Origin of the sequence: Lacticaseibacillus kribbianus, assembly GCF_020180945.1 — a bacterium.
In the GTDB taxonomy this organism is placed as follows: Bacteria; Bacillota; Bacilli; order Lactobacillales; family Lactobacillaceae; genus Lacticaseibacillus; species Lacticaseibacillus kribbianus.
Genome location: NZ_JAIPUL010000005.1, coordinates 115344 through 171605, shown reverse-complemented (window position 1 = coordinate 171605; position 56262 = coordinate 115344). Strand labels below are relative to the sequence as shown.

54 protein-coding genes, 1 tRNA gene and 1 pseudogene (2 of these 56 running past the window's edge) are annotated in these 56262 nt (G+C 62.0%); 24 read left to right on the top strand and 32 right to left on the bottom strand.

Annotated features, from left to right (window positions below; translation table 11 throughout):
* The 3 genes from LE416_RS12780 to LE416_RS12770 form a co-directional block, all read left to right on the top strand.
* Positions 1 to 511, top strand: partial view of a replication initiation factor domain-containing protein gene (locus tag LE416_RS12780; protein ID WP_225049361.1) — the 3' portion only. The gene continues 770 nt to the left of window position 1, outside the view; the window shows 511 of its 1281 coding nt (coding positions 771–1281); its start codon lies off the left edge, out of view; its stop codon occupies positions 509 to 511.
* 77 nt (positions 512 to 588) lie between these two features.
* Positions 589 to 852: a DUF3173 family protein gene (locus LE416_RS12775; RefSeq protein WP_225049360.1), complete on the top strand. Its 264-nt coding sequence runs from the start codon at positions 589 to 591 to the stop codon at positions 850 to 852.
* On the top strand, positions 849 to 1982 hold the full coding sequence (locus LE416_RS12770; RefSeq protein WP_125697101.1) for a site-specific integrase: 1134 nt from the start codon (positions 849 to 851) through the stop codon (positions 1980 to 1982). Before LE416_RS12775 ends, LE416_RS12770 begins: the two co-directional genes overlap by 4 nt.
* 99 nt (positions 1983 to 2081) lie before the next feature.
* Here LE416_RS12770 and LE416_RS12765 read toward each other — a convergent pair whose 3' ends face one another.
* From LE416_RS12765 to LE416_RS12755, 3 genes and pseudogenes are all read right to left on the bottom strand, one after another.
* Entirely contained in the window at positions 2082 to 2624 is a 543-nt protein-coding gene (locus LE416_RS12765; RefSeq protein WP_225049359.1) for a helix-turn-helix domain-containing protein, read from the bottom strand.
* A 104-nt stretch (positions 2625 to 2728) separates the two neighbouring features.
* Positions 2729 to 3352: a sugar O-acetyltransferase gene (locus LE416_RS12760; RefSeq protein WP_225049375.1), complete on the bottom strand. Its 624-nt coding sequence runs from the start codon at positions 3350 to 3352 to the stop codon at positions 2729 to 2731.
* Positions 3353 to 3382: 30 nt separating this feature from the next.
* A pseudogene (locus LE416_RS12755) lies at positions 3383 to 3655 on the bottom strand (DapH/DapD/GlmU-related protein); the annotation flags it as partial.
* Between the two features lie 396 nt (positions 3656 to 4051).
* Between LE416_RS12755 and LE416_RS12750 the strand changes: the two are divergent.
* Both LE416_RS12750 and LE416_RS12745 read left to right on the top strand, forming a co-directional pair.
* Positions 4052 to 4756: an ATP-binding cassette domain-containing protein gene (locus LE416_RS12750; RefSeq protein WP_225049358.1), complete on the top strand. Its 705-nt coding sequence runs from the start codon at positions 4052 to 4054 to the stop codon at positions 4754 to 4756.
* 21 nt (positions 4757 to 4777) lie between these two features.
* Positions 4778 to 5995 (top strand): hypothetical protein, encoded by a 1218-nt coding sequence (locus tag LE416_RS12745; RefSeq protein ID WP_225049357.1) that lies wholly within the window; start codon positions 4778 to 4780, stop codon positions 5993 to 5995.
* Positions 5996 to 6194: 199 nt separating this feature from the next.
* Here LE416_RS12745 and LE416_RS12740 read toward each other — a convergent pair whose 3' ends face one another.
* Complete coding sequence (locus LE416_RS12740) at positions 6195 to 6344, bottom strand: hypothetical protein (RefSeq protein ID WP_225049356.1); 150 nt, start codon at positions 6342 to 6344, stop codon at positions 6195 to 6197.
* Positions 6345 to 6556: 212 nt separating this feature from the next.
* Here LE416_RS12740 and LE416_RS12735 point away from each other — a divergent pair, with 212 nt between their 5' ends.
* Positions 6557 to 7765 (top strand): hypothetical protein, encoded by a 1209-nt coding sequence (locus LE416_RS12735; protein WP_225049355.1) that lies wholly within the window; start codon positions 6557 to 6559, stop codon positions 7763 to 7765.
* 11 nt (positions 7766 to 7776) lie between these two features.
* Positions 7777 to 8970, top strand: coding sequence for a hypothetical protein (locus LE416_RS12730; RefSeq protein WP_225049354.1), 1194 nt, complete (start codon positions 7777 to 7779; stop codon positions 8968 to 8970).
* A 128-nt stretch (positions 8971 to 9098) separates the two neighbouring features.
* On the opposite strand, the gene LE416_RS12725 is transcribed toward LE416_RS12730, so the two are convergent.
* The 3 genes from LE416_RS12725 to LE416_RS12715 all read right to left on the bottom strand — a co-directional run bounded on the left by LE416_RS12725 (position 9099) and on the right by LE416_RS12715 (position 12411).
* Positions 9099 to 9653, bottom strand: a complete 555-nt coding sequence (locus LE416_RS12725; RefSeq protein ID WP_225049353.1) for a ferritin-like domain-containing protein — start codon at positions 9651 to 9653, stop codon at positions 9099 to 9101.
* A gap of 580 nt (positions 9654 to 10233) precedes the next feature.
* Positions 10234 to 10464, bottom strand: coding sequence for a heavy-metal-associated domain-containing protein (locus LE416_RS12720; RefSeq protein WP_225049352.1), 231 nt, complete (start codon positions 10462 to 10464; stop codon positions 10234 to 10236).
* Positions 10465 to 10536: 72 nt separating this feature from the next.
* Positions 10537 to 12411, bottom strand: coding sequence for a heavy metal translocating P-type ATPase (locus LE416_RS12715; RefSeq protein WP_225049351.1), 1875 nt, complete (start codon positions 12409 to 12411; stop codon positions 10537 to 10539).
* 172 nt (positions 12412 to 12583) lie between these two features.
* Between LE416_RS12715 and LE416_RS12710 the strand changes: the two genes are divergently transcribed.
* From LE416_RS12710 to LE416_RS12675, 8 genes are all read left to right on the top strand, one after another.
* Positions 12584 to 13723 carry an Mbeg1-like protein gene (locus LE416_RS12710; RefSeq protein WP_225049350.1) on the top strand — a complete coding sequence of 380 codons (1140 nt, stop codon included), beginning with the start codon at positions 12584 to 12586 and terminating at the stop codon, positions 13721 to 13723.
* Between the two features lie 192 nt (positions 13724 to 13915).
* A complete protein-coding gene (locus LE416_RS12705) occupies positions 13916 to 14515 on the top strand; it encodes a hypothetical protein (RefSeq protein ID WP_225049349.1) in 600 nt (199 codons plus the stop codon).
* A gap of 12 nt (positions 14516 to 14527) precedes the next feature.
* Positions 14528 to 15652 carry an SPFH domain-containing protein gene (locus LE416_RS12700; protein ID WP_225049348.1) on the top strand — a complete coding sequence of 375 codons (1125 nt, stop codon included), beginning with the start codon at positions 14528 to 14530 and terminating at the stop codon, positions 15650 to 15652.
* A 28-nt stretch (positions 15653 to 15680) separates the two neighbouring features.
* Positions 15681 to 16520, top strand: coding sequence for a copper resistance protein CopC (locus LE416_RS12695; RefSeq protein ID WP_225049347.1), 840 nt, complete (start codon positions 15681 to 15683; stop codon positions 16518 to 16520).
* 252 nt (positions 16521 to 16772) lie between these two features.
* On the top strand, positions 16773 to 17576 hold the full coding sequence (locus LE416_RS12690) for a Cof-type HAD-IIB family hydrolase (protein ID WP_225049346.1): 804 nt from the start codon (positions 16773 to 16775) through the stop codon (positions 17574 to 17576).
* Between the two features lie 264 nt (positions 17577 to 17840).
* The gene (locus LE416_RS12685; RefSeq protein WP_225049345.1) at positions 17841 to 19061 is read left to right on the top strand and encodes an MFS transporter; all 1221 of its coding nucleotides are present in this window, start codon (positions 17841 to 17843) and stop codon (positions 19059 to 19061) included.
* 735 nt (positions 19062 to 19796) lie between these two features.
* Positions 19797 to 21548 carry an extracellular solute-binding protein gene (locus LE416_RS12680; RefSeq protein WP_225049344.1) on the top strand — a complete coding sequence of 584 codons (1752 nt, stop codon included), beginning with the start codon at positions 19797 to 19799 and terminating at the stop codon, positions 21546 to 21548.
* Between the two features lie 513 nt (positions 21549 to 22061).
* Positions 22062 to 23495: a glycoside hydrolase family 1 protein gene (locus LE416_RS12675; protein WP_225049343.1), complete on the top strand. Its 1434-nt coding sequence runs from the start codon at positions 22062 to 22064 to the stop codon at positions 23493 to 23495.
* Between the two features lie 69 nt (positions 23496 to 23564).
* On the opposite strand, the gene LE416_RS12670 is transcribed toward LE416_RS12675, so the two are convergent.
* Together LE416_RS12670 and LE416_RS12665 are read right to left on the bottom strand one after the other, a co-directional pair.
* Entirely contained in the window at positions 23565 to 24089 is a 525-nt protein-coding gene (locus tag LE416_RS12670) for a P-loop NTPase family protein (RefSeq protein WP_225049342.1), read from the bottom strand.
* A gap of 135 nt (positions 24090 to 24224) precedes the next feature.
* Positions 24225 to 25058 carry a YitT family protein gene (locus LE416_RS12665; protein WP_225049341.1) on the bottom strand — a complete coding sequence of 278 codons (834 nt, stop codon included), beginning with the start codon at positions 25056 to 25058 and terminating at the stop codon, positions 24225 to 24227.
* Positions 25059 to 25285: 227 nt separating this feature from the next.
* On the opposite strand from LE416_RS12665, the gene LE416_RS12660 reads away from it, so the two are divergent.
* Positions 25286 to 25729, top strand: a complete 444-nt coding sequence (locus LE416_RS12660; protein ID WP_225049340.1) for a hypothetical protein — start codon at positions 25286 to 25288, stop codon at positions 25727 to 25729.
* Between the two features lie 80 nt (positions 25730 to 25809).
* On the opposite strand, the gene LE416_RS12655 is transcribed toward LE416_RS12660, so the two are convergent.
* Both LE416_RS12655 and LE416_RS12650 read right to left on the bottom strand, forming a co-directional pair.
* Entirely contained in the window at positions 25810 to 26934 is a 1125-nt protein-coding gene (locus tag LE416_RS12655; protein WP_225049339.1) for a hypothetical protein, read from the bottom strand.
* Positions 26931 to 27623, bottom strand: coding sequence for an ABC transporter ATP-binding protein (locus LE416_RS12650; RefSeq protein WP_225049338.1), 693 nt, complete (start codon positions 27621 to 27623; stop codon positions 26931 to 26933). Before LE416_RS12650 ends, LE416_RS12655 begins: the two co-directional genes overlap by 4 nt.
* 95 nt (positions 27624 to 27718) lie before the next feature.
* Here LE416_RS12650 and LE416_RS12645 point away from each other — a divergent pair, with 95 nt between their 5' ends.
* The gene (locus LE416_RS12645) at positions 27719 to 28825 is read left to right on the top strand and encodes a hypothetical protein (RefSeq protein ID WP_225049337.1); all 1107 of its coding nucleotides are present in this window, start codon (positions 27719 to 27721) and stop codon (positions 28823 to 28825) included.
* Positions 28826 to 29001: 176 nt separating this feature from the next.
* Complete coding sequence (locus LE416_RS12640; protein ID WP_225049374.1) at positions 29002 to 29472, top strand: Dps family protein; 471 nt, start codon at positions 29002 to 29004, stop codon at positions 29470 to 29472.
* A gap of 412 nt (positions 29473 to 29884) precedes the next feature.
* Here the strand turns inward: LE416_RS12640 and LE416_RS12635 are convergent, their stop codons facing one another.
* Positions 29885 to 30415: a ClbS/DfsB family four-helix bundle protein gene (locus tag LE416_RS12635; protein ID WP_225049336.1), complete on the bottom strand. Its 531-nt coding sequence runs from the start codon at positions 30413 to 30415 to the stop codon at positions 29885 to 29887.
* 194 nt (positions 30416 to 30609) lie between these two features.
* On the opposite strand from LE416_RS12635, the gene LE416_RS12630 reads away from it, so the two are divergent.
* Complete coding sequence (locus tag LE416_RS12630) at positions 30610 to 32460, top strand: hypothetical protein (RefSeq protein WP_225049335.1); 1851 nt, start codon at positions 30610 to 30612, stop codon at positions 32458 to 32460.
* A gap of 628 nt (positions 32461 to 33088) precedes the next feature.
* Here LE416_RS12630 and LE416_RS12625 read toward each other — a convergent pair.
* From LE416_RS12625 to LE416_RS12565, 13 genes are all read right to left on the bottom strand, one after another.
* Positions 33089 to 33664 carry a GNAT family N-acetyltransferase gene (locus LE416_RS12625; protein ID WP_225049334.1) on the bottom strand — a complete coding sequence of 192 codons (576 nt, stop codon included), beginning with the start codon at positions 33662 to 33664 and terminating at the stop codon, positions 33089 to 33091.
* 124 nt (positions 33665 to 33788) lie between these two features.
* Positions 33789 to 35057, bottom strand: a complete 1269-nt coding sequence (locus LE416_RS12620; RefSeq protein ID WP_225049333.1) for a hypothetical protein — start codon at positions 35055 to 35057, stop codon at positions 33789 to 33791.
* A 132-nt stretch (positions 35058 to 35189) separates the two neighbouring features.
* A complete protein-coding gene (locus LE416_RS12615) occupies positions 35190 to 36386 on the bottom strand; it encodes an ABC transporter permease (RefSeq protein ID WP_225049332.1) in 1197 nt (398 codons plus the stop codon).
* Positions 36379 to 37071, bottom strand: a complete 693-nt coding sequence (locus LE416_RS12610) for an ATP-binding cassette domain-containing protein (RefSeq protein WP_225049331.1) — start codon at positions 37069 to 37071, stop codon at positions 36379 to 36381. Before LE416_RS12610 ends, LE416_RS12615 begins: the two co-directional genes overlap by 8 nt.
* 86 nt (positions 37072 to 37157) lie before the next feature.
* A complete protein-coding gene (locus tag LE416_RS12605; RefSeq protein ID WP_225049330.1) occupies positions 37158 to 38366 on the bottom strand; it encodes a hypothetical protein in 1209 nt (402 codons plus the stop codon).
* Positions 38367 to 38370: 4 nt separating this feature from the next.
* On the bottom strand, positions 38371 to 38517 hold the full coding sequence (locus LE416_RS12600; RefSeq protein WP_225049329.1) for a hypothetical protein: 147 nt from the start codon (positions 38515 to 38517) through the stop codon (positions 38371 to 38373).
* Positions 38518 to 38531: 14 nt separating this feature from the next.
* Positions 38532 to 39695 (bottom strand): hypothetical protein, encoded by a 1164-nt coding sequence (locus LE416_RS12595; protein WP_225049328.1) that lies wholly within the window; start codon positions 39693 to 39695, stop codon positions 38532 to 38534.
* Between the two features lie 196 nt (positions 39696 to 39891).
* Positions 39892 to 40128 (bottom strand): 30S ribosomal protein S18, encoded by a 237-nt coding sequence (gene rpsR / locus LE416_RS12590; RefSeq protein WP_225049327.1) that lies wholly within the window; start codon positions 40126 to 40128, stop codon positions 39892 to 39894.
* A 26-nt stretch (positions 40129 to 40154) separates the two neighbouring features.
* A complete protein-coding gene (ssb, locus tag LE416_RS12585) occupies positions 40155 to 40712 on the bottom strand; it encodes a single-stranded DNA-binding protein (protein WP_225049326.1) in 558 nt (185 codons plus the stop codon).
* Between the two features lie 37 nt (positions 40713 to 40749).
* On the bottom strand, positions 40750 to 41046 hold the full coding sequence (rpsF, locus tag LE416_RS12580) for a 30S ribosomal protein S6 (RefSeq protein ID WP_225049325.1): 297 nt from the start codon (positions 41044 to 41046) through the stop codon (positions 40750 to 40752).
* A 306-nt stretch (positions 41047 to 41352) separates the two neighbouring features.
* On the bottom strand, positions 41353 to 41682 hold the full coding sequence (locus LE416_RS12575; protein ID WP_225049324.1) for a type II toxin-antitoxin system HicB family antitoxin: 330 nt from the start codon (positions 41680 to 41682) through the stop codon (positions 41353 to 41355).
* 53 nt (positions 41683 to 41735) lie between these two features.
* On the bottom strand, positions 41736 to 42719 hold the full coding sequence (locus LE416_RS12570; protein WP_225049323.1) for an aldo/keto reductase: 984 nt from the start codon (positions 42717 to 42719) through the stop codon (positions 41736 to 41738).
* 82 nt (positions 42720 to 42801) lie between these two features.
* Positions 42802 to 44031 (bottom strand): hypothetical protein, encoded by a 1230-nt coding sequence (locus tag LE416_RS12565; protein ID WP_225049322.1) that lies wholly within the window; start codon positions 44029 to 44031, stop codon positions 42802 to 42804.
* Between the two features lie 204 nt (positions 44032 to 44235).
* Here LE416_RS12565 and LE416_RS12560 point away from each other — a divergent pair, with 204 nt between their 5' ends.
* From LE416_RS12560 to LE416_RS12550, 3 genes are all read left to right on the top strand, one after another.
* Entirely contained in the window at positions 44236 to 44526 is a 291-nt protein-coding gene (locus tag LE416_RS12560; protein ID WP_225049321.1) for a hypothetical protein, read from the top strand.
* A gap of 180 nt (positions 44527 to 44706) precedes the next feature.
* Positions 44707 to 45126 (top strand): hypothetical protein, encoded by a 420-nt coding sequence (locus LE416_RS12555; RefSeq protein WP_225049320.1) that lies wholly within the window; start codon positions 44707 to 44709, stop codon positions 45124 to 45126.
* 284 nt (positions 45127 to 45410) lie between these two features.
* Positions 45411 to 46493: an MFS transporter gene (locus LE416_RS12550; protein WP_225049319.1), complete on the top strand. Its 1083-nt coding sequence runs from the start codon at positions 45411 to 45413 to the stop codon at positions 46491 to 46493.
* 344 nt (positions 46494 to 46837) lie between these two features.
* Here the strand turns inward: LE416_RS12550 and LE416_RS12545 are convergent, their stop codons facing one another.
* The 3 genes from LE416_RS12545 to LE416_RS12535 form a co-directional block, all read right to left on the bottom strand.
* Positions 46838 to 48106 carry a hypothetical protein gene (locus tag LE416_RS12545; RefSeq protein WP_225049318.1) on the bottom strand — a complete coding sequence of 423 codons (1269 nt, stop codon included), beginning with the start codon at positions 48104 to 48106 and terminating at the stop codon, positions 46838 to 46840.
* A gap of 316 nt (positions 48107 to 48422) precedes the next feature.
* A complete protein-coding gene (locus LE416_RS12540; RefSeq protein WP_225049317.1) occupies positions 48423 to 49430 on the bottom strand; it encodes a lipid II:glycine glycyltransferase FemX in 1008 nt (335 codons plus the stop codon).
* 15 nt (positions 49431 to 49445) lie between these two features.
* Entirely contained in the window at positions 49446 to 50693 is a 1248-nt protein-coding gene (locus LE416_RS12535) for a carboxylate--amine ligase (RefSeq protein ID WP_225049316.1), read from the bottom strand.
* A 98-nt stretch (positions 50694 to 50791) separates the two neighbouring features.
* Between LE416_RS12535 and LE416_RS12530 the strand changes: the two genes are divergently transcribed.
* Positions 50792 to 50944, top strand: a complete 153-nt coding sequence (locus LE416_RS12530) for a prevent-host-death family antitoxin (RefSeq protein ID WP_225049315.1) — start codon at positions 50792 to 50794, stop codon at positions 50942 to 50944.
* Positions 50945 to 51020: 76 nt separating this feature from the next.
* Here LE416_RS12530 and LE416_RS12525 read toward each other — a convergent pair.
* Positions 51021 to 51106, bottom strand: a tRNA-OTHER gene (locus LE416_RS12525).
* A gap of 144 nt (positions 51107 to 51250) precedes the next feature.
* On the opposite strand from LE416_RS12525, the gene LE416_RS13205 reads away from it, so the two are divergent.
* The gene (locus LE416_RS13205; protein ID WP_338034781.1) at positions 51251 to 52042 is read left to right on the top strand and encodes a L,D-transpeptidase; all 792 of its coding nucleotides are present in this window, start codon (positions 51251 to 51253) and stop codon (positions 52040 to 52042) included.
* Positions 52043 to 52199: 157 nt separating this feature from the next.
* On the opposite strand, the gene LE416_RS12515 is transcribed toward LE416_RS13205, so the two are convergent.
* From LE416_RS12515 to gyrA, 3 genes are all read right to left on the bottom strand, one after another.
* A complete protein-coding gene (locus tag LE416_RS12515) occupies positions 52200 to 53744 on the bottom strand; it encodes an RNA-binding domain-containing protein (RefSeq protein WP_225049314.1) in 1545 nt (514 codons plus the stop codon).
* 370 nt (positions 53745 to 54114) lie between these two features.
* A complete protein-coding gene (locus LE416_RS12510) occupies positions 54115 to 54819 on the bottom strand; it encodes an MgtC/SapB family protein (RefSeq protein ID WP_225049313.1) in 705 nt (234 codons plus the stop codon).
* A gap of 159 nt (positions 54820 to 54978) precedes the next feature.
* A protein-coding gene (gene gyrA, locus LE416_RS12505) for a DNA gyrase subunit A (protein WP_225049312.1) crosses the window boundary here: on the bottom strand, positions 54979 to 56262 show its 3' end. 1434 nt of this gene lie beyond the right edge of the window; only the last 1284 of its 2718 coding nucleotides appear in the window; its start codon lies off the right edge, out of view — the gene reads right to left on this strand; the stop codon is at positions 54979 to 54981.

The window sequence follows — 56262 nt, the reverse complement described above, 5'->3', positions numbered from 1 at the left end:
TCAAAAACACCCAGAAATCGCCATTGAAGATCAACCAATCCGTACTCGCTTTGAAGTGCGCCTACGCCGCGAGCGTGCCGCCACAGCGGTTGAACATCTATTAGCGACACATGATCCCGAGCAAGTCGTGTTCGGCATCATCAATCAGTATCTGCGTTTCTTGACGCCAAGTCATAAGCCTAGAAGTGAGTGGGCGTTAGATCCCCGTTGGGCGGCGTTCATCGGTAACAATCGGGATAAGTTGCGCCTGTCCACTAATCCAGAGCCGTTAAACTATGACCACATTACGCGATGGCTAAGAAAGCAAGTCGCACCCTCGCTCAAGATGTTGCAGTTGATCGACCAGTACAACAATACGAGCGAACTCAAGGCCATCATCGACAGTGGCAAGTTGACGCAACGCCACTGGGACGTGATCCACCATTTTCAACACCAACGCAACGGTGTTATGACCGATTCAAAGCAACGTGAGAAATCAAAAAAGAGCGACTACGCCGACCAAAGCAAGTAGTCACCCTTCACAGATAAAATATGGGTTCTATCTGACTTGATTATCTCACTCCCACCAAACTTTAGGAAGTGATTTGATTGAATATTAACGTACCAGAACAGCCAGTCTTCCTGACGATGACTAGAGCTGATCTTATCAAACTAGGATACAGTCCATCGCAAGCAAGCCGCATCGTTAAGTTAACCAAAGAACAGTTGCTCAAACAAGGCTTTGGATGGTACGGTAAGAAAGGCGTAGACCGTGTTCCAGTGGAAGCAGTAGACGCAGTATTAGGCTTGAAACTAAGCCGACTTGAGGGTGCACCAAGTGGCCTTTCCGCAGTTAAGGAGGAACTATCTTGACTACGAAAGACCATATTACCAAACAAGCGGACGGCACTTTTAGCTTCCGCGTAAGCTTAGGAACTGACAAACGGACTGGCAAGCGAATTCAAAAACGTGCCAGCGGCTTCAAAACGAAAACGGAGGCGAAAAAAGCAAGACTAGCCATGTTGGCGACCGGCGTTACTGATGACCAAGACATTAAGCAGACCCGCTTTGGGCCATTCATGGAAGACGTGTTCAAACCTTGGTACAAAACCCAAGTGAAACCACGGACTTACCGGCAACGCGTAACCATGATGGGCGGCCAGCATCTCAAGATGTTTACCGAGATCGCGATTGACCAAATTCGACCGATCGATATTCAAAGGTGGCAGGTACAGATACTAAAAGTCTGCGAACAATCTTATGCGCGAACCGTCAATATTCTAATTGGCCAAGTGTTAGAGCGTGCCAAAACCTTAGGCATCATCTCCGAAAATGCAGTTCGCATCGTCGGTCTGATTCCTAAGAAGAAAGCGAAAATCAAGTTCTGGACACGCGAAGACTTCCAAAAGGTGATTGCCAAAACTGGCACTGACACCTACGAGAAACACTTTGAACGCACGATGTTGTGGTTTATGTTCATGTCAGGCTTACGAAGCGGTGAAGCGCGGGCATTAAAGTGGACAGACGTTGAGCTCGTTGGCAAGACGGTGAACATCAATAAGACCATGGACTATCACAACCGCAACTGGTTTGAGACACCAGAGCCAAAGACTGCGGCTAGTCGCCGAACCGTTGCGCTTGATGATGCCACAGTTGCGTGTCTAAGCGCGTGGCAGGTCGCACAAGCGGCGATGGTGAAATCTGAGTGGGTGTTCTCGCTTAATGGGATTCCCTGCGCTGACCGACGTTTCTTGGGCATCGTGAGTGCCTATAGCACACTCGCAGAAGTTGAGCGGATTACCGTGCACGGCCTCCGCCACTCGCATGTGTCACTGTTGATCAGTCTCGGTGAGAATCCACTCCAGATTAAAGAACGTCTGGGACATGAGGACATCGAAACGACGCTCGGCACTTACGGTCATCTCTACCCCAACAGTAACTTTGAAGTCGCAAAAAAGCTCAACGGGATCTTCTCTGAGGAGGCGCCCGATGAGCCAAAATAATTTGAAAAGGGTCAAAATTGTGCCGCCGTAAAATCGGTGGTGCTAGAAACGTTGATACCGCGGGGCAAGCACGAGATGTGTCATTGTTCCCGGGAAATATCACCGGGAAAAGACGGTCTGGCGACTGTAACGCAGATAGTGGCGCAGCATCTGCCACACGTACAGGGTCAGGCGCAGCACCGGCTGGTACGCCGCGATGCCGATGCCGGCCAGCACCGCCGCGATCGCGAGCTGGTGCCACGGCACCGCGTAGCCCAGCAGGTTGGTGCCGACCACCAGCAGCGGCGACGCGACGAAGCTGACCTCGATGGCCCAGGCCGTCAGCACCAGGCTGCCGATCACGCTGACGGCCGCCAGCGCGACGATGATGTCGAACCAGATCAGGCCGAACAGCGCCATCCAATTGATTTTTGGTTTTGGCATGGTGACTTCCTCCTTTTTCTCGGCGGAAGGCGCGACCAGGGCGTCCAGACTGCAGCCGTACAGCGCGCACAGATCGGACAGCGCGTAGATGTTGGGCAGCGTGTGCCCCTGCTCCCAGCGCGACACGGTCTGCCGCGTGACGTAGAGGGCCTGCGCCACCGTCTCCTGGCTCATGTTCGCCGCGGTGCGCGCCGCCTGCAGGTTCTCGCCTAATGTCATGTCTCCCACCTCCGAGTCAAAGTATCCGCTCATCGCCCCGGGTTGCCCAGCAACAAGGCTGTTACATGCCGTCACGCCGCGGGTTTCCCCGCTGGCGCCACCGCTCACTTGGCGTCTTCTTCAATCTGTGCCCAGTCGATGCGGCGGTCCTTGTAGTAAAAGTCGTGGTCGTGCGCGTTGACCTCGCGCAGCACCTTGGCGGGGCTGCCGACCGCCACCACGTTGCTCGGCAGGTCGTGGGTCACCACGGCGCCGGCGCCGACCACCACGTTGTCGCCGATGGTCACGCCGGGCAGCACGATGACGCCGGCGCCGAACCAGCAGTTTTGGCCGATCACGATCGGCAGGTTGTATTGGTAGCCCTGCGCGCGCAGGCTCGGCTCGATCGGGTGGCCGGCCGTCGCGAGCACCACGTTGGGGCCGAACATCGTGTTGTCGCCCACGGTGATCGGGCCGTCGTCGACCATCGTCAGGCCGTAGTTGGCGTAGACCGCCTTGCCGAAGGTGCAGTGGTGGCCGCCCCAGTTGGCGTGCATCGGCGCCTCGATGTAGCAGCCCTCGCCGATCTGGCCGAACATCTCCTGCAGCATCGCGGTGCGCTTGGCCTGCTCGGACGGCAGGGTCTGGTTGTATTGGGCCTGCATGTCCTGCCAGTGCTGCTGCTCCTGCATCAGCGCCGCGTCGTTGGGCAGGTACAGGTCGCCATTGCTCAGTTGTTCCATATTCATTGTGAAATCCTCTTCTTTCTCCAATTCTCTGGCGGGCATGCCGCCGACCCGGCTGCCGGCCGGCACGTCACGGTCGACCACGCTGCCCGGCGCCACCCAGGCCTCATCGCCGATGGTCACCCCGGGCAGCACCGTGGCGCCGACGCCCAGCACGCAATTAGCGCCGATGCGCACCGCCTGGTTGTGGACGTAGCCGGCCGCTCGAAGCGCCGGCCACACCGGATGGGCCCCGGTGGCGACGGTCACCCGGGCGGACAAAACGGTCCGATCCCCGATGGTGATCGGGCCGTCGTCCACCAGCATCACGCCGAGGCCGATGGTGACGCCTTCGCCGAGCCGCACGTGGGCCCCGCCCCAGTTGGCCGCCAAGGCGCCGGCCACGCAGCAGCCCGGTCCGGCCGCCGCGAACAGCGCCGCATAGGCCGCCTGGCGGTTCAACGCGGTCGGCGGCAGCGCGTTGGCCTGCGCCAGGCGGTCCTGGCAGGCCAGCTGCGCCGCAAGCATCGCCCGGCCACTCGGATAATACAGCGACCCATCGGCCAATTCCGGAAATTGCATGCCCTCACCTCAGCCCTCATTGTAACCGATGACAGCCGGCGATTCGAGGGGGCGTCAGGCACGGACGGGAATAAAAAAAGTGTAATGACACCGCAGACTTATCGGATTATAATGAGGGCAACATGAGTGAGGAGTGAGAAAATGCTAACCTTCAAAAACTTAACGTTCGCGTTCCACGACAAACCGATTCTCGACAACGTCGCCTTCGACCTGCAGGACGGCCAGGTGATCGGCCTGGTCGCCCCCAACGGCACCGGCAAGACCACGCTGCTGCGCCTTTTGTGCGGCCTGTTGCCCGACGCCAAGGCGACCATCGAGCTCAACGGGGTGTCCCTGCACCAGCACCGCACCGCCTACCTCAAGCAGCTGTTTTTCCTTGAGAACTCCAACCAGCTCTACGCCGACCTGACCGTCAAGGACCACCTAGAGTACGTCAAGAAGATGTGGAAGTCCAAGGTCGACATCCAAAAAACGGTCGCGGAGCTCGGCATGGAATCCTACTTCAAGAAGAAGATCAAGAACCTCAGCCTGGGCATGAAGCAGCACGCGCTCTTGGCGATGTACATCGTCTCCGACGCGCAGACCATGTTCATCGACGAGCCGCTCAACGGCCTGGACCCGACCTCGATCCAGCTGTTCGAGCAGATTTTTGCCGAACTCAAGGCCAAGGGCAAGACGCTTCTGGTCTCCTCGCACCAGATGGACTCCGTCGGGCGGGTGTCCGACTCGGTCTTTTTCCTCAAGGACCAGCACATCCATGACGTCGTGAACACCGGGCAGGACATGATGGCGCTGTACACGCAGACCTTCCTGCAGGCGCCGGTGGTGCCGCCGGTCGCGGACTGACCCGCGCAGAAAGGAGCCGCCATGCTGACGCACCTGCGCTTTGAGTTCAAGACCGCCGCCTGGCGCACCTACCTGGCGCTCGCCGTGGCGCTGCTCGGCCTGCTCGCCTTCACCATCGTCCGCGACCAGATTCCGCGCAACGGCTTCATCTTCTACACCGCAGGCGACCGGGAGCTGCCGTTTTTGACCAGCAACCGCAAGGCCGCGATGACCAAAATGGTCGTGGCCGAGGCGGCCACCGAGAAGGCGCGGCTCCAAAAGGAAGAACGCACACTCACCGCCGCGCCGCAGGCCAGGCGGCTGATGACGCCGCTGGTCGCCGCCCTGCGTCGCGGCGATTACGCGGCGGCCAACCGGCTGACGCTCGCGCACCTCACGGCGGACCCGGAGCTCACCAACCAGCTGACGTACCTCCAGTACTTCACCCCCGACGTGGGCGCCCTGCTGCCCAAGGACCTCAGGGCGCTGCTTGACGCCTGGCTGCGCCTCGCACCCGACCGACTGCTGCAGGTCGACCTGTACACCAGCGCGCTGAACCTGGTGACCCGCTCGCTGAACCTGACCGATGTGCACGAGCGCCGGGCGCCGACCCTCCTGATCTACGGCCTTTTGCTTGTGGCCATCGCCGCCACCACCACCGCCTTTTTCACCGATGAGCGCCGCCGGCCGGCGATGCTGGACGCCGTGGCGCCGCTTGCGCCGAATACCAAGGCGCTGCTGCGCGCGCTGGTGACCTGGCTGATCATCAACGCCGGGCTGCTGGCCGCCGTCGGCCTGGTGGTGTCCGTGCTTGCCTTGGCGCCGGCCCACGACCTCGGTCTCTGGCGCTTCCCGATTCAGATTCCGCACAAAAACCTGGCGCAGATCATCCCGCTGTGGGCGCTGTGGCTGCGCTACCTCGGCCTGTTCAACCTCTGGTTCCTCCTCTTCATCAGCCTCGCCCACCTCGTGCGCCAGATCACCAAGGACGCGAGCGTCGCCATGTTCGTGCTCGCCCTGGTGCCCTTCGCCGGCTACTTTCACCTGCTGGACCACCTGCCGGGCCACCTGGTCGACGTGCTGCCAAGCCAGTACGTCAACCTGCCGGCGCTGGTCAACCACCAGCTGAGCTACGTCCACACCGCCGGCTGGTTCGTCGCCCTGGTGTTCGCCGGCTGGATCATCGGCCTGTGGCTGGCGGCGACGGCGCTGGCCGCCGTCAAGCGCCGCGTGCGGGTGCCGCTGGTCACCAACGACTAGCCGCGGAACGCAAAAAGACGCCTCGCCAAGGCGAAGCGCACTTTCCTCTTGATTCCCATTAGCTGATGAGGCTGCTTCCCAGAACGGTGCGGCCATCCACGTCGTAGTTATAGTACGTGATGCCATTGCTTCCTGGCGTCGTCCCCGCGAGGGAGAATGTTGAAACATAAGTGATGTCGGCGTAAATGGTTGTGCCATTCTAATACATCGCCACCGGAACGTGTGCGGAGTGAACGAATGCGGTTGCGGTAACTGGCTCGGTCTCGGTGGTCGCGGCCCCGACCAGAGCTGGCGCGTTGGACACGGCGACGGTCAAGGCGGTCATGGCGAGCATCATCATTTTCTTCATGGCGAGTACCTTCTTTCTGAACAACAACCTGTGTTGAAGTTCGACCTGAGTGTCATTGTGCTGAGGCGGTTGGCCGGCCGGCTGATTGCTTTCCTCATAAACCATCTTATCGTGTCGCCCCCCCGAGTTGCAAGCGTTTTATTAAAAATAATTATAATAATTATATCTAATAATTAATTAACCGAGTTCTACTAGTGGGAAGGAGCCCCTTCATGTTTACCCAACTGCGCTTCGAGTTCAAGACTGCCCCAAGGCGTGTGTACCTCGCCCTATTGATTGCTCTGATTAGCCTGTTTGCCCTCACGACGACGCAGACGTTGACCAAGAGCCATGGCATCACGTTCTTCGTCAATGGCACCTCAGCTACCTTCATGAGCAGCAGTGATCAGCGGCAGATGCGCCACATGGTTAAAGACGAGGCAGTGACCGAGGAGCAGCTGCTATCCCAGAAACCGAGCATGACGGTCGCACCGGCCGGACGCAAGATGCTCAAGCCCCTCATCGCCGCGCTGAAGGCAGGAGATGGTGCAAGCGCCAACCGCCTTGCCCTGAAGCACATCACGGCGGACCCAATGCTGATTGAGCTATATTACAGCCTGTTCTTTGCTAAGGACGACCAGCGACCCTTAATCAAGGATTTCCGCCAAGTGATGACTTACTGGCTACAGCTAGCGCCGACGCGACTCTTCCAGGTGGATCTGCACACCACCGCGCTTAACCTGCTGATTGACGAGCTGAACCTCACACGGACCACCGAGCGCGAACGGCCGCCGCTCCTTCTGTACGGCATCCTGTTCATCGCCTTAACCACGGTCGTCAGCGCCTTTTTCGCCGACCCGCAGCGTCGCCCAACGATGCTTAGTCATACCGCGCCGCTGGCACCGAACACAATCGCAATACTGCGCAGCTTGCTGGTCTGGTTGGTGATCAACGCCGGGCTGCTGCTAACCACGGGACTAGTCGTCACCGTCCTCGCTCTGTCACCGGCCCACGACCTCGGCCTCTGGCGCTTCCCAATTCAGATTCCGCATGATGGCCTCGCGCAGATCGTCCCCCTGTGGCAGATGCTGCTGCGCTACCTCGGCCTCTACAACCTCTGGTTCCTGCTCTTCATCAGCTTGGCCCACCTCGTGCGCCAGATCACCAAGGACGCGAGCGTCGCGATGTTCGTCCTCGCCCTGGTGCCCTTTGCCGGCTACTTTCACCTGCTGGACCACCTGCCCACCGGCCTGGTGCGGTGGCTGCCAAGCCAGTACGTCAACCTGCCGGCGCTGGTCAACCACCAGCTGAGCTACGTCCACACCACCGGCTGGTTCGTCGCCCTGGTGTTCGCCGGCTGGATCATCGGCCTGTGGCTGGCGGCGACGGCGCTGGCCGCCGCCAAGCGCCGCGTGCGGGTGCCGCTTGTCACCAACGACTAGGAGGACTCATCATGTTACGTTTTGAACTCAAGAAGCACTGGCTGCAAAAACTCAACCTGGTCACGCTGCTGGTCTTGCTCCTGCTGCTGCTCAACACCTTCCTGGGGCTGAAAACCACCAGCAGTACGCTTGCGGACGCCGCCGACAACACCCTGACCAGCGCCTACCAGAAGGCCTACGCCAGCGTCAGCAAGCAGCGCGACGACCTGGATGAGGTCAAGCCGCAGACCGCCGCGATCAAGAAGCGCGAGGCCTACCTGGACGCCGAGCGCCAGGCCCTGCAGCCCGTGGTGCTGGCCTCCTCCAGCATCTACAGCAACGCCGGCAACGCGACGGTCAACAAGGCACGCCACAAGATGATCAAGGCGATGCTGGACTACCAGACCTACACGCTGCGCCTGGCGCAAAAGCACGACCTGCAGTTCGCCCCGATCAGCCGCGGCGGCGCGCTCGGCAGCCAAAAGGTCGCGGCGCGCAAGACGGATGTGCGCTTCTACCGGTACCTGCTGGACCATAATCTGTTCGAGATGGCGCTGGCCAAGGGCAACGTGCCGGCGGCCAACTACCTGCTCAACGCCTTTTTCAGCAAGCTGTCACCGCTGATGCTCCTGGCGTTCGCCGCCCTGCCCGCCGCCGCAATCCTGACCTTCGAGCGCCGGCGCGGCACCGCCGGCTTCGCGTCCGTGCTGCCGGTGCAGCCGGTGCGCCCGCTTCTGATCCGCGTGCTGGCGGCCCTGATCATCACCCTGCCGCTGATGGCCGCGGCGCTTGGGCTGACCTACTGGCTGGTCGGGCGCACAATGGGCTACGGCTTCTGGGACTACCCGCTGGTCACCGGCTCCGGCCAGCTGATCACCGCCGCGCACGCGGTGGCCTGGTACGCCGGGCTGCTTGCGGCAGCCGTCGTGATGCTGGTGATGCTAGCGACCGCGGTTGCGCAGCTGAGCGCCAGCACCGGCTTCGTCGCCGTGGTCTGCGCCGGCTTCGTCGCGCTGACGCAGCCCGCCATCTTGACCACCGCGGTGCTCGCCCCAATCGCCCGCTTCCTGCCGCAGGGCGCCCTGCGCCTCGACCAGGTGATCACCGGCACGACGCCGTGGCCGGCGCCAACCGCCGCGGTCGCCATCGTCGTCCTGCTGGCCTGGGCCGCGGTGTTCCTCGCCGCCGCGGTGGCGCTGAGCCGGCGCAAGCAGCGGGTGCGGTGAGGACTGAAAAATCAGCCGCTGGCGGGTACCGCTGATTGGCACGTTGTGAGGTCACGCAACCACCACGCCGGCACGACAAAAAAGCCGAGGCGCATCGTCGCACCTCGGCTTTTCGTCATGCCCTAGTCCTAGTCCTCGTCGTCGTCGATCTCGACCAGCCCCTCCCAGGCGGTCTTGCCCAGGAAGGCCTGCAGCTTGCGGACCTGCTGGTTGTTGTAGCCGCGCAGGCCGGTCAGGAAGGCGGCCATCGCCGGTCGGCTCTCGCGCTCGGCGAGCTTGATCGCGCGGTCGATGAACATGTTTGCGGTGGTGAAGTCGTGCGCCGTGGCGTCAATCACCTGCGCCGCATCCTCATACTTCAGGCGCGGCTCCTCGGCGATTTTGGCGTAGCGCACGTACTCGTCGACCGTGGCCGGCGGGAACTCGTTTTCATCCAAAAGCACGCCGCCGAGCTCGTCGATCTGCTTGCGGTTGGCCGCAATCAGGTCGGTGTAAACCTGCTGGAGCTGGTAGCTCTGTGGCCCGTGGACGAACCAGAGGGCCTGGTGGAACTTGACGTCCAGGACCCACAGGTTGGCGAGAATGTGCCCGGTCATGGCGCCGGCGGTCGGCTTGTGGTGGTCGAGATCGGCCTGCTTGACTTCGGCTTGGTACTTGGCTTCAATGGCTTCTTTGGTTGGCATGGTGATTCCTCCGTTGGGTTTTTGTCGGTGTTTATCTAGTGGAACGCTTTGGGGTTTTATTTGGGCTGTTTGGAATTGGTATGAAGATGATACGTCCTGTATTGACAATAGCTCAAACCTGGATAGAACGGTCTGGACTAGCTTGGTTTCTTTTGGGGGTTGAACCGGACTGGTTTGGTTTGGTTTGGTTTGGTTTGGTTTGAATCTGGATAGTATGGACGCTGTTCTGCTGATGCTAAGTGGTTCTCGCTGCCTCACCGATGACCAATCAGACAGCTTATGCGATGCCACCAGTGGTGGATGGCCAGCGCCACAGCCGCTGCGGCCCACTGTGTAGGGCGGAGGCCCGGCCGGCGTGGTGCTGGAGGCGGAGGGCCGAGGCGAGCCAGCGTGACATTGCTGTTAGCCGGCGGTCTTTGCCGGCTTACAGCAAGGGCGGGTCTGGAGACCGCTTGCGGGCTCCAGGGAGCCCCACGCGTTCCGCCGCCTCGGCCCGGAGCCGGAAGCACCGCGCCTGCCGGGCCGGAGCCCGGCCCTCCACTTCAAAACGGGTTCCGCAGCGCGACGCGGGTGCGACTAGCTACAGATCCTTGACCTTGACGCCCTGGACCTCGTAGCCCAGCTTGGTGACGACCTGGCTGAGATCGTCGGCCGAGACCTGGCTGTCGTCGAACTCGGCCTTCACCTTGCCGGCGTTGAACAGGACCTTGACGGCGCCGACGCCCTTCGTGTTCTTGACGGCGCCCTCGATCTTGGTCAGGCAGGATGGGCAAGTCAGTTCATCCAGCTGCATAATGATTTTCTTGTTCATAATGGTTCCTCCCTTTTCTTTATAAATCTATTGTAGGTGTGACCGGCGGAGAAAAAATTGACGCAGGTCAAGTTACGCAACTTTTTCCGCGCGACCGCCGAAATTGATCAGGCGCATCGCGTTGAAGATCACGACCAGGATCGAGGCCTCGTGGACGAACATGCCGGATGCCATGTAGATGAAGCCGGCGACCAGGCCGAGCAGCAGGAAGGCCACGACCAGAATCGCGATCGTCACGTTCTCGCGGGTGTTCAGCACCGTCTTTTTCGCCAGGCGGTAGGCGTGAACCAGGGCCTTGAAGCTGGACTGCATCAAGACGACGTCGGAGGTCTCGATCGCGACGTCCGTGCCGGAGCCCATCGCGATGCCGATGTCGGCGGTGGCCAGGGACGGCGAGTCGTTGATGCCGTCGCCGACGAACGCGACGCGCTGGCCGGCTTTCTGGAACTGCTTGACGAAGGTGACCTTCTCGTCGGGCATCAGGCCGGCGTGGACCTCGTCGACGCCGAGCGTCTTGGCCACGTAATCGGCGGTGACCTGGTTGTCGCCGGTCAGCATCACCAGGTGCTTGGCACCGGCCTTCTTCAGGGCGGCGAGGGCGGCCTTGGCTTCCGGCCGCACGACGTCGGCGACCCCGATCAGCCCGGCGACCTGGCCGTTGACGGCGACGATGATCAGCGAGCTGCCGGTTTGTTGCAGCTTGAGCACGTCGGCCTGTTGCTCAGCGGTGAGCGCGATGTGGTGCGCCGCCAGCAGCTTCTCGTTGCCGGCGCACACCTCAACACCGGCGACCTTGGCGGTGATGCCCTGGCCGCGCAAGGTCTGGTGATCGAACAAAGGCTGGTTGAACGCGAGGTTGCGGCGGGTCGCCTCGGTGATGACGGCGCGGCCCAGCGGGTGGTCCGACAGGGTCTCAAGCGCCGCGGCCTGCGCCAGCAGCTCGTCTTCCGTCCCACGGTAGGTGGTGACGGCGGAGACGGCGGTTTCGCCCTTCGTCAGGGTGCCGGTTTTGTCGAAAACGAAGGTGTCGATCTTGGCGAACTGGTCCATCGCCTCGCCACCCTTGACCAGGATGCCGCGCTTGGCGCCGTTGCCGATGCCGGCGACGTTGGAAACCGGCGCGCCGATGACCAGGGCCCCGGGGCACCCGAGCACCAGCACGGTGATCGCCAGCTTGAAGTCCTGGCTGACCAGCCCGACCACCAGCGCGATCAGGAGCACCGCGGGGGTGTAGTACTGCGCGAAGCGGTCGATGAACTTCTCGGCGTGGGACTTGGTGTCCTGCGCGTCCTCGACCAGCTCGACGATTTTGGCGAAGGTGGTGTCGTCACCGACCTTGGTGGCCCGCACGTTCAGCGCGCCGTCGCTCAGGATGGTGCCGGAGAACACCTGCGCGCCCGCGGCCTTTTTGACCGCGCGGGACTCGCCGGTGACGGCGGCCTCATCGGCGTACCCGCTGCCGTCCACGACCACCCCGTCGACCGGGATGGCCGCGCCTGTTTTGACCACCACCACGTCATCGACCTCGACGTCATCGACGTCGGTCTCCTCGGTGGTGCCGTCTTCCTGCAGCACCTGCGCCGTGGTCGGCGCCATGTCGGTCAGGCTGCGGATGGACTCGCGCGTCTTGCTCAAGGTCTTTTGTTCCAGGAAGTTCCCGAACAGGAAGAGGAAGGTGACGATGGCGCTCTCGTTGTACTCGCCGATCACGAACGCGCCGATGACGGCGATGGTGACCAGAAGCTCGATGGAGACGACCTTCACCTTCAGCGCCTGGAAGGCGTGCACCGCGATCGGCACCACCGCGATCAGCGAGGCAATCGCCAAGGCCCAGGTGTAAAGCAGGCCGACGTGCGTGAACTTGCCGGCGTACCCCAGCACGATCAGCGCCGCTGACAGCCAGGTGATGTGTTGACTATGATCTTGCAACCATTTTTGAAATTTCATGATCCGCTCCCCTATCACGTTTGATGACCCAAGTATACGGGGGGCCGGCGGGGAAAAACTTGACGCGCGTCAAGTTCTGACAAAAAGTCAGTAAAAAGTTCGCGGGCGGGTGACGACCGCGGCCGGCGACTTGTGGCATACTAAGGAAAAAGACGCATGTGAGGTGAACCACTTGCTTAACTTGACCGGCTACGCCAAGGCGGTCGGCGACCGAAGCTTCGCCGCGCTGCCGGTGACCACGGTGGACGGCGTGATCTTCGCCCAGCTCGCCTATTTTCCCTTCCATACCATCGCCCCGACGCTCAACCGCCTCGGCGACCTGCCGCCGGCGAGCTTCACCGCCCTGACCCAGGACACCTGGCGGCCGGGACCTAACGCTGCGCTGTTGGCCGTGCTCGCCCACCAGCCGCGCTACCAAGACATCCGCGTCCACGACGCGGTCGACCGCCTCGACGCGGAACTTGAGCTGCAGTTTTCCGCCGTCACCTTCTCCCTGCCCGGCGGCCGGCACGTGCTGGCCTTTCGCGGCACCCGCGCGGCCTTCGTCGACTGGAAGGAGGACTTCAACATGGCCTACCTCCAGACCATCCCGTCGCAGCGCGCCGCCCTCGCCTACCTGGACAAAATCGCGGCGCACTACCCCGGCACGCTGATCCTGGCCGGCCACTCCAAGGGCGGCACGCTGGCCACCTACGCCTTCGCGCACGCCGCACCCGCCCTGCAGGCCCGGATTGCGGCGGTGTACAACGCCGACGGACCCGGCCTCGGGACGGTGGTCGACCCACCGCTGCGTGCCCGCATTCACAAGCTGGTGCCGCAGACCAGCCTGATCGGGACGCTTTTCGACCCGGACCAGGAGTACCGGGTGATCCAAAGCACCGCGCACGCCCTGGGCCAGCACGACCCGTTCTCCTGGCCGATCCGAGACAACGCGTTCGTGCCGGTGCCCGAGACCGACCTGCTGTCGCGCTACGCCCAGCGCAGCATCGCCGCGTGGGTCCAGGACCTCGACGTCGCCACCAAAAAGGCCTGCCTGGACGCGGCCTACGCGCTGGTCGTGCGCACCGATACCGCGACCTTCGCGGAGCTGAAGGACCAGCTGCCCCAAAGCGCCCGGGCGATCCTGGCCGGCCTGCGCGAGACGGACGGCACCACCCACGCCCAGTGGCGGCGTGCCGTCGCCGCCCTGATCGCTGCGCTGTGGGCGGGCCTGGAGCCGCCGGACTGGCACCTGCCGGCCGCGGTGGCAACGCGGCTGCCGGAGCTCAAGCGGCTGGTCACAGAGGGGCTGCCGCCGTGGAAGCGGGCGTGACGGCGGGCGCCGCCCGCACCTCACACCAGCCAGTAAATCGAGTTAATCAATTATCTATTGCGGGCTGTAAGGGCATGCGCGGTTAGATTATTCGTGCATTTTTCTATATTTATGCGATAATAAGTGAAAATAATCTTATCAATCCGCGGCTGACCCACAGTGCCGGCCGCGCCTCACTAAGGAAGAAGCAGCATGACAAAGGGGTACACACTACTACCAAGTGAATCCATGGTTTTCCCGGAAGAAACGGTGTCGACGGACGAGTTCGGCTCGGGCAACACCCTGATTTTTCTCACGAACCAAAACATCGTCGTCGTTAAGCAATCGATGTGGGGCAAGGTCAAGGACACGCTTGTTTTCCCAATCGATCACGTCAAGATCTTCAACGGCCAACCCCAGGCGATTGTCACCAAGGGGCGGAACAGCTCGGTGGCGAAGCTGGACGTGTACTTCACGAACGACCAGTTGAGCGTCAATTTCCAATCGTTGGCGACGGCCAACAAGTTCGTCCGGATGCTGAACCGCCTCGTGACGGGCGCTGAGGATATTATCGTCGACGGCCAGGCGGCAAGCGCGTTGCCCAAAAGCGAGCAGATCGCGGCCGCGCTGAAGGACACGATCGACACGTTCAAGGGAACTTTCGACCGCGCGCCCAAGGCGGTGACCGAGCGCTCGAGCCGCCCGCGCAACGAGCGAACGACGGCACACTGCTCAGGTTGCGGGGCTTCGCTGTCTGGCCTCAAGGGGCGCGTGGTCACTTGTGAATACTGCGGCACTAGCAATCAGCTATAGGGGGAACGCACTATGGGGATTTTCAAGGGTCTGACCGACTCGATCAGCAGCACGCTAGGCGATCAGTGGAAAGACATCATCGTTGCAGGCAATTTTGAAGAGCAGACGGCCGTCGTTGCCGGCCACCATCAGGACACGAACGGTGGCCACGGCGCGAACACGCAAGGCTCCGCCGGCGTGATTTCCAACGGGTCGATCATCCGCGTCCCGGAGAACGTCGCGGCCTTTATTTTCAGCCAAGCCGGCATCACGCAGATCATTACCGACGCGGGTGAATACGTCGTCGAAAACGGCGAGGCCAGCGTTTTTGCCGGTGAGCGGCTCACCGATGCGCTACTCAAAACGTCGATGAACAGGCTGGGCTTCGGCGGGCAAAGCGACAAGGAGATGCACGTGGCCTTCGTCAACCTGCGCGAGATTCGCGGGCTCAAGTTCGGCACGCCCGCCCCTTTGGCGTACAACGATCACTACTACGGTGCCGACCTTGAAGTCGTCGCGCGCGGCTCCTATGCGATCAAAATCACCGACCCCGAGCTTTTCGTGCGCAACTTTCTGCCGGCGAACACGACCTACTACTCCTTTGCCGACGTCACGACCCGCGCACAGATCAACCCCGAGTTTCTGCAGTCCTTCACCGTCAGCCTCGCCTCGCTTTCCGCGCAGTACCGGATCTCGGATCTGCCGGCCAAGGGCAGCGCGATCACGCAGGCGATTCTTAACGATCCTCAAAACACCGGGACCTGGCCGGCGCGCTTCGGCTTCACGCTGACCTCGATTGCGCTTGAGGCCATCTCCTTTTCAGACGAATCACGCGCGCTCGTCAAGCTTTTCTCGACGAAAAAAATGGAAACCACGGCGTACAACGACACCTCACAGCGGGCCTCCAACATCGCCGCCCAGCAAAAAATCGCCTCGGGAATCGAAACCAACGGCTTCGGTGACGGTGCCGGCATGCTGATGGGAATGAACGTCGCGCAGGGACTGAATCCAGGGACCGCACAGCCGCTTGCCAGCACGCCCCAGCTCTCAATTGATGAGCAGATTGAGACCGTTCGCAAGCTCAAGTCCCTACTCGACGCGGGTGCCTTAACGCAAGACGAATTCGACCAGAAGAAAAAAGAGATCCTAGGCCTGTAACCCCGCACAACTTCAGAAAGAGGACGACATGAAAAAGTTTATCATCATCGCCTTGGCGTTCATCACCCTCGGCATCGCCACCGGGTGCGGTCACAAGGAGGAAAGCGGAATCGAAATGCCCGCGAGCGCTTCGGACCTGGAGGGCACGAACTACAAGACGGTCGTGGCCCAGTTGAAGGACGCCGGATTCAAAAACGTCAAAACCATCCGCGACGCCGACCTGCTGGTTGCCCTGTTGCACAAGGACGGTGACGTTGAAACCGTTGCGGTCAACGGCGAGACGGACTTCGAGAAACACGATTCCTTCGCCAAAACCGCAAAGATCAAAGTGACCTACCACACGTTCGCCAAGAAGGACAAGGAGGAGGAATCCACTTCCTCTAGCACCGAGTCAAAGGCGTCCGAAAGCGCTAGCGCAGACTCTTCATCCTCTAGCACGGCCTCCTCATCCTCTAGCGCAGCCTCCTCATCCTCGGCCGCTTCCACCGCCGATTCATCTTCCGCAAGCGCGAAGGAAGAAAAGGCAAGCTACGTCCTCACCTCGCGCCGGGAGAAGGGTGAGATATTCCTCACAGGCAGCACGACGCTGATTGGCCAAAACGGCGCCGACGCCGTTGCCGTCAACGTCACCAACGACGCCAGCGGCCTCAAAGCCGGGACCTATACCGTTAGCTGGAGGCCGGGGCTCCTGAATGGTTCCGATCCTGATAACGCCTATGGCTTCGTCATTATCAACGACGATGTTGACAACGGCTACGGGCTCAACGAGGGCGACGTCGAGACGATCACGCTCAAGCTTGGCGACAGCGTGATGTTCAAGTTCTTCGGCCAAGGGGATGCCGACCGAATCTGGCTTGACCAGAAATAGGTGGCCGGTCATCGCGACCCAGGATGATCACCCGGCACATGGCCCGAAACTCGGGCTCAGCCCGCACATCAGGGGCGTCCGCGCAAGCGGGCGCCTTTTTGCGTTTCCGCGGCCTTAGCGCCGTCCGCCCCGGGCCTCGCCCGTTCCCACCCGGGCCGCCGCACGCCCCGCCGCGGTGCTTGCCTCCCCCGCCCCGACCGGCTTACACTACAAGTGTTGAGGGCGAAGTGTTCCACGTGAAACGGAGGCGTGATGATGAGAATTCCCCTGGTGTTCAGCGACATCGACGGCACCCTGATCGACGACAGCCACCGGCTGCGGCCGGCGGTGATTGCCGCAGTGCGCGACTACACTGCGGCCGGTGGGCGCTTCTGCCTAGCCTCGGCGCGCCCGCCGCGGGCGATGGCCGCGCTGGCCGAGCAGCTCGGCGTCACCCTGCCACTGGTGGCGCTGAATGGCGCGCTGATCGTCACCGCCCACCCCGGCGGCCCGACCACGCCGCTGTTCGAGCGGCCGCTGGCGCCGGGCGTCGCGGCGGCGGTTCAGGCGCGCGCCGCGGCGATTGTGGGCGGCATCAGCGTCAACCTTTTCGTCGGGCAGGACTGGGTGACCGCCCCCGGGCCGTGGCCGGATCAGGAGGCCGCCATCACCGGCACCGCCCCCACCGGCGGCGACGTCGCGGGGCTGCTGGCCAGCGGCCGGCCGGTGCACAAGGTGCTGTGCATGGGGCAGCCGGAAGCCATCGACGCGCTGGCCGCGGCGGTGGCGGACCTGCCGCTGACGGCGGCGCGGTCCAACCCGACCTACCTCGAGCTCACCCACCCCGCCGTGTCCAAGGCCCATGCGCTGCGCTTCCTGGCGGCGCACTGGGACCTGCCGCTTGCGCAGACGATGGCGATCGGCGACGGCGACAACGACATCCCGATGCTTGCGGCCGCGGGCGTCGGCGTCGCGCTGCAAAACGCGAGCGCCGGCCTGCTGGCGGTGGCCGACCACGTGGCGCCGCCCAACACCGCGTCCGGGGTGGCCACCGCGCTGCGGCAGTGGGCGCTGTGACGGGCTGCCGCGGGCACGCTAGGCGTGGCCACGTGGGTGCACGAAGCGGCCACGTGGATGGTCCGCGCCGCCACCCGGTTGCCGCGAACCGGCTGTGCGGCCCCGCCCGAGCACCGCGGTCGCCTCGGCGACACGCAATGTGACACCGGCCGCAATCCCGGTGCGGGCCGCGGTGAAAAGTGGCATACTGGAAGTCGTGGGTTTTCAGAAATTGTTTGGTGGGTCGCCTGACGGCCCGCCACCGAAGAAGGAGGCGCCAGCGCCATGGATGATGCACAACGCGAGCGTGGCCCGTGGAAGAAGAACCTGTACGTGCTGTGGTTCTGCACGTTCGTTGCGGGGATCGCGTTCAGCGAGATCATGCCGTTCCTGTCGCTTTACGTCAGCCAGATGGGCGATTTTTCCAAGCAGCAGCTGACCTTTTGGAGCGGGCTGATTTACGCGGTCACGTTCCTGATCACGGCGATCGTCTCGCCGCTGTGGGGCAGCCTCGCCGACCGCACCGGGCGCAAGGTGATGCTGATCCGGGCGAGCCTGGGCATCGCGGTGTCGATGGCCTTGATGGGGCTTTGCACCAACGTCTGGGCGCTGTTCGCCTGCCGCTTCTTCCAGGGCTTCTTCTCCGGCTACATCCCCAACGCGCAGGCGCTGGTGGCCTCGCAGACGCCGCGCGCCAAGGCCGGCGCCGCGCTGGGGACGCTGGTCACCGGCTCGGTGTCCGGGACGCTTTTTGGCCCGATTGTCGGCGGCATCTTAGCTCAGATTTTCTCGATCCGGAACACCTTTTTCATCACCGCGGCGCTTCTCGCCGTGGTCTGCCTGATGTCGGCGTTCATGGTCGAGGAGTCGTTCGTGCCGGTGCAGCGCGTCAAGGGCGCGCCGCACCAGTCGCTGTTGAAAAAGGTCGCCGACCCGAAGCTGATCGTGATTCTCCTGATTTCGACCATGATCGTGCAGACCGGCAACGCGTCGATCTCGCCGATCATCTCGCTTTACATTAAGGAGCTGATGCACAATCAGGGCGCCATCACCGTGGTCGCCGGCGTCATCGCCGCTTTGCCCGGCATCTCCAACATCCTCGCGGCGCCGCGCCTCGGCCGCTACGGCGACAAGCACGGCTCCGGACGGGTGCTGATCGGCTGCTACCTGTTCGCGGTGCTGGTCTACTTTCCGCAAGGCATCGTCGGCAGCGTCGTCGGCCTGGGCATCCTGCGCCTGTTCGTCGGCATCTCCGACGCGGGCCTTTTCCCGACCATCCAGACCCTGCTGACGAAAAACACGCCGCCGGAAACCACCAGCGCGATTTTCTCCTGGAACCAGAGCTTCCAGGCCCTGGGCAACATGTTCGGCGCCTTCCTCGGTGGGACGCTGGCCGGCCTGTTCGACTACAACGTGGTGTTCATCTCCACGGCCCTGCTGCTTTTGATCAACCTGATCGTGCTGCGCGTCACGGAGCCGAAGCTGCTGCAGCGCACCGACCGGTAGCGCGGGACGCCGGAGGACCCGAGCGTGGTGACGCCGGTAGCCGAGTATCAATGCAGACTGACGATGCACAAGGCGGCATCCCCAACACGGGGTGCCGCCTTGTTTGTGCGCCTGCGGTCGATCCGACCAATTGCCGTTTCACACGGGGAACCTCGCCGCAACCCAGTGTGAAACGGCAGTCCGGCTGGGCCTGCGCTCGGCTCCGCCCTTTCCTCGAGCTCCGTGCGGCAACGCCGGAGCGCATAGCTAAGGCGGAACACTGGGCCAAAGTGTGGCCCATTGCCCCGCCTTACGCTATGCGTCCGGCTAAGCCCGCCGCACTCCGCTCTGGTCTAAACGGGCTACGCAAGGCAACGCCGGTTCGTCTAGCTAAGGCTGGCACTCGGGCCAAAGTGCGGCCCAAGCGCCAGCCTTACGCTAGCCGACCGGCTAAGTACGCCTTGCTCCGCCCTCTAAAAAACCTGCACGCCTTTTCCCGTTTTCGGTGGCATAGGCCATTGCTGAAAGCTCGGCTGGAAGCTATCGCACGGCCATTACATTAGTTAGTATTCCGAACTTACTTAGGTCCGATTTGTCGACATTTGGCGCGGTCAGGGGGGCTAAATCCCGGTATAGCGCCCCTGTAAGCGCTTGCCGAGATTGGTATGGTTGACTATACTCAATAGTGAGATGCGGCACCGTCTGCCGCCTCAGACAGCCGTGCGGGGGCACGGCATAGACTGGGAGGAATATGTGATGCGTAAGAAAGTAGCGATTCTTGCAACCGCCGCGGCCACGGTTTTGGCACTGGCGGGATGCAGCACCGGTAACAAGGCCGACACCGACAAGAAGGCGGCCAAGGACGACGGCAAGGAGCTGACGGTCACCGTCTACGACGATCTGGCGAACTACGCCGGGATTGCCAAGGGCTGGTACGCCAACTACATCAAGGACAAGTTCAACATCAAGTTGAAGATGGTCTCGCCTAACGTTGCCGGCGGCGGCTCCACCCTTTTCGATACCCGCTCGGCGGCGGGGAACCTCGGTGACCTGATCATCACCGGCACGACCCACACCAAGAAGCTGGTCAAGGCCGGCCTGCTGTCCGACATGACGCCTTACCTCGACGGCATGAAGTACATCAAGAAGTACAAGGCCAGCTCGGACGAGCTGGAGAACATCGCCGGCAAAAAGGGCGTGTGGGGCCTGACCACCGGGGTTTCCTCGATGTCCCCGACCAAGCCTTCCGAAGGCCAGGATCCGGCGGCCGCACCGTACATCCGCTGGGACATCTACAAGGAAATCGGCTACCCGGAGATCAAGACCATGAACGACCTGGTGCCGGTTTTGAAGAAGATGCAGGACCAGGCGCGCAAGGACACGGGTGACAAGGATATCTGGGCCGTCTCCCTGTTCAAGGACTGGGACGGCACCAACATGCAAAACGCCGCGCAGAACATGTCGTTTTACGGCTGGGAAATCAACCAGGGCACGGTGCTGAGCAAGGGTAACGGCAAGGCCTACCAGAGCATCATCGCCAACAACAGCCAGTACGTGAAGGGCATCAAGTTCCTGAACCTGTGCAAGCAGGCCGGGATTCTCGATCCGGACTCCTCCACGCAGACCTGGACGCAGATCGACACCAAGGTGCGCTCCGGCAAGGTGCTCTTCTCCTGGTGGAACTTCCTGGGCATTTCCGGCTACAACACGTCGGCCAACACCTCACAGGGCAAGGGCTTCGCGCTCGCGCCTGTCGAGGACCTGAACGTCACCTCTAACGGTGCCTCCCCTGCCGGCGGCGTCACGATGATCGGTATCGGCAGCAAGGCCAAGAACAAGGCCCGCCTAGTCAAGTTCATCAACTGGCTGTACTCCCCAGAGGGTGTGCAGGTCAGCCAGGCCGGGAACATCGCCTGCGCCGGCATCAAGGGCGTAATGTGGAAGATGAAGGACGGCGAGCCCGTTTTGACCGCGCTCGGCGACAAGATCCTGAACGACGACCAGAACACCAAGATGCCGAAGAAGTACGGCGGCACCTCGTTCCAGGACGGCCTGAACCCGCTGAACTTCAAGACTGTGCTGCAGTACGACACGGACCCGACCACCGGCCAGCCGTACAACTACAACATGTGGCCATCCGTGATCAAGGCCTCCGAGACCAAGCTGAGCAAGGACTGGAGCAAGCACATGGACGGCGCAACGTCGACCATGGACTACCTGGAAAAGAAGAACCAGCTTGAAATCGCCGCCGGTGTTGCCTACACCGCACCGGAAGACCCATCCGTCATCTCCACGCAGCGTGCCACCATCGGCCAGCAGATCACCAACACCACTTGGAAGATGATCATGGCCAAGAGCGACAGCGAGTACAACACCCTGCTGGCAGGCATGCAAAAGACGGTTAACGGCCTGGGCTACAAGGACGTCAACAAGTACGACATGAAGAATGCCAAGGCCAAGAACAAGATGCGCAAGCAGGTCATCAAGGACTACAAGGCCGAAAAGTAACCTCTGATTCAAACCCCTACTAAGACACGACTGCCGCAAGCCACTGCGGCAGCATGAACAACCCCAAGGATTGCGGCGCCTGTGCTGCCAAACAGGCGCCGCTTTTTGTGTCCAGGGCGGAGAAGCGCGCACTTAGGCGATCGGCTAGCGTAAGGCTGGGCAATGAGCCGCACTTTGGCTCATTGCCCAGCCTTAGCTGGACGAATCGCCGTTGCGCTTCGGAGCCCGACGACCAGGGCGGAGCGCGGCGGGTTTAAGCAGGCCACATAACGTAGGACCGACGCTTGAAGCGCTCTTTGCTTCGAGTGGCGGCCCTAGTTATGTGCGCCTGCGTTGCCGCGCGGAGCCCGACGACCAGGGCGGAGAAGCGCGCACTTAGCGGGGCGGGTAGCCTGGATCGACGGCTTGAAGCGCACTTTGCTTCGAGTTGTCGGGCGCGTAAAATGTGCGCGGATCAATTTCCAAGGTGTTGTCCCGGCACGTGCGCGCTATACTTTCACTGGAGGCGACAACATGACAACTTTTCCCAAAGCGTTCTTATTCGGCGGCGCGACAGCCGACTTTCAATGTGAAGGCGGCTTTGATGAAGGCGGTCGGGGCCTGCTCACACATGATTTTGTCACCGCTGGCGCTTATGGCCAGCCGCGGCAGATCACGTTGACGTTACCCGACGGGACCCGCGGCAGTGCCGGGGTGCGCGACGCATTACCCGCAGATTCCGTGCCGACGTTATTTGCCGACACCTATTACCCCAGCCACCAGGCGACGGATTTCTACCACCATTGGCGCGAGGACATCGACCTGTTGGCGGAGCTGGGATCAACGACTTACCGGTTTTCGATCTGCTGGTCCCGCATCTTCTCCACCGGCATGGAAAAAGAGGCCAATCCTGCGGGGCTAGCGTTTTATGACCAGGTCATCGATTACCTCTCGGCCAAGCACATTCAGCCGATCATCACGATTTGCCATGACGAGCTGCCGAACGCCTTAGCACTCAAATACGGCGGCTGGGCTGACCGCCGCACCATCGCCGCCTACGAGCACTACGCGTTAACGTTGATTCGGCATTTTCACGACCGGGTGAAGTATTGGCTGACGTTCAACGAAATCAACATTTTGGGCGGCTACGCGGCGCTGGGCACCCATGCCCAGGATCCTCAGACCCGCTACGAATGCGTGCACCACATGTTCGTGGCGTCGGCGGCGGTGATTCGCCAGGCGCGGCTAATCGACCGCGAGCTGCAATTCGGGACCATGTACATGATGAGTGAGATGTATCCGGCTGATTCCGACCCCAAGAATGTTTGGGCGGCCTACACCACGCGCCGGGAAGCGTGTTACTTCTTTGCCGATGTGATGGCCCGCGGTCAATACCCGCATTACGCGCGGGACTTGTTCAAGCGTCTCGGCGTGACCCTGGACGTGACGCCGGCCGACCTCGCAACGTTAAGGGCCGGCACAATTGATTTTCTGGCGTTCAGTTATTATCGCTCCGGCACCGTCACGGCCGACGAAGGCCTGGTCAATGAGAATCCGCATTTACAAACGACCCCTTGGCATTGGCCCATCGACCCGCTGGGCCTGCGCTATTGCCTCAACGAACTCTACGACCGCTACCAAAAGCCGCTGATCGTGATCGAAAACGGCCTGGGGATGATCGATCAGCGCGTTGACGGCCAGATCCACGATCAGTATCGCATCGACTACCTCGCCGACCACCTGCGCGCGATTCGCGACGCCATCACGGTCGATGGCGTGCCCTGTTTTGGCTACACCATGTGGGCGCCAATCGACCTGGTGTCATTGTCCACCGGAGAGATGAAGAAGCGCTACGGCGTGGTGTACGTCGACATGGACGACACTGGCCGCGGGAGCCTGCAACGAATCAAAAAGGATTCCTTCGCGTGGCTGGCAGCGACCTACCGCAGCCGGGGCGCCAATCTGTAACCATGAGATAAAAATCACCGCGGTCGAATTCGACCGCGGTGATTTACTATCCCCAATGCGCAATCCGCCTCACCGCGTCAGCGCCGCCAGCACCGCGGCCTTCTCCCGCGCGTTGTGCGCCACCCACAGTCGCTGGTCCGGGCGCCTTTGGGCCAACAGCGGCGCGGTGGTGACCGCAAAGCGCGCGTTGTAGCCCCAGACGTACTTCAGGAAGTCCAGGTAGTCGGCGTCGAGGTGCTCGACGAAGCCCGGCGCCATGTCCGGGCGCGTGGCCGGGTCGCGGCGAAAGGCCAGCGAGCGGCGAATCACCCGCGCGATAGCCAGCGGCCGCGGCACCGTCAGCAGCACGATGGCGTCGGCCTGCGCCAGCCGCAGCGGCATCGTGCCGCCGTAGTTGCCGTCGATGATCCAGTCGGCGTTGACCGCCATGAACGCGCGCTGCGCCTGGGCGAACTTGAGCTTGGCGACGTGGCTGTAATCCATGGCGTGCCACACCGTGTCGAGGGACAACAGCGGCCAGCCCGTGGCCGCGGTCAGCCGCCGCGCAAACGTGGACTTGCCGGTGCCGGCGTTGCCAATCAGCATAATGCGCATCTGAATCCTCCTTGTGTTGGGGTGAGCTTAACAAACCCGGCCTCTCCCGCGGTCATCCCCGCCGGGCGGCCGGCCAACTTGTGCGCGAGCTGGCGCGACGCGGCCGCCCCTAGTGTGAGGTCCGCGCCGCTTGCCTCACAGCAGCTTGCCCAGCTGCAGCCCGCGGACGCTTCGCACCTGGTCGGCGATGATCAGGGCGTCCGGGTCGGCCGCGCCGACGATGGCCAGCGCCTGGGGCCACGCCGCGTTGGTGCAGACGAAGTACAGCACATCCTGCGGTTTTTGGCTGTGGAAGCCGGTGGCGGCAAGCATCGTCACCCCCTGCCCCAGCGCGTCGGTCAGCGCCTGGGCGATCGCCTGGTTGTGCGGGGACACCACCATCAGCGCGTGCTTGGCGCCGAACGAATCGAGGAAGCGGTTGAGCACCACCGCCGACACGTAGAGCTCAAGCACCGTCAGCAGCATGTTCTGGAAGCCGATGATCAGCCCCGACGGCACCGCGACGCACAGGTCGAACATCAAGGTCGCCGTGCCGTTTTTCACGCCGAAGTACTTGTTGATGATTTTGGCCAAAATGGTGCTGCCGGCGATGGTGCCGTGGGCGCGCAGGATGATGCCCATCGCCAGCCCCATCAGCACGCCGCCGAACACCGCGGCGATCACGGTCTGGTCGGTGTGGTAGGCGAAGACCACCGGCAGGCGCAGGAAGCCGGAGATGCACAGGATCGCCCACAGCGTGTAGCCGACGGTGCGGCGGTCCAAAAAGCGCAGGCCGACCACCACCAGCAGGCCGTTGAGCACCAGGTTGGTCAGCGCCGGGCTGATGTTCAGGGCGTAGTAGCCGATCGCTGTCAGCCCGGTGACGCCGCCCTCCCCGATGCGGTTGGGAATCAGGAAGTAATTGATGGCCAGCGCGTAGACCGCCGCACCCACGGCGATTAGCGCAACGTTGCGCAAGACTTTGCTCATTGGATAACCCCCTCCAGTCAAACCCTCTCATTCTACACCAGAACGCAAGCCAGTGGGCCCACACTTGGAAGCTGGCCCGGCGTTCGCAAACGAACAACAAAAGTTATGTTCTTCATAAATAACGGTTGGCAAGAAAAACTGAATCCGGTTACAATTAACTCATCAGCTGATATTGATTAACTTTGTTGCTTGGCATCTCCTCTATCCTCTAGAAAGGTGGGTCTACCATGAAACGGAAATTAATCGCAACACTTGCAGCCTTGGCTCTACTTGGGTTAGGACTTGTCCTAACCCCGCACACCAGCCCATCAGCAAGCGCCATCGCGCCCTCCTCAGACAGTCAGATTACCGAGAATCAAACCACTAATGCGGAGGTCGCCTTCATCCGAACCGCCGTGGTTCCCCTTTCAAACTGGAAGGCGAAAAACATGGCGACCGGAAAAACGGCATACTTCCACGAAACCAGCGAAACCATCACGTTCACGACGAGCTACACGCCGCACCAAACATCGACTGCGAAGTTCACCTACGCGCCGGACAACATCTCATCAGACTATGACTACGGCGGCGTGCTGGGCGACGACTTGCTCGTCGGTTGTGACGCCGTGGGAGCAAAGGGCGACGAAGAAGTCGAGTTTTTCCTCTGCACCTACACGTACACACTGAATTGATTGCTTCCTGACCAGCGGATTGACTCTCAACCAATTCAAAAGCCGTCGCGGCGCGACGGCTTTTCCCATTCATTTCCCGCTCAGATGCGCTGCCGGCGCTGCGCCACCAGAAGCGCCACCGCCCCGATTAGCGCCGCGGTCCCCAGCATCACCGCGACCCCAATCAGTCCCGGCGCCCTGCCAGCCGCCCCGGCGGCTGGCGCGATCACTTCGGCCAGGTCGAAGTAGCGAAAGGCGAACCAAGAACCCGCAGGCGCCTTCTGGAGCATCACGCACAACGCAATCACCGCCAAAAGCCCGGTGGCGAGGTGGCGCGTGAACTGCTGCACGAGCGCGGTCATTGTCAGGATCACCGCCATCAGCGCAAGCCAGAAGGCGAGGTAACTCAAGACGAAGCGCCCACAGGTAATCAAAAGCACGTGCTGGCCGTCGACGCTGTACGCCAGCGGGTAGGACCAGTCGCCGCCACCGAGCAGCAGCGCTGCCAGGGTCGCGAGTCCCATCGCCCCGACCACGACCACCACCGTCACCAGCACGGCCGCCAACAGCTGCCAGGCGACCTGACGGCCCTTGCCAAGCGGCACCAGGTTGAAGAAGTCGCCTTGGCCCAGCCACTTGACGCGAAACAGGTAGTAGCTTGCAAGCATCGCGCCAAGCAGAAGAACGAAGGTACTCGAGACGAAGCGCTGAAGGGTGCGCGCCAGCTGAACGCCAGCCGGCAGCCGCACCTCATCTTGGCCGTAGAAGCGCCCGTCGGTTCGCACTAGCCAGGCCAATACGGCGACGTCTTGACGAAGCGTCAGCACCGTCGCCAGCGGGCGGTGCTTGAAGTCCTGATAGTCGCGGCCGTGGTCCGCCTGACGCAACATTTCCGCCCGCAGCCGATACATCTGACGCGTGATTCGCACCGGACTGGCCGCGTCGTCGATGCTGGCCGTCACCCGCTCGATTAACGTCAGCTCGCGCTGCAGGTCCTCGGGCGCCGGGGTGGCCACCCCAGGCGCAATCGTTGCCCCGGCGGCCAACCGCTCATCCGTATCTTGAAGCGTCTGGAATAACGCGTACTCGGCCTGGTAGCCGGTGCGCGGTGGGCTGAGGCGCTGCAGCAGCGGCAGGCACAGAACCAGCGATATAATCAAGCCGAACAGCACCACGCCACGGTCGTGAGCCGCCCGGCGCAGGGTCATCGCCAGGTCCGCCATCACATCAGCCCCTCTTCCACGTTGAAGATTCGCGCGTACTCGCGCCTCAGGTCAACGTCGGCGGTGCGATGAATCTCCAGCTGGCCTGCGGTCAAAAACGCCACCCGGTCCGACATCTCGGCCAGGTTGGGCAGCTGATGCGAGGACATCAGAATCGCCTTGCCCTCGTCGCGAAGCTCGGAAAAAACGCGAGTGAACCGGGCAATCGCCGTGGGGTCGAGGCCGTTTAACGGCTCGTCGAACAGCAACAGATCGGCGCCCGAGACCAGGTAGGCCGCAAGCAGCACGTGCTGGCGCATGCCAAGCGACATACGCGATATCCGAACTCCCTGGTAATCCGCCATGCGCAGCCGCTGAACGGCCGTCGCTGCCGTCACCTCACCACCCCAGATGCGCCCGACGTACGTCAAAAGCTCCAGGGCAGTGAGGTCATCGTAGAGCCGGTGCGCGTCCTCCAGAAAAAACAGGTGACGCAGGAACTGGCGCCGCTGCTTGAAGGCGTCGTAGCCCATCAGGGTGACGGTGCCCTCTGACGGCCGAAGCAGGCCCGCAATGTTGCGCAGCAAGGTACTCTTCCCCGTCCCGTTGGGCGCCACCAGCCCGACAATCTCGCCGGGTGCCACGGTCAGCGTGATGTGATCCAGAATCTTGCGTTTGCCGAACGCGAATGATAGGTTATCGACGTTAAGCATGGCGTTGCCTCTTCTCATTTTTACCCCATCATACCTTAATTCTATGTGATATGCTAGAGCTGTTAGCACCTACTCTCACTATGCGAGGTCGCCCAATGCCATTCTTCCTCATGACCCTCAAGCAAGTGTTTCGCCAGCGCATTCTCTGGTTCGGCGTCGTCGTCATCGCGGGCCTGCTGCTGGTGCCCTTCTTCACCCACCGCAGTGTGAGCACCCAGACCACCCCACAGGTGCTGGCAGTCGCCAGCGTCGGCGAGGCGTCGGGCCAAAGTGCCGCAGACCTGAAGGCCGTCGCCGACCAGATCAGCCCCCGCCTGCTCAAGGCCTACCGCACGCGCCAGGCCGCGGTTGCCCGAGCCGTGCGACGCGGCGACCGGCTCGGCTTCACCCAGGCCATGGCCCGTCTGCTCGCGCTGCCACTGCTGCCAGGATTCGCCAATTCCACCTACCGGGCCCAGTTCGCATATCTTGCCCGACACCACGTCCCCTATTACGCGTCCTACGATAATCATTTTCCCTGGACGAACTACCTCCTGAAAAGGGTGATGTACGCACAGGACACCACCCTTATCATTCTGACGCTCAGCGTCGTCATCGCCTGGCTGGTCACAGTCGGTCAAAGCCGGCACCAAGACGAGCTTGATGCCGTTATGCCGCTTGCGGCCGGGGTCAAGTGGGCAGTGTCGGTCATCTGCGTGATGATTGCCAGCATCACGATGCTTGTCGCCGCGCTGGTGCTCGCCAGCCTTCCGGTCATCGCCACCGCAGGCTTCGGCAGCCTCTTCGTCGACGTCTACCAAGAGTCGGATCAAGGCGCACCGGTCATCCACACGCTGCTGGACGCAGGCGGCTTCTACGCGCTTGCGCTGCTGGGTTACACCGCAATCATTACCGGCACCTGCCTCATTGTCAGCAAAGTGTCCCGCGGGTTCTTCCCCTCACTGCTCGTGACCGCGTGCGTGCTGCTGCTACCGGCCGCCAAGCTGTTGAACACTGCCGCGCTGGACGGCAGTTGGCTGCAGTACCTCCCCGCCGCCAGCCTCAACCTCTCGCGAACGTTACTCAACAATCAAAACGGCACCTTGGTTGGCCTTTCGCTGGGCCAGACGCTGACGGCGCTGGCCGTGACGGCGGCTGGGCTGCTGCTTGTGAGTTACCTCCTGAGCCATGCCCAGTTCCGTCGCCGGGGGGAGTCGGCGTAGCGGCCTCGGCCGCGTGCCGCACCCTCGTCTCCGCGCCGCTAGAGTACCGCGCCCCCGGCCGCGCCGCTTGAGCAGATTCCTTGGGTCCGCCGCGCCTCATCGGTTACACTGTAAGGGTCGATTGGAAGCGCTGGCACGCGCCTGCAGGCAGGCGCAATAGGAGGAGAAGAAGCATGATGCAAGTTCCCCAGACCAAGGAAGTTTTGAACCAGCTGGTGGCCGACCTCAGTCAGATGAGCGCGGTGGTTCACCAGGTTCACTGGTACATGCGCGGCCCCGAGTTTTTACACCTGCACCCGTTGATGGACGACTTCCGCGAAGACCTCGACGAGCAGCTGGACGAGATTGCCGAGCGCCTGATCACGCTGGACGGTGCGCCGGCGTCGACGCTTGAGGAGTTCGCCGAGCTGACCGGCATCAAGGACGCCCACGGCACGTTCGGCACGCCGACGCCGGAGCGCTTGGCCACGCTGCTTGAGGGCTACCGCTACCTGGCCGACGTCTACCAGCACGGCATCGAGGTGTCGGGCGCGGAGGGCGACGACACGACCCAGGACCTCTTCATCGGCTTCAAGGGCGCAACGGAAAAACGCATCTGGATGCTGACGGCTCAACTGAACCAGGCGCCGGAGATTGCGGAAGATTAGAGGGCGGAGCAGCGCGCACTTAGCGGGACGGATAGCCTAGCCAAGGCGCTTGGGGCGCACTTTGCCCCGAGTGCCTTGGCGTAGCTACCCGCTCCCGCGTTGCGCTGCGGAGCCCGTTTAGAGGGCGGAGCAAGGCGCACTTAGGCCACCGGCTAGCGTAAGGCCCGCGCTTGAGGCGTACTTTGCCTCGAGTGCGGGCCTTAGCTGGACGAGTGGCCGTTGCCTTGCGGAGCCCGTTTAGAGGGCGGAGCAGCGCGCTCTTAGGCGATCGGCTAGCGTAGGGCTGGCGCATAAGCGCACTTTGCTTCGTGTGCCGGCCCCCGCGACCTCCCAGTCTAACCTGAGATTCGAAAAAATGGTGCCACCCCTCGCAATCCACGAGCGGTGGCACCATTTTTGGTCGTCCTTAATTTCAGTGCGTGCCGACCGCCTGCTCTTCTTCGAGCTGGCGGTGAAAGCGCGCCACGACCTTGCTGGCCCAGGCGAAGTGCGACGCCGACACCAGCGTCGCGTACTCGCCAAGGGCAAGCGAGCCGGTCCAGGGGTAGAAGCCGCGCAGGAACAGCTGCTCGTTGGAGAGCGCGTCGAACTGATCCATCAGCGTGTCGTAGGCGCTTTCAAAATCCTGCCGGGCGTCACTCAGCGATGTCTCCGCGTGCGCCGCCTGAATCTTGCGGCTCAGCTGACCGGTCGTGTGCCAGGTGTAGGGCTTGGGCAGCAGGCGCTTGGCCGTCCCGGCCAGGTTCGCCGTGCTCCAGTCCAGGTACAGGTGCTCCCAGGCGGCCAGCTGCACGAACACGTCGCGCAGGTTGCGGTCGCGACCCTTGAACGCGAACGGCGTGGCCTGCTGCGCCGCGGTCAGGGCGTCGACCTGCGCCACCAGCCGGTCGTGGTGCCGGTACGTGCTGAGAATTAAGTCTTGTCTTGTCTGTGGTTTTGCCATTTTCTCTCCTCCCTCGGTGCGAATTCAAGCTAACCTAAAACCGTTACACCCTAATGATGGGCCACTTCCCGCCAACTTGCAAGACGCCTGGCGATTTCCCGGGAAATAATCTCAAGGAAAATGCGCCTCAAGGCCGATGGTGCCCCGCCTGGATTTGCTACAATATAACTATAATGATTACGGGAGGACATCATATGTTGGGCTTATTTTTGGGGATTACGCTGCGCTTCACGGCGGCCGGGGTGGCCGTCGGGCTGATCGGCGCAGGCGCCTTGGCCGCCGCGCACCGCACCGGGCGCGCGCTGCGCCTGGCGGGGACGACGGTGCTGCTGTTCGTGCTGGCCACGGCCTGGGTCTACTTCACCCTGCCGGAGCCGAGCCTCGCGACCACCGTGCAGGCGAACCTGATGGCGGCGGCGCTGTTCGGGCTGATCGCCGCGATGTTTGCCGGCGGCGGCGCCTCGGTCGACTGGCGCAAGTTCGCGCAGGCGGCGGGCAAGCACCAGTCCAAGGAGCGTCAGGACGTGACGCCGGGGGCCAAGCCCGCCAAGCCGACCAAGCTCGGCGGCCGCTTCCTGAAGCTTGCCGGGGCCGCGTTCGCGCTGGCCGTCGTCGCCTTCGCCGTTTTTGCCATCATGGGCATCGTCGACGCCAAGCAGATCGCCAACGACGCGCCGGTGACCAGCTACGACTCGACCAGCAAGGCGCCGCTGCCGGTCGTCAGCAGCAAGAAGGTCCAGGCACCGGTGGTCAACGCCCCGGCCACCGTGCTGACGCAGGTCAACAACTCGCTGAGCAACATTCCGAACGCCAACGTCTACGCGGTCGACCACGTCCGCGCCCAGATCAACGGCGGCAAGCTGGTGTACGTCGCGCCGCTGGACTTCGACGGCAGCTTCTTCCGCTACCTGCGCTACAAGCAGGTCGACGGCTACTTCAAGGTGGACGCGACCAGCAAGTCCGCCTCGCCGAAGTTCGTCAAAAAGGCGATGCGCTACACCCCGGCGGCCTACTTCGGCAAGGACGCGCGGCGCCTGATGTACGCCGCGACCGCCAACTCCAGCTACGTGATGATGTCAAACACGCCGCAGCTTGAGATTGCCGAGGACGGCACCCCCTACTACGTCGCCACCCTGGTGCGGCGCTACGGCGTGACCAACCGTCAGGACTTCCGCCACAAGGCCGTCGTGACCCTGAACGCGGAAACCGGCAAGCTCAATTTTTACCAAGACCTTGCGAAAAAACCGTCATGGCTCGACGTCGCGATCGACCCGACCACGACCTCGGATCAGGTTGCGGCGTGGGGCGCCGAGCGCAACGGCTGGTGGAACGCCAACGGCTGGGGCGGCGCGCGCACCGGCGTGATGGTCGCCGTGACCGGCGCCGGCACCGAGGGCAACGACAACGACGTGACCCCGGTGATGTACGACGGCCAGATCTACTACCAGCAGTCTTTGACCTCGGCCAAGTCCAGCCAGACCTCGGTGATGGGCTACACCTTCACCGACGCGGCGACCGGCAAGACCTACTACTACCGCGAGACCCACGACGCGATGACGCCGGACCGCGCGCAGAAGCTCGCCAAGGACATGATGAAGCAGACCGGCTGGAAGCCGAAGATGCCGATGCTGTACCGCATCGACGGCCGGCCGACCTGGGTGGTGTCGATGCTCGACTCCTCCAACGCCTTCCGAAGCTACGTCTACCTGCTGGCCAGCGGCAACGGCACGCAGAGCACCGTGGCGACCGGCAGCGACGCCGACGCCGCGCTGGCCAGCTACCGGACGCTGTTCGGCGCCGACCCGACCGCAGCCGCCACCGCGGGCAAGAAAACGGCCGTGTCCGGCACGGTCAACCGCGTGAGCCTGAGCGGCGACGCGATGAGCTTCCTGCTCGACGGCGACCCGGTCGTCTACACGGCAAGCGTCAAGACCGACCCGCGGGTGCGCTTCCTGATGGCCGGCGACAAGCTGACCTTCACCGCCCGCGTCGCCAAGAACCTGGGCAGCGTGGTCGGCAAGGTGACCAACGCGACGCTGAAGTAGCCCCAGGGCGACGCGCGGCGCACTTAGCAGGCCACATAACGTAGGACCGACGCTTGAAGCGCACTTTGCTTCGAGTGGCGGTCCTAGCTGGGCGAATCGCCGTTGCCGCGCGGAGCCCGACGACGACCAGGGCGGAGCGCGGCGCACTTAGCGGGTCGGGTAGCCTAGCTCAACCGATTGAAGCGCACTTTGCTTCGAGCGGTTGAGCGTAGCTAGCCGCACCCGCGTTGCCGCGCGGAGCCCGACGATAACCAGGGCGGAGCGCGGCGCACTTAGGCGATCGCCCAGCGTAAGGCTGGTGCATGAAGCGCACTTTGCTTCGTGTGCCGGCCTTAGCTGGGCGAACCGCCGTTGCCGCGCGGAGCCCGACGACGACCAGGGCGGAGCGCGGCGCACTTAGCGGGTCGGGTAGCCTAGCTCAACCGATTGAAGCGCACTTTGCTTCGAGCGGTTGAGCGTAGCTAGCCGCACCCGCGTTGCCGCGCGGAGCCCGACGACCAGGGCGTAGCGCGGCGCACTTCGCCACCCCTCACTCAGACAACGCAAAAGTGCGGTTTCCCGCAAGGCGCCACGCAATCCTGCTGACAGGAGCGCGTGGTGCCGCGGAGAACCGCACTTTTTTTCAACTCTAGTTCAGCCCCTCCTCCACAAAGTGCGTCGGGTACATCTCCGCATACTTCGGGAATTGACGGGTCGCGTCGCCGTCGCGGTTGAGCAGGTACAGGCGGAAGTGGACGGGGAAGTCCTTGGGCTGCCACTGCTCGAGGTAGGTGTACTGGTAGGTCATGCCCAGCCGGCGCATCACCGCGCCGCTTCTGGGGTTCTCGCGGTCGTGCGTCGCGGTCAGGAAGGGGTAATCGGCGACCGGCAGCTGGGCGATCAGCGCCCGCCCCGCCTCGGTCATGTAGCCGTGGCCCCACGCGCTTTGGGCCATGCCGTAGCCGAAGTCGTGGGCGGCGCTTGCCTCCGCGTGGATGAAGCCGATCACCTTGTTCGTGGCCTTGAGGCACACGGCCAGCGCATAGCCGTCCGGCGCGTCGAGGTACTGCTCGTGCAAAAGCGTCAGGGCCTCGGCGTCGGTCTGCGGGGCCCACCAAGGCAGGAACTGGTTGACGACGGGGTCGTGCTGAATGGCGAAAAACTCCGGCAGGTCGGCTTCGGTGAACGGCCGCAGAATCAGGCGCTCGGTGATGATGGGTGTCATGTTTTTTCCTCCGTAAGCGTGAACTTCCCCCTCAGGATACCACAAGGGAGGCGCCGCTGCCGGCGCCTCCCCTTTCACATCGATTGGTGGGCTCCCCGCGGCAACGGCGACTTGCCCTGATGGTTCAGCTCAGCCACGGTCCCCGGCTGCGGTAGCGCAGGCGCTGGATCAGCACCCCCAGGGCCCAGAACAGCGCGGTCCAGGCCGCCAACACCGCCAACGCCTGGTGCAACGGGACGTGCAGGAAGTAATCCGCCTGAGCGGCAAGCGCCGGCGGGTTGGTGTATAACCCGGGAAATAGGCGCCGCACCGTGAGCGGCAGCAGCTCCAAGTAATGCAGCGGAATCCCGAGGAACACCAGGGAACATAGCAGCACCACCAAAAGCGGCTCGGCCACGAACTGCGTCACCACGTAGGCGACGCCGCCGAGCAGCACGGCCCACAGCGCGTACTGCACAAGCGCCGCGCCGACGTACTGCCACACCGGCGTCACGACGATGAGCGGCCCACTGGTGGTGATCAGCGGGTAGCCGAGCGTCCCCAGCGTGTGGCCGGGAATGCCGGCGTTGATGGCAAGCGCCAGCACCAGCGTCGCGGCGAGCACGCCGAGCACGATGCCCAGCGTCACGCCGGCGCGCAGCAGCACCATCGCCCAGTCGCGGCGGGGGCTCATGTGCTTCAAGTTTTCCGTGTTGTTGCGGCGGTCGAAGTTGAACACCAGGGCCAGTGTCAAGGCGGCGTAGCAGAGAAAAATCCAGGTCAGCGGCGTGCCGGCGTTGAGCTTGTAGAAGTACTGCTTGCGATTATCGAGCACCGTGAACTTGTACGCGTGCTCCCCGTAGCGCGACATTACGTCGTACACCGCGTTGACCGCCGAGACCTTCTCATCGATCACCTGCAGGCTGTTGATGCGGTGCTTCACGTAGTAGGTCAGACTGGCCGTCATGGCATCGCCGTTCAGCGCCGCACTGCCCACATTCGTGCTGTTGATGATGAGGTTCAGATTGTAGTGTCCCGCCAGCCGCGGGTCCTTGTCGATGGCGGCCAGGGTCAGCCGGTTGGCGGTCAGGTAATCGCGCCGTTCAAGCGGCGCGCGCAGGTCTTGCAGCAGCTTCAGCATCGCCAGGTTCTCGTCGGTCGGCCGCGTCTGGACCAGTCCGCGGTACTCCTTCTCCGCCACAGCGCGGGCTCGTTGCACCGCCTTGGCCTCACCGTCGACGGTGTGAGCCTCGTAGTTCACAAACCGGGTCCCGTGAACGTAAGTGTACCGCGTAGGCAAAACCCCGGTTGCGTGCCCCAGCGGCACCGCAAACAGCAGCAGCATCCCGATCAGCGCCGCCACGTGCAGCAGCCACGGCTGCTTCTTCAACTCCAGTGCCACTTGGCCAAACATCGCGCACCCTCCGCGTATCAGATTTGCACCATCGCCTGCTCACCGCGTCCCGCGGCGGCCGCCCCGCGCGGTGGCGGGGGCCAAAAACGGGATGGCACCGCAGGCACCATCCCGTTGTGACCACTATCCTTGCTAGATCAGCTCGCGCCGGCGCAGAATCGCGGTGCACACGGCGTACAGCACCAGGCTCCACGCCAGCAGCACGACCACGCCGAAGCCGATGCCCGGAATCGTCCAGTCGGTCTCGTGCAGAATCACCGAGTTTGCCTGGAAGTAGGCGGTCGGCAAAAAGCGCGCGAGGGCGTCGGGCACGTGAGCCATCACCTGCGGGGCGCCGAGCAGGATCACCGCGAGGCTTGCGACGATGTTGACGGCGAGGTTGCCCGAGTACAGGCTGACCAGGGCGCTGACCATCATGATGAACACCGCGACGGCCAGCAAAAGCAGCACGAACATCACCAGGAACTGGCCGATGTTCATGATCGACACGGTGCGCCCGTCCGCCGAGTAGACAATCGGGTAGTCCCACGAGCCGACCTCGAAGCTCTTGGCGGCCGCGGCGTAGGCGATGCCGCCGGCGACCAGGAACAGTGGAATCGTCAGCACCAAAAACGAGACCATGCGCGCGGACAACAGCCGCAGCTTGCCGCTCGGCACGATGTTCAGGAAGTTGATGGTGCCGCGGCGTTTTTCAATGGTGAAGAGCTGGCCCAGCTGCACGGCAAAAACGGCCAGCAAGAGCAGCGGCGACACGTTGTACAGGAAGGCGTAGGCGATGTAGTTGTTGGCCGGCGCGTCCTTTTTGGTCGCCGGCACCTCGACCAGCTTGTGCTTGACCAGGTACTCGTAGTAGGCGACGTCCTTTTGGCGGCCGAGCAGGGTCTTGTCCGTCTTCTTGCCCGGCAGCGCGATGACGATCAGGCCCTTGGTGCGGCCGGCCTTGACCTCGCGCAGCGTGTAGCGTTCGTAGGCCAGGACCGCCTTTTCCGTGTTCAGCCGCGCGTCCGTCATGTTGGTGGTGAAAACGTTCTCGAGGTCGGTGTGCGCCAGCACGATCGCCTTGAGGTACTCGTGCTGCTTCATGCGCTTCTGCAGCTTCTTGACCGTCGCCGCGTCCGGGTTCTTGATCTCCTGGAGCTTGCTCAGCTCGTTTTGGATCTTGGTGTCGGCGTTGACGTAGGCGCCGTAGTTGTCGTTGTCGGACTGGTCGGCGGTGCTGCGGGCGCTGAAGTAGGTGATCAGCAACAGCAGCGTGAAGGCGATCAGGATCACCAGGTTGGTGGTCGCGCGCCAGTTCTTCTTCAGGTCAAAGGCAATCTGCTCATGCATGCCCCGCCTCCTGCAGGAAGGTCTGCGTGTACAGCGCCATCATGTCCTGCCCGGCGTTGGTCACGTCATGGATGTGCTGGTCCTTGAGGAAAAAGACCGAGTCGGACACCCGCCCGACGGAGTCCATCTGGTGCGAGGAGACCAGAAGCGTCTTGCCCTTGGCCTTGAGTTCGGCAAAAATCTGCTCGAACAGCTGAATCGAGGTCGGGTCCAGGCCGTTGAGCGGCTCGTCGATGAACATGGTCTGCGCGTCGGAGACGATGTACATCGCCAAGAGCGCGTGCTGCTTCATGCCCAGGCTGAGGTTCTTGATCTTCTTCTTGAAGTAGGATTCCATGCCCAGCTCCGCGACCGTTTTTTGGATGTCGACCTTGGACTTCCACATCTTCTTGACGTACTCCAGGTGGTCCTTGACGGTCAGGTCGGCGTAGAGCTGGTTGGAGTTCTCAAGGAAGAACAGCTGCTTGAGGTAGGCGGTGCGGTGCTGGTGAAAAGACACCCCGTTGAGCTCGATGGTCGCCTTGGCGTCGGGCAACAGCCCGCACAAAAGGCGCAGCAGCGTGGTCTTGCCGGTGCCGTTGGGGGCGACCAGGCCGATCACCTGGCCGTCCTGCAGGTCGAAGGCGACGTTGTCGAGAATCGGTTTGTCGTGGAACGCGAAGGTTAGATTTTTGACGGTCAGCATGCTCTCATCCTCTGTTCATTTTTTACTCATTTTATCACTGATAAAGTGATACCGCTATCACTATTTCAATGCACGGGTGAATTCCCTCATCGCACCCGCCACGCCTGTACGCGCTGGCTGCGCAGGGCGGCGATGACGCCCAGGCTCGCCGCGCCCAGCACCGCCGCCCAGGCCAGGAGCAAGAGCACGCCGCCGCCGATTCCGAGCATCCCCTCGTTGCGGTTCATCACGATATCGCCCGCCTGCAGGTAGCCGAACGGCGCGAGGCGCCACGCCCCGCCGTGCAGCGGCACCAGGGCCAGCGCCAAAAGCGCGGTCAGGCCGAGCAGCACCGTGGTCAGGCCCGAGCTCAGCAGGCTGAGCAGCACCGCCGCGGCGGCGAGGAAAACGACGGCCGCCGCGAACAGCAGGGCGTAGTGGCCCATCGCGCCGCCCAGCTCGGTCACAACCGGCCGGCCGGCGCGCTCGATGATCACGGGGTAGTGCCACAGGCCAAAGCCGTTGCGCAGGCCGATCAGCAGGTAGCTCACCCCAAGCGCCACCGCAAGCATCGCAAGGGCCAGCGTCAGCCCCGCCGCCGCGCGCGCCAGAAGCGGCGGCACCGGGCCGAGCGGCAGTACCTGGCCGAGCGCGGTGGTGCCGTCCTGCTTGTCCTTCATCAGGCCGTTGACCAGGGGCAGCAGCGTGATCAGCAGCAGCACCAGCGTGAAGCGGCCCTCGCTCACCGCGTTGAACAGGTAGTTGGCCGCCGGCGCCGTGTGCCGCGCCGCCGGAATCTCCGGCAGCTTACGCGCAACCAGCGCCTGATAGAACGCGACGTTGCGCCGGCTGGCCCGCAGGCTCGGTGGACTGAGCACGCCGTCTGCGCCGATCGCCGTGCTCGGCGCGGTCTTGGCCCGCACCCGCGTCAGGATGTACCGCTGGTAGGCCAGCGTGGCGCGCGCGGTCTCCCGCCGCGCAGCCTGGCGGGCCGCGTCGCCCAGCGGGCTGCTGATGCCGGACTGCGCCATGATGACGCCCTGCACAACCGTTTTCTCTCCCATCAGCTGCGCCTGCGCCACCTTGTCCGCCGCGGTCAGGTGCTCGGCCTGGTCGTAGACGTCAAGCGCGGTGTTCAGCTGCTTCAGCCGCCCCGTGTAGCGGTCGGCGATCGCCACCTCCGCAGGGTCGACCGCCACCGGGTCGCGCCGCAGCGTGGTCAAAAAGGCGGTGAGCAAAAACAGCACAATCAGCACCGCGCCCACCCAGTTCAGGCTCTGTGCCCAGGTTTTCTTGATCTCGATTCGATACAGCATCTCCCTACCCCCTTGCAAGCCCCGGCACCCGGTAGCGCAGCCGCAGCCACGCCAGGCCGGCACCGAGCAGCCAAAGGCCGACGGTCCAACTCGCGAACACGAGAATCACCTGCGGCCAGGCTGTGTGCGCGTACTGAAGCTGGTGATTCAAGAGCGCCCCGAGGCTCAGGTAGTTGCTCGGCAGCCACCCGGCAGCAGCTGAAGCAGGCTGAAAAAGTCCGCGAAGGTGCTCACCCCGATGACCAACAGCGCCACCGGCACCTCCCGCGTCACCTGGCGCAGCGCGTGGGTTGCGGCGCCAATCAGCGCGAACCAGAGGTTGAAGAAGCCCAGCACCCGCAGCGCCACTTGCCACAGCGGCACGATCAGGCGGGCCTTGCCGCCGTTCGGGAACAGCAGCGGAAAGCGCCAGACGCCGAAGTCGTGCGCGGGGCTGACAGCAATCACGAGGGTCACCACCGCCACCGCCGCAACTAGAATCACGTTCAGTGCCAGCCACACCGCGGCGAGCTTCAGGAAGGCGCGCGTGCTCGGCCCGATCGGCGCCACTCGCATCAGGATGTCGGGGTAGCGCGGTGCCCCGCGGAAGGCGGTCGCCACTGTCATCAGCGCCGCCGCGGCGATGATCAGGTAGATGGCGACGTTGGGCCGCTGCCGCTCCTCGGACCGAAGCGGGTTGAACACCATCAGCGTCAGGTTCAACGCCGAACTGTACGCGTCCGCCTGAAGCAGGCGCTGCGGCGCGACGCGGTTCCAGACGCGCATCACGGCCGCATCATCTGGGTGTTCTCGCACGCGTTCGGTATCGAGTCCGAATTTGAACAAGCAGACCGCAACATTACGGTCAACCACCCCGTGGTCGTGCTGGAGCTTGTCCGCCAGTGCGCGGTTGAACGTAACCAGCTCGCCCCGTGCCAACAGCCGAGCCGCGCGCTGGAAGAAGGCCGCATCGCGCCGCAGCCCGTTCACAATTGGCGCATCGACGCTCGCCTGGCCGGCGGCGGCCTTCTCCGCCACAGTCGTCGGCGTCGGGACATCGGTTCCCGTCCAATCCGTGACCTGCTTCACCCGCACGCGGTCGTTCTTGGCCAGATACTGGGCCTCTAGACGATAGAAGTCGTACAGCTCGTCTTTGTTCGCGTGGGTGTAGTTCTCTTCCGGAGTCCGCTCCCCCTCAGAGCGAACCGATTGCGTGTGGCTATAGCCCATCCAGAGCTCCGTGGTCACCTGGTTCGCCACGGCCCCAACCCCGCCGATGATCGCCAGCCAGCAGAGAATCAGCAGCCGCCACGGTAGCGTCTTGAGCTCGAACCCAAACTGTGTTTTCATGTCCCGCTCCCCGTACTCTAATGTTTTTCCAATCATCCTGCACCGCCACGGCGCTGTCAAGTGGGATTGCCGGCCAAGAATATTTGTTTCAACGGGAAAAGCGTTTGCATTATCGCCACAAAACGCATCACCGGGATGACACCGCAACGTTTCGGCGCACAAAAAAACGCCGAGCCTAGGCTCGACGTTCTCCGTGCTAGTCTTCCGCAACGAACGGAAGCAGGCCCATGATGCGGGCGCGCTTGATCGCAACGGTCAGCTTGCGCTGGTTCTTCGCACTGGTGCCGGTTACCCGACGTGGCAAAATCTTGCCGCGTTCGGAAACGAACCGCTCCAGCAGGTTGGTGTCTTTGTAATCGATGTATTCGATGTGGTTTGCGGCGATGAAGTCGACTTTGCGACGACGACGGCCACCACGACGCTGTTGTGCCATGTGTGTCACTCCTTTTTCATAGATTCTTAGAACGGCAGATCATCATCGGAGATGTCGATCGACTTGCCGGTGTTGGCGAAGGGATCGCTCGTGTTGCTTGGCGCGCTCGGCGCGGCAGGCTTAGCACTGTTGTTGTTCGATGATGGGGCGGGGTTACTGCCGAAACTTGGCGCAGCCGGCTGTTGCGGCTGGAAGCCCTGGTTCCCGTTGTAGCCGTTGGACTGGTTGCCCGTCGCAGGCTCGGACGGCCGCGCTTGGGTGGTCGCTCGGGACTCGAGCAGGGCAAAGTTATCAACGACGACTTCGGTGACATAGACCCGCTGGCCTTGATTGTTGTCGTAGTTACGCGTCTGGATGCGGCCTTCGATCCCAATCAGTGAGCCCTTGCGCGTGAAGTTGCTGAGATTCTCAGCACTCTTGCGCCAGATCACACAGTTGATGAAGTCGGCCTCGCGCTGACCCTGCTGGTTCGTGAACTGCCGATCAACGGCAAGCGTGAACGAACCGACGGCGGTACCGCTTTGCGTGTAGCGCAACTCGATGTCGCGGGTCAGGCGACCAGTCAAAGAAACGTTGTTGATCATTCCTTCAGCTCCCCTTCGTAAAAATGTTGGCTATGAATTAGTCTTCGCGAACCACGATCATCTGACGCAGAATGTCGCCAGAGATCTTGGCAAGACGATCGAATTCATCGACGGCCTTCGCATCGTCAGCGGTTAAGTTAACGATGTGGTAGATCCCCTCGGTGTACTTCTTGATTTCATAAGCCAGCTTACGTTTTTGCCAATCCTTGGAATCAATGATGGTGGCACCATTTTCCTTCAGAATATTGTCAAAACGTTCAACCAGTTGTGACTTCGCTTCTTCATCCATGTCAGGACGAATGATGTAAGTTACTTCATACTTAGTTTCAGCCATTTGACGTTCACCTCCTTATGGTCTTTGGCCCCTAGTTCCTAGGAGCAAGGAGTAAGCCAGCCCGAAGGCACATGCTCACAAGCTAAAAGTGTACCATAAACCCCGCCTCAAGGTAAAGCACTCTGTGCAAACAACCGCCGGATTCGCCTAGTCGCAAAGCTCCCCCGGCGGCAAAGTCGTGACCGGCCAAGTCGGGAAAGGCGACCGTGCGGGTGCCGGCACGTTTGGCGCCCAGTGTCTCCACTCAAAAATCGGTGAGCCGGGCGACGTCCGAGACGTACTGCCTGATCCGGGCTTTGACGACCATCAGTCGGCCTCTGCTTCAGGCGTCGGCCGGGGCGATCCGGCGGCCTGCCATGCCGCCTTCTCGCGGTACCACTGCGCCATGCCGACGGTGACGTAGGCGCTGCGCTCGCCGTCCGCCAGCGACCAGCCGCTCGGGTCCTGCGGTTCGGGGTACGGCTCGCCGTCCAGCATCGTCGCGATGGCGTCGATGGCCGATTCGGCCGCCTGCTGGTGGGTCCGGCCCTCGGTGACCATCCCCGGAATGTTGGGGCTGGTCACCGTGACGTAATCGCCTTCGTCGTGGTGTTCGGCCATGATGACCGGGTAAGTCAGAGTGGGTTCTGTGCTCATGTCTGCCTCCTCAGTGGTAGATTACGCCATGCGCGCCGGTGCGCACCGAATCATTAATGATGGTCGGCCCCCACCTCAGGCAGCCCGTAGTCCGCGGCGGTGAACGCAGGCGCGGTGTCCGCCAGCGCGTCCGTCAGCTGCGCGAGGTTGCGCGGCGCGAACAGCGGCAGGCAGGCGAACGGCTGAACCGCGAAGAAGCCGAGCACCACCTGGGTCATCGTCGCGCCGGTGCGCTGAGCCAGCGCCACCGCGTTTTGCGCGATGGCCAGGTTGGCTGTGGTCGCGTACTCGCTGCCGGCCACTGCGGGCGCGCCGCCTTGGGCGAAGTGGTGGAAAAAGCCGTTGGCCATGCCGGAGTACGGCATCGCCAGAAGCGCCGGGTGCGCCGCGTGGTAGTCGGCCAGCGCCCCGGTCAGGGCGACCAGCGTGTCGTCGCCGCCCGGCGCCTTGTGCGCGACGCCGAGGTTGAACAGCGCCTCATCGGCCACGAAGCCGCGGTAGCCGCGCGCCTGACAGTAGGCCGAAGCCTCCGCGATGCGGTCGGCCTGCCAGTTCGAGCAGCCGTAGTAGCGGATTTTGCCCTCGCGCCGGAAGGTCTCCATCGCCTCGATCAGCGTCGCCACCGGCTGGCTGCGGTCGTCTCGGTGGTAGAGGTACAGGTCCACGGCGTCGGTGTGAAGCGCGGTCAACGACAGCTCCAGGTCGTGGCGCATGTCGGCCGGCGTCATCCGGCTGCGGTGGATGTCGGCGTCCAAGCGGCGCAGGTCCGGGTGGCCGCCCTTGGTGACCAGCACGACGTCGTGGCGCCTGCCGGAGCGCTGCAGCCAGTCGCCGACCACGCGCTCGGCGCGCCCGGCCTCCCCCGGCACCCAATCGGAGTAGACCCGGGCGGTGTCGATCACGTTGCCGCCGAGCCCGAGGTAGGTGTCGAACAGCCGGGCGGCCTCATCCCCGTCCCACTTGAGCCCGGCGCCCGCCGTGCCCAGGCCGATGCTGCTGACCGACAGCTCGGTGTCCTGAATCGTGAATTGCCTCATTAAGATTGCACATCCCTTCACCAGTGTTTGCTTCGATCATAGCACGGGCCGAGCTGGGGGAAAAGCAATCGCTTCGTGGTCCTCACCCCTGCACCAGAAGCGGCACCCGGTAGCGCTGGCGCAGTGCCTGAAGCGTTGCGCCGACCAACCACAGGCCGAGCGTCCAGCCACCGAGCACCAGGTAAGTCTCCCAGACGTGGGTGCCGACGAACGGCCCCTGGTGATTGAGAATCTGCCCCAGGTTCAGGTAGGCCGCCGGCAGCCGTGCTGCCAGCCAGGCCGGCACCAGTTTCAGGAGGTTGAGGTAGTCGGCGAAGACGCCCACGCCGATGACGAACATCGCCACCGACTGATCGCGCGCCGCCTGCCGAATCAGGAACGCCGCGCTGCCGATCAGCGCGAACCAGAGCAGGTAATACCCCAGAATCATCAGCAGCACCCGCCACAGCTCGACCACCGCACGGTTGTCGCCGTGGGGGAAAAGCATCGGAAAGCGCCAGACGCCGAAGTCGTGGGCGGGCGACGCCGCAAGCGCTAAGGTAACAACGGTAACCGCGAACACCAGCATTCCTGCAAGCGCCAGGAGCGTCGCGGTCCAGCGCGCCAGCGCCTGAGTACCGGCGCCGAGCGGGGCGACGCGCATCAGCGCCAGCGGTCGGCTCGGCGCGTCGCGAAAGAAGCTGAGCACGAAGGCCGCGGCGGCAACCGCCAAAAGCGCATAGGTGATCAGAGTCGGTGCGCGCCGCTCCGGCCGCGACGGCGGGTTGAACACCGCGGTCACCGTGTTCAGCGCCGCGGTCCGCGCCGTCACCTGGACCAGCCGGTCGGGCGCCACCCGGTTCCAGTGGCGCAGCACCGCGATGCTCTCCTTGCCGTTGGTCGCATCCTCCTCGGCCGAGAAGTTCATCAGAAAGGCCCCATTACGAGAAATCAGGCCGGAATCGCGCTCAAGTGTCGCCAGAAACATCCGATTCAGCTGACGGTTCCGCCCGCTGGCCATCAGCTCGGCAACGCGTGCGTAGAAGGCAACATCGCGTCGGTACCCCGCCATGTCTTTCATATCGCCTTCTCGAACGCTATCACGCGCAAAACCAGACACGTCCTTGGCCTCATTGACATAGAAATTGGTGAGCGCCCGCTTTTGGTAAGTCGCATACACCATATCGTGACTATCGCCACCGTACCCGTACCCCTCACCGTAACTGGTAAATGTTCTAACCCCCAGACTGAGCACGACCACGATGACGGCCAAGAGAAAAGCCAACGTGCGCCACGGCAGCGTTCTTAGCTCGAATACCAGCTGACTTTTCATGAAGGTGCCTTCCTTTCGCAGTCCCTTGAGCACGATTGTCCTTGTGATGCCGCGGTGACGTCACAATGCAAAAAATATGATGTAGTTCATAACTAAATAGTTGACAAAAAAAAACGGTTACATGGTAATCTCGACTTAAGGAAGTTAGCCCGGCCAACTAATTCCGCACTGTTGCCGCCAAAGGTCTGATAAGGAGGAACTACCATGAAAAACATCATTGTTCTCGTCCTGACCGCCCTGTCCATCACCGTTGCCGGCGCACCGGCAACGGTTCACGCCAACACAACGCAGCCTCAGATTCAGCACGCCGCTGAAGAAGCGTACAGCACCACGGTAACCGTCGCCGAAAGCCTCGTGAATGGTGATCACTACTCGGCCACCATCACGTATCACACCTCGTTCAAGATCCTCCGTCCCCGCGATACGGCTACCATGCGCTACTGGATTTTTGAGGTGGACGGTGTCGAGGTGGATGGTCAGACCCTAGTCATCTAGTTCTGTATCCACAACCGCCCCACCACTGACCGTACTCCTTTAAGCGAACTTCAGTCAGCGGACACCGACGCCTTTGACTCATTCAAATCTCATCATCTCACAATCTGGTATCGATGACCAGATTGCCGATGCGCGATGAGATCCCCAGACGTGACCACAAGCAGACTAGGAGGATAACCCATGAAAATTCCGACCAAAGTATTGCTCGCCAGCACTGCCGCACTCAGCATTGGCCTCAGCGCATTGACGCCGAGCCTTGTCGCTAGCGCAAGCACCGCTTCCATCACAGCCCAACAATCCAGTCCAAAGCCGGCAGCAACGGCGTCTGTTCTGGTTCACCTTGCTCAGATTCCCAAGACCTACAAGGTGATTACCAACGAGCTGACCGGTGAGTCCGTTGAGTTCGGCGCGGTCATGATGGAGGTCAGCTACCCGAACACCATCAAGGTTACCTCACACCTTGATCCCGACTTCGCCGGCTATGAGGCGGAATACACCGCACTCACCGGCGCTGCCAAGACAGCGGCAGCGTCAATCGGTGGCAAAGGCGACATCATCTTCCGCGTCGAGGGTCGATACAACACCTACGTGGTCAGCTAAAATCCGCGCCGATTATCAAAACACAATAATTCTGAGCCACTGGAATTATTGTGTTTTTGCGTCGGCAGCTCTGATAAGATGAACGAATAGGCTGCAAATAAATCTGAAGTGAGAGGGGCGGTCGAATGGGTCTGATACGATTAGAACTGAAGAAGCAGCCCTGGCTACTGCATCTTGCAGGCCTGCTCTGCATGCTGCTAATTTTTGCCACTCCACTGGGCCGAGCAACAGGAGTTCTCCCGTCTTCCCAGACACCAGACTGGCGCCAAACTCTGGGGACTCGTGTGACCCAGGCCGAGCAGCAACTGCAGCGGGTGCGCCGTCAGGACCCTTCGGCCGAAAACATCGCTGCTTACGCAACGTGCCACCGCCTGCGTAAGATGTTGAACCAGAACCAGTACCGCGAGATGAATCGGGTCTTGCTTACCGCGATTGAGTCACATCCGGAGTTCGTCGCCTACGACAAACTCGGCCTTTTCTTTCAATCCTACGGGCATACGGGCGGTGACACCATCCTCAACAGCGCTCAGGTTGAAGACATCGCACGAACCCGGTTGCGCCAGTACGTCGCGCAGGGCAGGGACAGCCTCATGTGGCTCGATGACCGTCAGTCTGCGTTGTCCTACGTCTACGACACCCTGTTTGGCGTCACGACACACGTCTACAAGTGGGCGGTGGTTGAGGGCCACATTCAGTACTACTCGAAGCTTAACTACGGCACCCCCTTCACTTGGATTTTTCTCTGCTACGCGGTGTTGGCCCTAGTCGTATCGTTCACCTACGACAGAAGGAACGAGACCGAGCGGCTGATGCGCATAACACCACGGGCCGACCAGCAAATGCAGCTGGTGCGCGCGGGCGTCACCCTGCTTGCAATCGCGGGTACGCTAATCGGCGCACTGCTGGTGGCCGTCTTGGTGAACGGTGCACTGCCCAATCACAGCGCGGGAGGACCCTGGTTCTACCCGACAATTCGGCTGAATGGTGCGAGCATCATCTACACCCCGCTGTGGCTCGCCCTTTCAAGACAAATAGGCATTCTGATGCTGTGGGCGCTGGTGCTCAGCGGTCTGGTCTTCGTCGTGACGCGCTTCGTCGCCAACCCGACTCTGGTTCTACTGATCAGTGCGCTCCCCCTCTACGCCGGTCCCACCCATCTGCTCGAGTTGCTTCCCCTCTCGAGTCAGGCCTTGCTGCCGTCTTATTACCTTAATCCACCGGCAATGCTGTTGCACATCTACCAATACGCGGGAACCAACCTGGGCCACGCCGGGATTCTGTTCGTTGGCTGGGCACTTGGCGCCTGGTTGATCGGCGCAATCGTTCAGCGCATCGGCTACCGGCGACTGGGACCGTGGCTGAACTAGTGCTGGCCGCTCCCCGTCATCGATCACCACATAGTGGAACACAGTTCGCCAAAAGAGCGCCAGTGCGCCGCCGGCCGTATCGGCTACAACGCAATTACTGAACGCTTCGCGATCTCAACCTGGATCAGCGGGGCGAGCTGGACCAGAATCAGCTCACACTCACGGCGACCGCTTCCGCCGCCGACAAGCACAACTTTGCCAGCGCCGGCCGGCACACGGTGACGCTCACCCTCAATCCACAAGACGGCGGCCAATCCATCGTGGAGACCCGCCACTATGTCATCAAATAACGTCCTCACCCTCAACTCGTCTGACGACTAAGCCAGACGAGTTTTTTACTGTCCTTAGTTCAGCCACGGCCCGCTGCGCCGCGTGCGCAGCCGCAGAACCGCCGCACCCGCCAGCCAGGCGACCGCGGCCCAGACCAGCAGAACGCGGTAGGCATCCGCCGGCTGCGTGGCGTGGAACTGGTAGGCCTGCGCGAACATCGCGGGGGGATTGGTGTAGGATGCCGGCATCAGGTGCTGCACATTTTCCGGAAACACATCCAGGACGTGAAGCGGCACCAGGGCGAAGCTCAGCGCACAGAGCGCGCCCATCCCGATGATGTTGCGCACGAACAGGGAGGCGAGGAAGGCCACGCCGCTCAGCAGAACGGCCCACGCGCCGAGGACCAGGGCGGTGCTCATGTAGTACTGCCACACGGGATAGACCTGGGCGGACGAGTGCGAGACGACCACCAACGGGTAGGCCAGCGTTCCCAGCCGGTGTCCGGGCAGCAGGGCGTTCACGGCCAAGGCCCCGCCCAGCAGGACGAGCAGGCTCGCCGCAATCAGGGCCAGGCCTGTCGCACCGCGAATCAGCGCGGTCGTAAGCTCACTGACCGGGGTGATGCGCATCAGGCTGGCGGTTCCGGCGCGCTGGTCGTAACTGAAGGCCAGCGCAAGCGTCAGCGCGGCGTAGCAGAGAAAAATCCAGAGCAGCGCGGTCCCGGGGCTGAGCTTGTAGAAGTCTTGCCGGTGATTGTTGATGTACGCCCACTTGTATGGGTAGGTCCCGTACCGGGCCAACACGCGGTACACGGCCACGGTCGCGCTGGTCGCCGCGTCGATGGTCAAAAGCGCGTTGATGTGGTGATCGACGTACACCTGAAGCCGCTTGGTCGTCATCTCCCACCGCGTGGTGTTGTGGGAATCGCGCGAATCCTCAAGAAAGTCCCCGAGGTAGCGGTTGTCTGAGATGGCCGGCGTTTGCTTCAGGGCGGCCAGCGTCAGGCGGTTGACCTGCAGGAAGTCCTGTCGGCGAAGCGGCGCCTCGATGCGCCGCAGCAGGTCGATGGCCGCCTGCCGGGAAGGCTCCGGCACCTGCTTTTGCAGCATCACCAGGTCCGCTTCCTGCGCCGCGCGCTCCCGCAGCACCTGGCGGTAGGCCGCCGCGAAGCTGGTCTTGCGGTAGCTTGGCACCGCCCGTCCGCCGACGTACGTGTACTGGGTGGTCAAAAGCCCGACCGCATGCCCGAGCGGAACCGCAAAGAGCAGCAGCAGGCCGAGAATCGCGGCCACGTGCACCAGCCATGGCTGCTTCCGCAGTTCCAGGCGAAACCGTTCAATCATCGGCGTCCCTCCGAATTGTTAGAAGTTTTCTAATTTTAGTATGCGCCTCCTCTTACGAATTTGCCATCTCAAAAAAGTTGGGGCGCTCCGGCAATCAAAAAAAATACCGCTTCACACATCAATCGCGTGAAGCGGTATTCTTGACTGTCTTAGCCATCTGCAGGGGCGGAGCCGGGTGCACGCCACCCTGGTTCTCGTCGGGCTACAGTCCGCAACGCGGGTGCGCCTAGCTACGCCACGTCACTCGGGCCAAAGTACGGCCCAAGTACCGTGGCTAGGCTAGTCGACCCGCTAAGTGCGCCTTGCTCCGCCCTGGTTACTTCGTGAACTTCTCGTACGCTTCCTGGTTCATCACGTAATCGATCTCGCCCAGATACTCCAGGACGCCGCGGTCCGGGGCGAAGGGGTGCTTGAAGCGGTATAGGCCGTCGGAGTTGTCCTCGGCCCAGACGCCGCCCATGTCGTAGCGCGCCACGCCCTGCTCCGTCGCCCATTTGATCATCTCGTACTGCAGCACGTACGGCACCATCAGGCTGTTTTGGATGCGCTTGGAGCCGCCGAACACGTGCCAGGTCTTGTCGCCGAAGGTCAGGGCCAGGGCGCTGGCCTGCACCTCGCCGTCGTACTTGGCGATGAAAATCTTGAGGTGACCGGTGCCACCGAACGCCTCAGCGATCCGCTCGAAGTAGGCCTGCGGACGGTAGGTGATGCCGTGGATCTCGCTCATGATCTTGTAGCAGTCGAAGAAGTCCGGCACCAAGTCAATGGAATCGCCGGATTCCACGGTCACGCCGGCCTTGATGCCGTGACGGATCTTGGTGCGGGTCTTGCCGGTCATCGTCGCCATCACGCCGTCGATGTCCTTGCCTTCGACGTCCAGCACGATGTTGTAGCGCGGCTGGATGGTATCGTGGTCGCCGGTGAACTGGCGGTTGCGCACGACGAAGCCCGCGTCTTCGTATGCCTTGTTCAGTTCATCACTGTACAAGACCTCCGGATCCATCCGCAGCAGGAAGGCGTTGTGCTCGAGCAGGGCCGGCTTGGCCTCGGCCACCAGCCTCTGGATCAGGCCAACGTCGCTTGGGTCTGCGACCGGGCCCTTGGAGCAGTAGGCGAAGGTGTCGCCGTTGGGGTCCTTGGTCATCAGGACCGACATCGCGGCCGTGATGGCCCCGCCGTCCTCCAGGTAGACGTACAGCGGCGTCCAGTTGTTCTTCACCTTGCCCCAGTTCACGGACTGGGTGACGGAGGTGAACGGCGCCTTTTCCACGAAGGCCTCGTAGCGGTCCAGCTCGGCTTGGTCGTTCAGGTTTACGATTGGCATGTGCAGACTCCTTTTCTAGAAAATCCCGTCTTGTTCGCGCTTGGCCTTCTTCTCAGCGAAGCGCTTGGTGTAGCTGTCGTAGTACTTCTTGACCCGGTGGTTGCGGAAAATGGACTTGTCCGCGGCGTACTGCAGGGTGTTGGACGCCTTGCCGGCCGCGATCAGCTCCTGCATGTGCGCGCGCACGTCTTCGTGCTCAACGTTGGCCACCGCGTCGTCGGCGTTGACCCCGAGCCACAGGTAGTCGGCGCGGTTGTAGTCCGTCTCGGTGAACGGCACGTCGAACAAAAGCTCCTCCACGGCCGGGATCACCAGGTTGGTGCCGCTGGCGGTGGTGTAAAAGGCGGAGCGGCCCTGGCGCGGGTTCAGCTCAATCAGCTTGAACTCCTGGTCGCGGGCGTCGAACTTGAGGTCGAAGTTGCCGAAGCCGGAGTACTGGATGGCCTTCACAAAGTGGATCAGCTTCTGCTCGATCGCTTCGTGGTGCTCGATGAAGGTCGCGACGTAATTGCCGACCAGGAAATCGGACGGGTCCTGCAGCAGCTGGCGGCCCATCGTGATCTGGCGCACGTTGTGGTCGCGGTCCGCGTAGAAGTTCACCGTGTACATCGAATCGTCGCCGCCGGGGATGAAGTCCTGCAGCAGGATGTTGCCGTCGTAGCCGGCCGCGTAAGTGCGCTGGATCATGTCCAGGATGTCTTCCTTGTTCTGGAACTTGTAGGCCTTGCGCTGGCCCTCAAAGTCCAGGGCGATCTGCTGGGCGGCGTCGGCGGGCTTCATCGCCACCGGGAAGGCGATGGTCAGGTCCGCCACTTTTTGCTTGTAGTCCTGCTGGTTGACCACCACGGTCGTCGGGTACGGCAGGCCGTTTTGCTCGCACAGCGCGTAGAAGTGGTCCTTGTAGTAGACGTCGTCGAGCACGGCGAGGTCCGGGTACGGGATCCAGACCACGTCCTTGAGCGCCTCGCGGTTGCGGATGCCCAACTCGACGTACTCGTCGCCGGCCATGCACAGGATCGGCTTGACGCCGGGCACGCCGTACTTCGCGGCGAGGTCCTTGATTGCCTGGACGAAGGTCGCGTCCTCCTTGAGGCCGTCGACGATTGTCACGTCGCAGATCTGCGAGTCGCGGGTCATGATGAGCGGCGCGACGCCGACGCAGTGGGTCTTGACGCCGTAAGCCTCGTGGAACGAGCGGGCCATCTGGTAGCCGTTGACGTCCGTCCCGACCATGATTGGAACAATTTTACTAGTATCGACCATAATTATAGCTCCCGTATGTTTGGTGTCGGATCAATCGCCTTTCATTATGCCACAAAAGCCGCCGCCCTGCCGCCTTGCCGGGCGGATTGGCCGGGGCTTTGGGGAAAATTAAGGGCGCGGCCGACTCGCTTGAGTACGCCATCGCCCGCGATCAGCTTATCCGGCGCCGCGTTCTGCCGGAGGATGAGCCGATTCATGATCTGAACGCCTACTGGAAGCAGATCGAGTCGTGCGTCCACGCGCAACCTTAACCACCTCCCTGAAGTGCCTGCCGGCCACCGCATGACAACAAAAAAGGGCCCCCGGCCACCGCCGGGAACCCACATAAGGAGAGCGAAGGGATTGAACCTCCGTACGCTTTCGCGCCCACAGGCTGCAAGCAGCCCGCAACATTACCACTCTGCCAACTCTCCAAAACAACAGAGATTAGTATAGCATCGTTCGCAAAGTCTGGCAAGGCTTGCGTTAAGGAACGCTAAAACCCGGCCCCCGGGGGCTCCCCGCCGCCCGCGCCAACTGTTACAATGGGGAGGAATGACTGACGAGAGGGGACCATTATGGGGAAGTGGCACGAGACAATTGAAGCGGTGCGCGAGTACCTGCGCACGCACCACCTCAGGCCGTGGGTCCGCTGGACCGGCGCGGCCCTGGTGCTCCTGGCCGTGGGCGCCGGGCTGGCCTGGCACACCCACCGCCTGACGCTTGAGCCGCCGCGCGCGGCCGCGGTTGCCGGCGCCAAGACCGGCGCCGCGAAGGCCAAGGGCGACGCGGCCAAGGGCGCGACGAAGGCCACTGCCGCCAAGAAGGCAGCGGCCAAGAAAGCGGCCGCCAAGCAGGCCGAGGCGAAGAAGGCTGCAGCCGAGAAGGCGGCGAAGCTTGCGGCCGCCAAGAAGGCCGAAGCGGCCAAGCCGGTCGACTGGCACAACCCGTCCGAAAGCGCGCCGTACCCGGTGGTCACCGACCACCCCGGCCTGCAGATCGACGTCTCCCTGGCCAAGCAGCGCGTGTACCTCAAGGACGCCGCCGGCAAGGTCCTGTACACCATGTACTGCTCGAGCGGCATGGATAACTCCACCCCGCGCGGCGTTTTCTACATCCAGGCCGAGCGCGGCGCCAGCTTCTACAACCCGCGCGAGAAGATGGGCGCCAACTACTACACGAGCTTCCTGGACCACGGCGTCTACCTGTTCCACACCGTGCCGACCGACGCGTCCGGCCGCTACATCGTCAGCGAGGCCGAGAAGCTGGGCAAAAAGCCGGGCTCGCACGGTTGTGTCCGGCTGAGCATCGCCGACGCCAAGTGGATCAACGAGCATATTCCAACCGGCACCAAGGTCACCATCGCGTGACGTGCCGACAGCAGTGGCCCCAGCCTGCAGACGTCTCTGCAGGCTGGGGCCACTGGTCGGTTGGGGCGCGCCGTGGTGGGACGGCCGAATAATTCCAACCTAAGACGACACCACATTATAGCGGTAGGAACATTCCAGACTTTCGGGGATAATAACGCTACTGCTGCCTGTATCCCAACTCAAAGTCCTCGATAAACTTAAAGACTCGAATATTTTCGACTGCGCTTTGCTCTGGACTCAACCGTATTGCATACCTAGTTGCTTGAGCACGTCCTACCGTAACGATAATCCGCTTCTCAAGTAATCCAGAGACCGCCTTTCTAATTAACCATTTCGAGAATCGATCTTGGAGTACATCAAAGAAGTCGGACATCTTGTACCATCTCGCTTCTTGAACGACAACTTCGAGAAGAGCAGATTCTGCGTCAGTGAGTGAAATATCATCCTTGATACTGGAAAGAAGATCAACCTTCCAAATTCTCACTACTGTTGCATAGTCCTTGATTAAAACGTCGGGCGAATGTAGTCGATTCTTGCTTGCAGATTCAAAAATTCGCGGTCCACCGCTTCCGGCTCTTTCAGCAATTCCCACCTTACGAAAAAGCGTTGCAATGATACCGTTGCGCGTTTGAGAATCTGCCCCCCGAATAAATGACTCTAGACTGACCCTCATCGTCCCTGGGTTGGTGAATTCAAAAAATGACTGACGGTCCACGACCTTGATAGGGATGCTTCCGTCATAGTAGGGATGCATCAGCGCGTTCACTAGGGCTTCCTTAACTGCTAGTCGAATGTCTGATGCGTAAGAGCTTCTAATCAAACCAGAAGACTGTGTAAATCGGTCTGTGATTGTGATGGGAAGTTTAGCAATTACAGCGGTATAAAAAGAATAAACATTCATTTCCGGAAAATTCATGTCACCGCTCGACACTCTGTCCTCCCAATTCACGCCGTGATTCGTCGCATAGCGAAAATAATCCAGCTGAAAATTTGGAAATCGGTCGATAATCGCATTGTACTTACCAAAGAAGAGAAGTCCACCGGTCGTTAATTTATACTGACCAGCGACTGATTTACGATCCTTTCGAAATACGCCAATGTCTTTAAGAAAGTCAAAGTCATCCTTTTCCATAATCTCTGGTTTTGAGTGCTTAATCGACATTAAGTCCTTGTATGAATGGACATCATCAAGATTGAGATCGGCTAAGTCATAGTTTTCTAAAAGCTCAGCGTCAACATTCAGCTGCGAGTCAACAATCAAGTACTTATATTCGTCATCGGTACCCTGTCGATCTCCATCTCCCGTTCGAATAAAAGCTAGCCCCCGATTTCCGTTAATGAATATTGGCCGCATACTTGCCGGCGCTTTGGGAACATATATTTGAATGAGTGTTTTGCCAAATTGCTTATATTGGGTGACATTCTTAGGACTGATAACACTACGGTTAATCTTACTCACGTTGTCATTCTCGTTCCAAAGCTGCTCTAATACTGCCTCGGGTACGTCCACGCCAACGATGTGGTACTGGCGATGCGGGTGCTCGTCAACTCCAAGTAAAATGATTCCCCCCTCGGTATTCGAGAAGGCACTGACTGTATCCCAAAAATTCTTTGGTAACGCGAAACCCGCGGCCTTGAATTCAAGGTCAATATCTTCAAAAGGTTGAGTAAAATCAACCGCAGCTAGTGTCAGTGTTTGCATCGCCCAGTCCTCCGTAAAAAACGTCGTCGATCTAAATATTAGTTGCTTCTTGCTTGATTCTTTTGCGGCAGCCAGTACAAAGCAAACTCGGAAAACGGTGTGCTTCTGGGATGTCTTACGATTCGCAAACGATTCGCAAACGATTCGAGGTGGTCTCAAATCCCCGGGCTACAACACTTTAAAGGACTTCTGCTTCAATTATTCACGACCCACCTGACAATTCGCAAACGATTCGTCGTCTTAACTCGCCGACGCACCTTTCACAATAATCTCGCCTTTTTTAATTCCAATACAAAATTACGCAATTCAGTCCGATTCTGGTCCACATCGTCACATCGCGGCGTCATTTCACACTTTCCGTATCAGACCATCACAGGCTGACGGTCTGAATACGCATGATGTTCTTGTTCAGCGAGATGTCCTCGATGATGTCCGCGTAGTTCATGTTGCGTGGAATCTCGATCTCGTAGATGTTGGTGTAGATCTGCGCATCGTCGGTCTGCGTCACCCGGAAGTTGACGTCGGACACTGAAATGCCGTGGGCCTCGAAGTAGTTCTGGATGAACTCCTTGGTCTCCAGCTTGTGGCGGTACTGGATCTCGATTTTCTTCATCGTGTTGACGTGGACGATTTTCTTCATGAACATCAGCACCGAGATGACGACAATTGCGCTGGCGATGGCGATCTCGTAGTTGCCCATGCCGATGGCCAGGCCCAGGCCGGCGACGGCCCAGAGGCTCGCGGCGGTGGTCAGGCCGCGCACGGTGCGGTGCTGGACGATGATGGTGCCGGCGCCCAGGAAGCCGATGCCGGACACGACCTGCGCGATCAGCCGCGCGTCGTCGGCCCGCAGCACGCCGGACAGGCTCGGGTGGGCCAGCGCGGTGTTCAGCGCGTTGAAGCCGATCTCCTTTTGGACCAGCGCGATGATGCAGGCGCCGACGCAGACCAGCACGTGGGTCCGAAGCCCCGCCGGCCGGTTCTTGTGCTCGCGGTCCCAGCCGATGACGCCGGCCACCACGACGGCCAGCAGCAGCCGGCCGATGATCTCAAGTAAACTCAGTTCGTAATGCATAGATCTCCTCCTCACAAGCGTGTGTGCAGCCGTGCACACACGCCAGAAACGGGTTGCGCCCGTACGTCCTCTGTTCGTTCCTGATTCCGATAAAAAGGGGTCAAGTTCGCCCGTGGCGAACCCGACCCCCAAAGTTGCGCCCCAAAGCTGGGGGCCTAATTATTCTGCGTCGTCCGAATCGTCGTCGCTGTCGGTGTCGTCGTCTTCGGCGGCCCGGTTCAGCAGCTCGCGCAGCTGCGCGTCGACGTCCCCGGCCGGGGTGTCGCCGGCTGCCGGCGTGGCGGCCGGATCACCGGCGTCGCGCGCGGTTGCGGTGCCGTCGGTGGTCACGCTGCCGTCGGCCGGTGCGCTGTCGGCGCTTGCCGTGCCGTCCGCATTCGCGCTGCCGTCCCCGGCTGCCGCGTCGTCGCCTGCCGCCGCGGCGGTTGGCTCCGGCTCGTCCGGTTCCGGCTCGACCTTGGCCATCGTCGCGACCTTGGCGCCGTCGTCCACGCGGATCAGGCGCACGCCAAGCGTGGCGCGGCCGGTCTGGCTGACGGTGGCGATGTTGAAGCGGATCATCACGCCGGAGTCGGTCATCACCATGATGTCGGTGTCACCGTCGATTGCGGCGACGCCGGCCAGCGGCCCGTTTTTCTCCGTGATGTTGGCGGTCTTGATGCCCTTGCCGCCGCGGCCCTTGATCGGGTACTCGGAGGCCGGGGTGCGCTTGCCGTAGCCCTGCTCGGAGATGACGAAGACCTCCGCGTCGGGCTTCAGGACGTCGGAGCCGACCACGTAGTCGCCCTCGCGCAGGCGCACGCCGCGCACGCCGGTTGCGGCGCGGCCCATGCTGCGGATGGCTTGCTCCTTGAAGGTGACGGAGTAGCCGAGGTGGGTGCCGATGAACAGCGTGTCGTCGCCACTGGTGGCGATGACGCGGCTGAGCTCGTCGTCTTCCTTCATGTTCAGCGCGATCAGGCCGTTCTTGCGAATGTTGTAAAAATCGCTGACCGGGGTGCGCTTGACCACGCCGTTTTTGGTGACGAAGAACAGGAACTTCTCGTCCGTCGCGCCGCCCGGGGTGACGTTGATGATGGTCTGGATCTTCTCGTTGTTGGCGATGCCCAGCAGGTTGATGATCGGGATGCCCTTGGCCGTGCGGCTGTACTCGGGAATCTCGTAACCCTTGCTGCGGTAGACCTTGCCCGCGTTGGTGAAGAACAGCAGGACGTCGTGGGTCGAGGTGGACACGATGTGCTCGACGAAGTCATCGTCGTGCACGCCCATCCCCTGCAGCCCGCGGCCGCCGCGGTTTTGGGTCTTGAACTCGCTGGCCGGCAGGCGCTTGACGTAGCCGTTGTGCGTCAGCGTCACGACCACGTTCTCCTCCTCAATCAGGTCCTCGTCCTCGATGTTCAGGTCCTCGCCGACCAGAAGCTCGGTGCGGCGCTTGTCGCCAAA

What these genes read in the sequence shown, in the direction of transcription:
- LE416_RS12765 (WP_225049359.1), bottom strand. Translation starts at nt 2,624, where the DNA reads ATGACATTAGGCGAGAACCTGCAGGCGGCGCGCACCGCGGCGAACATG.
- LE416_RS12760 (WP_225049375.1), bottom strand. Translation starts at nt 3,352, where the DNA reads ATGAATATGGAACAACTGAGCAATGGCGACCTGTACCTGCCCAACGAC.
- LE416_RS12750 (WP_225049358.1), top strand. Translation starts at nt 4,052, where the DNA reads ATGCTAACCTTCAAAAACTTAACGTTCGCGTTCCACGACAAACCGATT.
- LE416_RS12745 (WP_225049357.1), top strand. Translation starts at nt 4,778, where the DNA reads ATGCTGACGCACCTGCGCTTTGAGTTCAAGACCGCCGCCTGGCGCACC.
- LE416_RS12740 (WP_225049356.1), bottom strand. Translation starts at nt 6,344, where the DNA reads ATGAAGAAAATGATGATGCTCGCCATGACCGCCTTGACCGTCGCCGTG.
- LE416_RS12735 (WP_225049355.1), top strand. Translation starts at nt 6,557, where the DNA reads ATGTTTACCCAACTGCGCTTCGAGTTCAAGACTGCCCCAAGGCGTGTG.
- LE416_RS12730 (WP_225049354.1), top strand. Translation starts at nt 7,777, where the DNA reads ATGTTACGTTTTGAACTCAAGAAGCACTGGCTGCAAAAACTCAACCTG.
- LE416_RS12725 (WP_225049353.1), bottom strand. Translation starts at nt 9,653, where the DNA reads ATGCCAACCAAAGAAGCCATTGAAGCCAAGTACCAAGCCGAAGTCAAG.
- LE416_RS12720 (WP_225049352.1), bottom strand. Translation starts at nt 10,464, where the DNA reads ATGAACAAGAAAATCATTATGCAGCTGGATGAACTGACTTGCCCATCC.
- LE416_RS12715 (WP_225049351.1), bottom strand. Translation starts at nt 12,411, where the DNA reads ATGAAATTTCAAAAATGGTTGCAAGATCATAGTCAACACATCACCTGG.
- LE416_RS12705 (WP_225049349.1), top strand. Translation starts at nt 13,916, where the DNA reads ATGACAAAGGGGTACACACTACTACCAAGTGAATCCATGGTTTTCCCG.
- LE416_RS12700 (WP_225049348.1), top strand. Translation starts at nt 14,528, where the DNA reads ATGGGGATTTTCAAGGGTCTGACCGACTCGATCAGCAGCACGCTAGGC.
- LE416_RS12695 (WP_225049347.1), top strand. Translation starts at nt 15,681, where the DNA reads ATGAAAAAGTTTATCATCATCGCCTTGGCGTTCATCACCCTCGGCATC.
- LE416_RS12690 (WP_225049346.1), top strand. Translation starts at nt 16,773, where the DNA reads ATGATGAGAATTCCCCTGGTGTTCAGCGACATCGACGGCACCCTGATC.
- LE416_RS12685 (WP_225049345.1), top strand. Translation starts at nt 17,841, where the DNA reads ATGGATGATGCACAACGCGAGCGTGGCCCGTGGAAGAAGAACCTGTAC.
- LE416_RS12680 (WP_225049344.1), top strand. Translation starts at nt 19,797, where the DNA reads ATGCGTAAGAAAGTAGCGATTCTTGCAACCGCCGCGGCCACGGTTTTG.
- LE416_RS12675 (WP_225049343.1), top strand. Translation starts at nt 22,062, where the DNA reads ATGACAACTTTTCCCAAAGCGTTCTTATTCGGCGGCGCGACAGCCGAC.
- LE416_RS12670 (WP_225049342.1), bottom strand. Translation starts at nt 24,089, where the DNA reads ATGCGCATTATGCTGATTGGCAACGCCGGCACCGGCAAGTCCACGTTT.
- LE416_RS12665 (WP_225049341.1), bottom strand. Translation starts at nt 25,058, where the DNA reads ATGAGCAAAGTCTTGCGCAACGTTGCGCTAATCGCCGTGGGTGCGGCG.
- LE416_RS12660 (WP_225049340.1), top strand. Translation starts at nt 25,286, where the DNA reads ATGAAACGGAAATTAATCGCAACACTTGCAGCCTTGGCTCTACTTGGG.
- LE416_RS12650 (WP_225049338.1), bottom strand. Translation starts at nt 27,623, where the DNA reads ATGCTTAACGTCGATAACCTATCATTCGCGTTCGGCAAACGCAAGATT.
- LE416_RS12645 (WP_225049337.1), top strand. Translation starts at nt 27,719, where the DNA reads ATGCCATTCTTCCTCATGACCCTCAAGCAAGTGTTTCGCCAGCGCATT.
- LE416_RS12640 (WP_225049374.1), top strand. Translation starts at nt 29,002, where the DNA reads ATGCAAGTTCCCCAGACCAAGGAAGTTTTGAACCAGCTGGTGGCCGAC.
- LE416_RS12635 (WP_225049336.1), bottom strand. Translation starts at nt 30,415, where the DNA reads ATGGCAAAACCACAGACAAGACAAGACTTAATTCTCAGCACGTACCGG.
- LE416_RS12630 (WP_225049335.1), top strand. Translation starts at nt 30,610, where the DNA reads ATGTTGGGCTTATTTTTGGGGATTACGCTGCGCTTCACGGCGGCCGGG.
- LE416_RS12625 (WP_225049334.1), bottom strand. Translation starts at nt 33,664, where the DNA reads ATGACACCCATCATCACCGAGCGCCTGATTCTGCGGCCGTTCACCGAA.
- LE416_RS12620 (WP_225049333.1), bottom strand. Translation starts at nt 35,057, where the DNA reads ATGTTTGGCCAAGTGGCACTGGAGTTGAAGAAGCAGCCGTGGCTGCTG.
- LE416_RS12615 (WP_225049332.1), bottom strand. Translation starts at nt 36,386, where the DNA reads ATGCATGAGCAGATTGCCTTTGACCTGAAGAAGAACTGGCGCGCGACC.
- LE416_RS12610 (WP_225049331.1), bottom strand. Translation starts at nt 37,071, where the DNA reads ATGCTGACCGTCAAAAATCTAACCTTCGCGTTCCACGACAAACCGATT.
- LE416_RS12605 (WP_225049330.1), bottom strand. Translation starts at nt 38,366, where the DNA reads ATGCTGTATCGAATCGAGATCAAGAAAACCTGGGCACAGAGCCTGAAC.
- LE416_RS12595 (WP_225049328.1), bottom strand. Translation starts at nt 39,695, where the DNA reads ATGAAAACACAGTTTGGGTTCGAGCTCAAGACGCTACCGTGGCGGCTG.
- rpsR (WP_225049327.1), bottom strand. Translation starts at nt 40,128, where the DNA reads ATGGCACAACAGCGTCGTGGTGGCCGTCGTCGTCGCAAAGTCGACTTC.
- ssb (WP_225049326.1), bottom strand. Translation starts at nt 40,712, where the DNA reads ATGATCAACAACGTTTCTTTGACTGGTCGCCTGACCCGCGACATCGAG.
- rpsF (WP_225049325.1), bottom strand. Translation starts at nt 41,046, where the DNA reads ATGGCTGAAACTAAGTATGAAGTAACTTACATCATTCGTCCTGACATG.
- LE416_RS12575 (WP_225049324.1), bottom strand. Translation starts at nt 41,682, where the DNA reads ATGAGCACAGAACCCACTCTGACTTACCCGGTCATCATGGCCGAACAC.
- LE416_RS12570 (WP_225049323.1), bottom strand. Translation starts at nt 42,719, where the DNA reads ATGAGGCAATTCACGATTCAGGACACCGAGCTGTCGGTCAGCAGCATC.
- LE416_RS12565 (WP_225049322.1), bottom strand. Translation starts at nt 44,031, where the DNA reads ATGAAAAGTCAGCTGGTATTCGAGCTAAGAACGCTGCCGTGGCGCACG.
- LE416_RS12560 (WP_225049321.1), top strand. Translation starts at nt 44,236, where the DNA reads ATGAAAAACATCATTGTTCTCGTCCTGACCGCCCTGTCCATCACCGTT.
- LE416_RS12555 (WP_225049320.1), top strand. Translation starts at nt 44,707, where the DNA reads ATGAAAATTCCGACCAAAGTATTGCTCGCCAGCACTGCCGCACTCAGC.
- LE416_RS12545 (WP_225049318.1), bottom strand. Translation starts at nt 48,106, where the DNA reads ATGATTGAACGGTTTCGCCTGGAACTGCGGAAGCAGCCATGGCTGGTG.
- LE416_RS12540 (WP_225049317.1), bottom strand. Translation starts at nt 49,430, where the DNA reads ATGCCAATCGTAAACCTGAACGACCAAGCCGAGCTGGACCGCTACGAG.
- LE416_RS12535 (WP_225049316.1), bottom strand. Translation starts at nt 50,693, where the DNA reads ATGGTCGATACTAGTAAAATTGTTCCAATCATGGTCGGGACGGACGTC.
- LE416_RS13205 (WP_338034781.1), top strand. Translation starts at nt 51,251, where the DNA reads ATGGGGAAGTGGCACGAGACAATTGAAGCGGTGCGCGAGTACCTGCGC.
- LE416_RS12515 (WP_225049314.1), bottom strand. Translation starts at nt 53,744, where the DNA reads ATGCAAACACTGACACTAGCTGCGGTTGATTTTACTCAACCTTTTGAA.
- LE416_RS12510 (WP_225049313.1), bottom strand. Translation starts at nt 54,819, where the DNA reads ATGCATTACGAACTGAGTTTACTTGAGATCATCGGCCGGCTGCTGCTG.